The following is a 56,387-nucleotide window of genomic DNA, read 5'->3' as shown; positions in this document are numbered from 1 at the left end:
CCTGACCAGCGACCACACCGCTTTCAACCTGCCCTACGGGGCATCAAAGGGCGCCCTGGACCGGATCGTGATCGCCGCCGCCCGCGAACTCGGCCCGCTCGGGATCAGCGCCAACGTCCTGAACCCGGGACCGGTGGATACCGGCTGGATGGATGAGCCGCTCCGTGACGAACTGGCCCGCCGGCAACCCGGCGGCCGGCTGGGCACACCGGCGGACGTGGCCGGCACCGTCGCGTTCCTGCTCTCGCCCGAGGGCCGCTGGATGTCCGGGCAGCTGGTCAAGGCCGACGGCGGATTCTCCGCCTGAGCCGCTGAACCGCGGGAACGCTCTGATTCATGGAGCGTGTGTGGTGTTGGGGCAGCGTCCGGTGGTGGCCGGACCCGGTCAGCCGGCGGTCAGCAGGGCGAGGGCGGTTGCCAGTTCGGTGGCGGCGCCTTGGAGGAGGCAGGCCGTCTCCCGTGCCCGGGTCTTGCGTCCGGACTGGAGGTAGGCATCGATGAGGTCGGCGATGAGTTCGAGCCGGCACGCACCGGCCTTGGATGCGGACCAGGACAGGCTTTGGGCGGCCAGGCGCGCGCCCTCCCAGTCCCCGCCGGCCAGGGCCTGGTGAATCTTTTCGACCCGGTGGGGAAGCATGAGCTGGAATGTGCTGACGAAGTCGTGGAACTTCCACGACTGGACCGTCCCCGTGCTCTCCTGAAGCCGGTCGCGGTCCAGGACGAGTGCCGCGCTGATGCGGGCCCGGTGCCGGTGGGGTCCCTGGCCGGAAGCGGACCTGTCCTGGCCGTCCCCGCCCGCGCCGGCAGTGGCCTGACGTGCCGGAAAGAAACGAAGTGTCCACGCGGCTGGCTTTGCGTTGAGACTCATGATGTCCCCCTTTACTTGGCAGCCCGTTCCGCCCGTCGGGCACGCAGGGTGCTCAGCTCCTGTGTCTGGGACGGGCGGGACGACATCGGTTCGACCGGCCAGAGAAGAAGTGCCGTGGGCTATTTGGCTGCCTCTGCTCCGGTGGCGATGGCACCACTGTACGAATGCGCCCCCGGGAGGACACGAGTGTTGGCTACCTGAAAACCCAGCAGTCACCACTTGCATCACTGGCCTCATCCGTATCGCGTGAGGAGCGGACACGGAAGCACTGCCGCGAAATACCCCGCGGCCCTCAGCGGAACGCGGGGAGACCCGTGATGTGCTGGCCCAGGATCAGGGTGTGGACCTCGTCGGTGCCCTCGTAGGTCCGGACGGATTCCAGGTTGGCGGCATGCCGCAGCGGGGAATGGTCCAGCGTGATGCCGTTGCCGCCCAGAATCGTGCGCGCCTCCCGGGCAATGCTGAGTGCCTCCCGCACGTTGTTCAGCTTGCCGAGCGAGATCTGCTCCGGACGCAGCCTGCCGGCGTCCTTGAGCCGGCCCAGGTGCAGGGCCAGAAGCGTGCCCTTCTGGATCTCCAGGACCATGTTCACCAGCTTCTCCTGCGTCAGCTGGTACCCGGCCAGCGGCTTGCCGAACTGCAGCCGCTCCTGGGAGTACGCCAGCGCGGCCTCATAGGAATCCCGCGCGGCGCCCATAGCTCCCCACGCGATCCCGTACCGGGCCTCGTTGAGGCAGGAGAAGGGACCCCTCAGCCCGCGCGCCGCGGGCAGCAGCGACTCCGGGCCCAGCCGGACGGCGTCGAACGTGATGTCGCACTGGATGGAGGCGCGCATCGAGAGCTTCTGCCCGATCGGCGTCGCGGTGACGCCCGCGGTGCCGGCAGGGACGAGGAAGCCGCGCACGCCGTCGTCGGTCATGGCCCACACCACCAGCACGCCCGCCACCGAGGCGAGCCCGATCCAGCGTTTCGCGCCGTCCAGGATCCAGCCCGCGTCATCGCCGGAGCCGTCGCGGCGGGCGAAGGTCTTCATCGAGGCAGGGTCCGAGCCGGCCGTGGGCTCGGTCAGGGCAAACGCGCCGATCAGTTCGCCGGCGGCCATCCGGGGGAGCCACTCCTGCTTTTGGTCCTCGGAGCCCCACTTGTGGATGGCCGTCATGGCGAGGGAGCCCTGCACGGAGACGAACGTGCGGACGCCCGAATCGCCGGCCTCGAGTTCCATCGCCGCGAGGCCATATTCGACGGCGGAACGGCCCGGGCAGCCGTAGCCCTCCAGGTGCATGCCGAGCACGCCGAGCTCGCCAAGTTCCGGGGCGAGCTCGAGGGGGAACACGGCGTCCTCGTACCAGCCGGCGATGCCCGGCCGGATCCGCTGGTTCGTGAAATCGCGGACGCGCTCGCGCACGCTGCGCTCCTCCGCGCTCAGCAGGGAATCGGTGGCCAGGACATCGGAGACGTCGGAAAGGTTGGCCTCATTGTTCATGCCAGCTTCGTTGCTCATGCCAGCATCCTACGGCCGCACCTGCAGGGGCGCGCCGGCGGCGGGCTGGTGCTGCAGGAAGTAGCCCCGCGTGGACGGCGCGAAACGGCAGGCGGCGGCCAGCGCCACGCCCAGCCCCAGGAGCAGCACGCCGCTGATGAAGGCCCCGCCGACGCCGAAGATCTGCGTATCACCGTAGTCCGGATCCCACATCTGCACCGCCGAGACGAAGAATGCCGCAGTCAGCATAAGGGCGCCGAGCAGGGGCATGACGCCGCGGAACCAGAAATACCGGACCGAGCCGCGCAGGGTCGAGCGGAAGTACCAGACGCACGCGAAGCCGGTCAGGGCGTAGTAGAACGCGATGAACAAGCTGATCGAAGTGATGGAGTCGGCGAGCAGGTTCTCGCTCAGGAGACTCATCAGGACGTAATAGGCGACGGCAGCGGCACCCATGACCTGGGTGGAATACCCCGGCGTCTGGTTGCGCGGGTGGACCTCGCCGAACCTGCGCGGCACGGCTCCGTGCACGCCCATGGACAAGGTGCCGCGGGCCGTGGGAAGGATGGTGGTCTGGGTCGAGGACAGCACCGAGGCCAGGACGGCGACGACGATCAGCCAGCCCCAGGGGCCCAGCACCACGTCCTTCATGGCCAGGAAGACATCGTTCTGGTTGGCCTCGTTGCCCAGCCCAATCCCATCCGTGCCCACCGTGGCATACATCATCACCAGCAGGGCCACAGAGACGTAGATCGCCACGAGGACAAGCGCGGAAATGACGGCGCCTCGGCCGGGCGTGGTGGCAGGGTTTTCGGTCTCCTCGTTCACCGCGAGGCAGGTATCCCAGCCCCAGTAGATGAACAGGGCCAGCAGGGCTCCGTGCACCACCGCGCCCGGATCGGCGAACGCACCGGCGGGGTTGAACCACTCAAGGTCGAAGGCTTGGCCAGTGGCCGCGCCGGGCACCCCGCCCGCGATCCGGAAGATGATGGCCATCGCGAAGATGCCCAGTGAGAGGTACTGCACGTAGGTCAGGACCCGCTGGACATGTTCCCCGAGGCGGATGCCGCGGTAGTTCACGAGGGTCATGAACACGATGAACAGCACGCCGGTGGCGGTGACCACGAGGCTGTTCCCGGCCAGCGAACCGTCGCCGATCAGCAGCCACAGGTACTGCCCGGCGACCTGGGCGAGGTTGGCCAGGACCACGACGCCGGCCAGGGCCACGCCCCATCCGCCCAGCCAGCCGGCCCAGGGACCGAACGCCCGGCGGGCCCAGATGAAGGTGGTCCCGCAGTCCGGCATGGCGCTGTTGAGCTCACGGAAGGCGAAGGCGATGAAGAGCACGGGCACGAAGCCCAGCAGCAGGATCAACGGGGTGTAGTTGCCGTTCACCGCCACGATCAGTCCCAGGGTCGCCGCGAGCGAATAGACCGGCGCGGTGGAGGCCAGCCCCAACATGACGGAGTCTCCGAGATCCAGGATCCCGGCGCGCAGTCCCTTGGCCGGAACTGCCGCGGGACCCCCGGGGCCGCCGGCCGTCGTCGTCGTCGTGGTTCCGGTGCTCATAGGGCAATACCTGCCTTGCTGGAGTGGGCCTCGTTCGAGGCCGGGGCGGGCGCGTCAATCGTGTTGGGCACGAAGCGGCAGAAGTAGTCGGTGATGGGCCCGTCCGACTCGCGGATGCCGCAGCCGACCGATTCGCCGTCGACCACCCAGAGGCCGAGCACAGGGCGGTTGCCGTCGAAATCGGGAAGGGCATGGAACTGCTGGTAACACCAGCCTTCCCGGCCATAGTCGCCGGGCTGTTCGAGGTCGATGCCGGCGGCGTGGATCCTGATGTTGTCCCCTTCGCGGCCATGCAGCGGCTTGGCCACCCACTCCGTGAGTGGCCCGGGACCGTCAAGATAGGCCGGAAGCAGGTTGGGGTGGTCCGGGTAGAGGTGCCAGAGCGCCGCGAGCAGGGCCTTGTTGGACAGGAGCATCTTCCAGGCCGGCTCCACCCAGCGCGGATTGTGGGCGCGCTGCAGCAGCCGCTGCCCGAACGGCTCCTTCATCATCAGTTCCCAGGGGTAGAGCTTGAACATGGTGCTGATCATGAAGTTGTCCAGGTCCACGAAGCGGTTGAGGTTCGGATCCCAGCCGATGTCGGACATGTTGATGCCGATGGTGGTCCAGCCGGCCTGGCTCGCGACGTCCCGCATGTAGGCTGCCGTCATCCAGTCCTCCCCGGATTCTTCCGCCTCGGAGTGGGCGACGTGGAGCGTGCTCATGCCGGTGCGGTACTGCAGCCTCTTCCATTGCCGGATGAGGGCTTCATGGATGCCGTTCCACTGGTCCTTTTCGGGAAGGACGTCCTGCAGCCAGAACCACTGGGCGACGGCGGCCTCAATGAGTCCGGTAGGGGTGTCCGCGTTGTACTCCAGCATCTTGGCCGGGCCGCCCCGGCCGTCGTAGACGAAGTCGAAGCGGCCGTAGACGTCCACATCGCCGGCCTGCAGCGATGCAGCCGCCAGTTCCATGGCCTGCGGCCCGATCCCGATGTTGCCCATGGCCCCGGTGGCGAGGAACTTCGCGGCCTCGAGGCACATGCGGTGCATGTCCTCGGCGGCCTGTTCGAGGGTCTCCACTTCGTCCATGGTGAATTCGTAGTAGGCGCCTTCGTGCCAGTACTCGACGTTCGTGCCGTCCGGCAGGGCCGTGGTGGAGAAAACCAGGCCTTGTGCTTCAATCCGCTCTTTCCAGTCCGGCCGCGGCGCGGATCCCAGTCGTTTCATCCCTAGCCTCCCGTGCTTCCGCCCTTGGCGCTGCCGCCGAAGCCGCCCCTGCTGACCGTACCGCCCTTGGCGCTGTACCCCGTGGACGCCTTGGCCCCGGTGGGGACGGTCCTGCTGTAGCTGGGGTAGCCCGAACGGTTCTGGCCCAACCCGGGCACGCTGGCGCCGCGGGAGTAGAAGTACCAGGCGTAGATGCCGGAGCTGCGGCCGTCCGTGCTGCTGTTGTTGCACTGGGCATCATCGACCCGCTCGCCGGTGTCGTCGTTGAAGCACACCTGGGCGTAGTCGGCCTCGTCCTCGTTGCTGGCCACCATGGCGGTGATCGTGCCGGCCAGGAGCGCCGTGACGCCCAGCCCGACGACGGCGGTACGGCGCTGCGAACGCTTCTTCCGCGCCGCCGCGGCCGCCAGGCCGCGCTCGCGTTCCAGGGCGAAGGGGTCAACGACGGCGGGGGCAGGGGCGTCTGCCGGAAGTCCCGGCGGCGCGGGCTGGCCGGACTGGTTTTGCAGCTCGGGCCGCAGCTCCGGCTGGGGAATCTGCCACGGAGGCTGCTTCCGGTCCTGCCGTGGACTGTCCGGGTGCTCGTCGTTTCGGCCCAAATGTGTCCCCTCACGTCTGGCCGCAGGGTATCCCGCGGAAGGCTTGCGTGCTTTTCCCGACGCCAGCCTAACCGGCCTCCGGATCCGGGGCGATGGAAAGGGCGTGCCGTGTCTGCGGCGGGCGCGGGAAGCGTGCCGGCGCTGAGTCCGGGGCCGCGGGCACGCCGCAGGCCTACACTGGTGCCATGGAAACCGCATCCGTGCTTGCTGTCTGCAGGGTTCACCAGCTGCTCGATGATCCTGGCAGCGTCGGGGTCACCGCGATCGACAAGCGCCCGGTGGACGGACCGGTGAAAGTCCATAAACTTGGCCTGCGCGGTGATGTCCAGGCCAGCAGGATCCACCACGGCGGCGAGGACCAGGCACTCTACGCGTACTCGCAGGACGACGCCGACTACTGGGCCGGCGAACTCGGCCGGGACATGCCAGCGGGCATCTTCGGCGAAAACCTGCGGATCACGGGCCTCAACGCCTCCAACGCCGTGATCGGCGAACGGTGGAAGGTCGGACTGGACGTCGAGGTGGAAGTCACCTCCCCGCGCATCCCCTGCGCCACCTTCCAGCGGCGGATGGGCGAGCCGCACTGGGTCCAGCGGTTCACCGAGGCCGGCAGGGTGGGCACCTACCTCCGCGTGGTCCGGACCGGCAGCATCGAGGCCGGAGACCACATCCACCGGCTCTTTGTCCCTGCCCACGGCGTGACAATCGCCAAGTGGTTCACCGATCCCACCTTGGAGGACATGGAGGCCCTGCGCGACGCCGACGCCGACGGCCAGATCCGCCTGCAGCCCGAGTACCACCAGAGGTTCGAACAGCTGCAGCGCCGTCTCGGGGTCTAGGCGTGGGGAGCCGGTGTGCGCAAGCTCACCAGCCCCCGTCGGCCCCTCAATTACCACTGTTCCGCTCCATGCCCTACACTTGAAATATCCCCCACTCCGGAAATCCCTTATTCCTGCCCAATTCTTGAGGCAGGACTGGCAAGTGTTGGGGCCCGCAAATGTGATGCGGGCATTTTCATAGGGAGAGCCGGCAAAAGAAAACGCTGTACAGACTGCTGGGATAGCAGCCAAGAGATGCAGCGGGAAGTCCTGCCACGGGATTGCGAAAGCGCCGGACTTCTATGTGACCCGCCGGTCAACCGTACGCCCGGCAATTCGTGTCACGCGTACTGCGGCTCCGCTCACCTCGGGTTGTGCCGCTTGGCCCCTATGGATGAGGAAATTTCACCTATGCCCGAAAATCAGAACAACTCCGTCGACACCGAACTCGCCACCGAGAACACCCAGGCCGACGTCGAGACTTCTGAAACGGCTGCCCCCGCAGCCGGCTCCGCCCCGGAATTCACCGAGGCTCCTGCGAACGTTGTAGCACCGGCGGCCGAAGCTGCCCCGCAGGCTGACACCAAGACCGAGGCCACTTCCGCCCCGGCCAAGGACGAGGACGCCGAGGAAGAAGGCGTCAAGTTCGTAGACCTCGGCATCGATGGCCGTGTCCTGGCCGCCCTGCAGGACGTCGGCTACGAGAAGCCGTCCCCGATCCAGGCAGCAACCATCCCGCTGCTGCTCGAAGGCCGCGACGTCGTGGGCCTGGCCCAGACGGGTACCGGTAAGACTGCAGCATTCGCAGTACCGGCACTGTCCCGCCTGGCCGAGCTCCACGACCTCAACGGCCCGTCCCGCAAGACCCAGGCCCTGGTGCTGGCCCCCACCCGTGAGCTCGCGCTCCAGGTTGCCGAGGCCTTCACCTCCTACGCCAAGCACATCGACGACTTCACCGTCCTGCCGGTGTACGGCGGCTCCGCCTACGGCCCCCAGCTCGCCGGCCTGCGCCGCGGCGCGCAGGTTGTTGTCGGTACCCCCGGCCGCGTCATCGACCACATCGCCAAGGGTTCCCTGGACCTGTCCGAACTCCAGTACCTCGTGCTGGATGAGGCCGACGAGATGCTCCGCATGGGCTTCGCCGAAGACGTGGAGCAGATCTTCCAGCAGACCCCCGCGGGCCGCCAGGTTGCGCTGTTCTCCGCCACGATGCCGAGCCAGATCCGCCGGCTCTCCAAGCAGTACCTGAACAACCCGGCCGAGGTGCAGGTCAAGTCCAAGACCACCACGGGCGCCAACACCCGCCAGCGCTACCTGCAGGTCATGGGCCCGCACAAGCTCGATGCGCTGACCCGCATCCTCGAGGTCGAGGAGTTCGAGGGCGTCATCGCCTTCGTCCGCACCAAGATGGCCACCGAGGACCTCGCCGACAAGCTGCGCTCGCGCGGCTTCCAGGCTGCCGCCATCAACGGCGACATCCCGCAGCAGCAGCGTGAGCGCACGGTCGAGGCCCTGCGCGACGGCAAGATCGACATCCTGGTCGCCACCGACGTCGCCGCCCGCGGCCTGGACGTCGAGCGTGTCAGCCACGTGGTCAACTACGACATCCCGCACGACACCGAGTCCTACGTCCACCGCATCGGCCGCACCGGCCGCGCAGGCCGTTCCGGCGACGCGATCCTGTTCATGACCCCGCGCGAGAAGTACCTGCTGCGTTCCATCGAGAAGGCAACCCGCCAGCCGGTGGAGCAGATGCACCTGCCCACGGCCGAAACCGTCAACACGCTGCGCCTGGGCAAGTTCGCCGAGCGCATCACGGAGACCCTCGCGTCCGAGGACGTTGCAGCGTTCCGCGACCTGATCTCCTCCTACGAGGAAGAGCACAACGTGCCGGCCTCGGAAATCGCCGCCGCACTGGCCGTCATGGCCCAGGGCGGACAGCCGCTGCTGGTCAAGGAACTGCCGGCAGCGCCCGAGTTCCAGAAGCGCGAGCGCTCCAAGGACGGCTTCGGCTCACGCGGCCCGACCCGCTCCCTGACCGAGGGCAACGCCACCTACCGGATCGCCGTCGGACGCCGCCAGCGCGTCATGCCGGGTTCCATCGTTGGCGCCATCGCCAACGAAGGCGGTATCTCCTCGGCCCAGATCGGCGGCATCGACATCCGCTCGGACCACTCCCTCGTGGAGCTCCCGGCGGACCTGAGCGCCGATCAGCTCAAGGCACTGTCCCGCACCCGGATCGGCGGCGAGCTGATCCACCTGGAGCTCGACAACGGCCGTAAGCCGGCCGGCGACCGCGGCTCCTACCAGGGCAACCGTGGCGGAGACCGTGGCGGCTACTCCGGCGGCAGCGGCAACTTCAAGGGCAACGGCGGCTTCAAGCGCGAATTCCGCAAGGGCGACGGCGAGCGGTCCTCCGCTGACCGTGGCGGCCGCTCCTTCAGCGAGCGTTCCGAGCAGCGCACCTTCGGCGCGGACACCCGCAAGCCCCGCACCGAAGGCGGCTTCAAGCCCCGCAACAAGTGGTAACCACTAGCACCATCTGAGAACGGGCCGGCTCCCTGAGCCGGTCCGTTCTTGTTTAAGCATTCCGGCCCCGTGTTCGCTTCGTCACAGCCGCGGCCGCCGATTGGTCCCGGGAGCCGATCCGGGCCCCCAAAACCGCGCTGGGAGCCCGGATTTCCGCTGTTTCCGGCCAGTCCGGCGTCGTACGGCCGCCGATTTGTTGGTGGGCGAATCTTCCGGTAGAGTATTTACTCGTTGCCCCCCTAGCTCAGTGGTAGAGCGCGTTCTTGGTAAGAACGAGGTCACCGGATCGATTCCGGTGGGGGGCTCTGAATGAGGGCCTGTGTCAAGGCGGTTTTTGACCGGCTTAGCGCAGGTTTTCCTCATTTACGGCGGTGTAGCTCAGTTGGTTAGAGCGCACGACTCATAATCGTGAGGTCGGGAGATCGAGCCTCCCCACCGCTACCAGATAAGACCCCCGGAATCCGCGAGATTCCGGGGGTCTTTCTGTCTCCCCACTGTCAGTCATCGCTTCCCTTGTGCTTGTCGTCGCCGGGCTCGTTTTCGCCGTGTCCGCCGTGGTCGTCGCCCGGTTCGCTGGAGCCGGCAGGTGCCGGGGCGGGAACCGCGGTCCGGTCCTCGCCCGGTTCGCTGGAGCCGGCAGGTGCTGGGGCGGGAACCGCGTCCTCGGTGGCGGAGGGACTCGGCGAGGAGGCCGGGCTGCGGTCCTCGGTTCCGGACGTGCTGCCCGTGGATGTGGGGGAGCCGGAAGCGGCGGTGGTGGCGTTTTGCGGCAGGAGGACGGTATTGGCGGGGTTCGTTGTTCCGGCCGGTGAGCCGTTCAGGGTCTGGGCGTTGACTGCAAGGGCCGCGGATCCGGTGAGCAGGACACCGGCTGCCGTGAGGACGAGGACTGTTTTAGTTTTCATGTCTCCACCCTAGGAATCCGTGGGAAAGGACGGGTCTTGGGGAAATCCAAGAGTTGTCCAAGTTTGCGCCTCCGATCAGCCAATTCACGCGGATTGCGGCAGAATTCGCGGCAGGCAGGAACATAATCAGGTATGCAGATCCTGGTAGTGGAGGATGACGAATCAGTTGCCACCGGAGTCCTTGACGGACTGGGCCGGGCCGGCTTCGAGGCCAGCCACGTCGGAACGGGCGGCCAGGCCCTGGAGGTGGTCCGCGCGTCCAGTCCCGATTTTGTCCTTCTGGACCTGGGGCTGCCGGACATGGACGGCACCGATGTGTGCCGCGCCATTCGGGCGCTGACCTCGATTCCGATCATCGTGGTCAGTGCCCGGGATGAAGAGATTGACCGGGTTCTGGCGCTGGAACTGGGCGCCGATGACTATCTGGTCAAGCCGTTCGGGATGCGGGAACTCATCGCGAGGATCCGGGCGGTGGCGCGCCGCTCCGAAGAACGGCTCCCGGATGGCCGGCCCGGGACGGAGCTCAGCAGGAACATCGGCGGCCTGAGTATTGACCAGCGCTCGCGCCGCGTGCTCCTGGACGGAGCCGAGGTTTATCTGACCGCCAAGGAGTTCGAACTCCTGTATTTCCTGGCCGCCGACCCCGGTGCGGTGTTCGAGCGCAGGGAAATCCTGCGAGCGGTCTGGGACGGCGACTGGTACGGCACCACGAAGACCGTGGATGCCCACATCGCCGGGATCCGCAAAAAGCTCGGTGACCCCCGCTGGATCGAGGCTGTCCGCGGCGTCGGGTTCAGGCTCGGGGTGCCTAGATGAGATGGCGGCTGATCGGCGCCTTCATGCTCATCACGTTGCTGGTGGTCCTGGTCCAGGACATTCCGCTGGGAAACTATCTGGTCCGTGTGGAACGGGAGCGCCTCACCACGTCCCTTGAACGCGACGCTTTTCTCCTGGCCGGCCGGGCCGGCGACGCATTGAAAGCCGGCGGTCCACTGCCTCCGGAAGTCACGGCCGACGTGCGCCGGTACGGAGAGGCGGGCGGGGCCCGTGTGGTGATCGTCGACGCCGTCGGGACGGCCGTGGCGACCTCGGACGACGATCAGGCGGCCACCGGATCGCCCTACAGTTCGCGGCCCGAGATCGCCTCCGCGCTGACCGGTCAGATCAACGCGGGCCAACGGTATTCCCAGACACTGGGCCTGGACCTGCTCTACGTCGCCGTTCCCGTCCTCAGCGGTGAGAAAATTTCCGGCGTCGTCCGGCTGACGTATCCGGCGTCGGTCGTGGCCGAACAGGTGAACGGCCAGCTGCGTACCATCTGGACCGTCGCCGGAACCACGGTACTGCTCGCCGGCATCCTGGCCTACGTCATGGCCGGCGCCGTGACCCGGAGACTCCAGCGGCTGCGGGACGCCACGGAACTGCTCGCCGACGGAAACCTGGATACCCGAACCGACGAAGGGGGCGCCCCCGAGATCAAAGCCCTCGCGGGTTCCTTCAACCGCATGGCGGACCGGATGAAACACTTGCTCGAGCAACAACGCGGCTTCGCTTCCGACGCCTCCCACCAGCTCCGCACCCCGCTGACGGGGCTGCGGCTCAGGCTCGAGAACGCCCACGACACGATCCCCGCCGACCCGGAAGCGGGCCGGACCATGGTGGCCGCCTCGCTGGAGGAGACGTACCGGCTGCAGCGCATCATCGACGGGCTGCTGTTGCTCAGCAAGGCCGAAGGCAGCCCGGCCGTGCCGGTCACCAACGACCTCGTCGAGGCAGCGAAGACCCGCAAGGAACAATGGGAGGCCCTCGCCGAGGAGACCGGTGTGCGCCTGAGCCTGGCCGGCCCGCCGGCGGCAGACATCCTGGTCCTGCCCGGGGCCGCCGAACAAATCATCGACAACCTGATCGACAACGCCCTCGCCGTCGCCCCGCCGGGGTCACTGATCCAGCTCGTGGTCTCCCACGGTGAACAGCCGGGCACCATCGAACTGCACATCCTGGACGAGGGCCCCGGACTTTCCCCGGAAGACTGCGAACGGGCATTTGGCCGCTTCTGGCGCGGCGCCCAGGGCGGCGAGGGCAGCGGCCTCGGCTTGTCCATCGTGCACCAACTGGCCCGGGCCAGCGGGGCAGAAGCAACACTCAGGCCCAGGGCCCCCGGACCCGCGCCGAGCACCACCGGCCTGGACGCCTGCGTGCAATTCAGATCAGCCTAAAAATCAACGCCATCAGCGCAGCGCGGGCACGCCCGGACACCGGCTGAATCGTCTCCTGGTCAGCCGTGTGCCCTCCCGCAACGCGAGCCCGTGACAAGCGGCACTTTTCGCCGTAGCTTTGCAGCAACTGACGGTTGGGGATATCAGTGGACCTTCTTGGCACCATCATGGCGCCGTTCAAATGGCTGGTCTCAGCCATGATGGCGGGCTTCCATGACGGACTCAGCGCCATCGGCATGCCGGCGGCCAGCGGCTGGACGTGGACGCTGTCCATCATCGGGCTGGTGATGGTTATCCGCGCCGCACTGATCCCGGTGTTCCTCAAACAGGTCAACGTCCAGCAGCGCATGAGGCGGTTGCAGCCGGACCTGAAGAAGCTCCAGGACAAATACAAAGGCAAGACCGATCCGCTCTCCCGCCAGGCCATGGCGCAGGAACAGATGGCCCTCTACAAGGCGCACGGCACCAACCCGTTCTCCGCCTGCCTGCCCCTGCTGATCCAGATGCCCTTCTTCTTCGCGCTGTTCCAGATGCTGTCCGGCATCAGCGCCGCGGCCGGCCAGGGCGAAGCCGTCGGGGCCATGAGCCCCGAACAGGTCGCGCAGTTCGACGAGTCCACGATTTTCGGCGCCCCGCTCTCGGCCTCGCTGCTGCACGGCGTCGGCGGCAGCCAGCTCTCGGTGTGGATCCTCTCCATTGCGATGATCCTGGCCATGACGGCCTCGCAGCTCATCACGCAGCGGCAGATCATGGCCAGGAGCTTGTCCGGCGAGGCCGTGGCGACTCCGCTCATGGGCCCGCAAAAGGTGCTGCTGTACAGCCTGCCGGTCGTCTTCGGTGTGGGCGGGATCGTGTTCCCCATCGGCGTCCTGATCTACTGGACCACCACCAACCTGTGGACCATGGGGCAGCAGTTCGCTGTCCGGTGGGACAGAATGGGACCATGACGCGCATCGCAATTATCGGCGGCCACGGCAAGGTGGCTTTGGAACTGTCCAGGATCCTCGCGGCGGAAGGGCACGGGGTGACCTCCTTTATCCGCAACCCGGACCATGCGGCCGACGTCGCGGCCACCGGCGCCACACCGGCGCTGCTGGACGTGGAGAACGCGACGACGGCGCAGATCGCCGGAGCCCTCCGCGGACACGACGCCCTGGTGTGGTCGGCCGGAGCCGGCGGCGGCAGCCCCGAACTGACCTACGCCGTGGACCGCGACGCCGCGATCCGTTCCATGGACGCTGCGGCGGAAGCCGGCGTCAGCAGGTACGTCATGGTGTCCTATTTCGGGGCCAGGCCGGACCACGGAGTCCCCGCGGACAACGGCTTCTTCGCCTACGCCGAAGCCAAGGCCGCGGCGGATGAGTACCTGCGCGGTTCAGGCCTTGACTGGACCGTCCTGGGCCCCGGAACGCTGACCGCGGGACCCGGCAACGGGATGATCGACGTCGACCCCGCCGACACGTCCGACGGCACCGAAACCGCCCGGGCCAACGTCGCCCTGGTGGCGGCGGCGGTCCTCGGGCTGCCGGCCACGATCGGGCGCACCATCGAGTTCCGGGACGGCACGCTCCCGCTCGCGGCAGCGCTGGAAACGTTGGGCTAGCCCAGGACTCTTCCCGATAGGGTGGTGGGGGCGGTCCGCGCATCCACCCGGGATGCCCCGGCCCGCCTCCGGGGAAAGCGGGCACATGGATCAGTTGGCACTCATCGTTGGACTTCTGCTGGCTACGGTGGGCGCTGTCGGTCTCGGAGAGAAGCTGCGGCTGCCCTACCCGGTGCTGATGCTGATCCTGGCCGTTGCCCTGACATTCATCCCCGGCTTCCCGGAGATCCAGATCCCGCCCGAGCTGATCCTGCCCATTTTCCTGCCCCCGCTGCTCTTCGCGACCGCGCAGCGCAGTTCGTGGGCTGTTTTCCGGGTCCGCTGGCGCACGTTGCTGATGCTTGCCGTCGCGCTCGTGGTGGTCTCGACGGCGGTGGTCGCGGGCGCGGCCTGGCTCATGATCCCGGGCATCGGCATACCGGCCGCGATCGCCCTGGGCGCCATGGTGGCCCCGCCCGATCCCGTGGCCGTGGACTCCATCGCCAGCCGGGTCCACATGCCGCGGCGGCTCATCAACGTGCTCCAGAGCGAGGGCCTGTTCAACGACGCCGCCGCCATCGTCATCTTCCAGGCGGCCGTGGCCGCGGCCGTCGCCGGCACCAAGATCGCCTCGGACGTTGTCCTCCAGTTTGTCCTGGGAGCTGCGATCGCGGTGGTTGTGGGGATCGGCATGGGCTGGCTCACGAGCCTGATCACCCGCCTGGTGACCTCCATGGTGGCCCGGAGCGCCGTCACCCTGGTGGTGCCGTTTGCCGCCTACATCCTGGCCGAGGAGGTGCACGCCTCCGGGGTGATCGCCGTCGTCGTCACCGCGCTGGAAATGCAGCGCCACTCCCGGCCCGGGGACGCCGCGGAGAGGGGCACCCGCACCGCGTTCTGGGACGTCGTGGAACTGCTGGTCACCGGCCTGGCGTTCGGGCTAATGGGGCTGGAAGTACGGCAGGTCATCCACGACGAAGGCAGTGCCGTTTTCGGCATGGTCGGGACGGCCGCGGTGGTGTGCGTCCTGGTGTTCGCCGCACGCTTCGCCTGGCTGGCCATGATGTCCGGCCTCTCCCGGGCGAGGAAGGATGTTCTGCGCCCTACTTCGGCCAAGGACGTGCTGATACTCACGTGGTGCGGCATGCGCGGCCTGGCCACCCTGGCGCTGGCCCTGGCTCTTCCGCTGACCGTTGCGGACGGCACGCCGTTCCCGGCCCGCAGCGAGCTGCTGGTGATCGCCTGCGCCGTGCTGCTGGCCACCCTGGTGCTGCCCGGGCTGACGCTGCCGTGGCTCATGCGGGTCCTGAAGGCGTCCGAGGACGGTTCCGAAGAACGCGACGCCGCCCGCGTGTTGGCAAGCCGGGCGCAACAGGCAGCGATCGCGGCCCTGAAGGACAACGAGCTCATGAAGGAGCTGCCGGCGGATAAGGTGGCGCTCGTGAAGGAGAAAATGACCCGGCTGCACGCCGAGCTGCTGGACGGGAGCCTGCGGAATGAAAGCGCGGGGGAGCAGCGTAAGCGTGGCCGGGAACTGGCGATCGCGGTGCAGACGATCGCCCTCGATGCGGCCCGCCGGGAAGTCGTAGCGGCCCGGAACGAGCCGGGCATGGACCCGGAAGTCGCGGACCGTGTGCTGCGGCAGCTGGACCTGCGCACCATGATCATGCCGGACTAAGGCAACGGATCCGGGTCAGCCCCGCGCGGGGAGGGCCAGCTCCAAGGCATTCGCCTCGACGTAGTCCAGGGCGTGCCGGACCGCGCCCGCCGTGACGATCGCGTCGCCCAGGGGTGAGACTGTCACCCGCGGGGGAGTCGCGGTGAAGCGGGGAAGCAGCGCTGTGATGCCGGGCAGGAGCGCCCCGGCGGACTCGGCGACGGCACCGCCGATCACCACCTGCTCGGGGTTGATCAGGCTCGAGATCGAGGCGATGACCCGGGCCATGCGCTCCGAAATCCGGTCCAGGATGGCCAGGGCCGCCGGGTCTCCCGCGGCCGCGTCCGCGAAGACGCGCGGCGCACTGGCAGGGCCGCCCGCGGTGGGTCCGCCGCCTGCCGCCGACCACTGCCGCACCAGGGCGGCGATGCCGTCGCTGGAGCCAACACCCTCCACCATGTCCAGATAGCCCATCTCGCCGGCGGCCCCGCCGCGGCCGTGGAGCAGGCGGCCGGATTCCATCACGCCGGCGCCGAGGCGTTCGCCGGCCAGGAGCACCACCAGATCATCCACGCCCACGCCGGACCCGCGCCAGCGCTCACCGAGCGCAGCCAGGTTGGCGTCGTTCTCCAGGAGCACGGTCCAGCCGTGCAGCTCCTTCAGCGCGGAGCGGAGCCCGACGTCGAACAGGCTCCAAAACCGCTGCGTCACCAGAACGTTGCCGTCGCGGTCCACCGGCGCTGCGATCCCGGCGCCGACGGCCAGGACCCTGCCCGGGTCAGCTCCCGCCGCTTCCAGCGCCTCGCGGCAGGCGAGATCGACGACGCCGATCCGCTCCTGCGCGGGGATGTCCGCCGCGCGGAAGCTCCCGCTGGAACGGCCGATCACCGTGCCGCGGAGGTCGGCCACGGCGGCGGTGGTGGTCGCGGCACCAATGTCCAGGCCCAGCACGAAACCCGCTTCCCGGTTGAAGGCAAAGCGCCGGGCCGGCCGGCCCTTCCGCGGACTGGCAGGGTCTGCCGGCTGGTCCTGCTCCACTATCCAGCCCCGGCCGATCAGGTCCTCGCAGACAGCAATCACCGAGGCCCGGGTCAGCCCGGTCAGGGCCATCAGTTCGGTTCCGGTGGCCACATCGGCGCCACGGATGTGGCGCAGCACGGCCTGGGCGTTGACGCGGCGCAGCAGCTGCGGCGTGGCGGCGGCTGCGTGCGGCATCACTTCTTGACCTCTTCTGTCCCCGGACCCATAATTGTTCAGGCAATATATTTAGCTTGTATCTAAATTACCAGAAGCCCTCCCAGACCCGAAGGAATCTCCTTTGACCAACACCGCCACGCTGGCAACCCTGTCCGGTTCCGATCTCGCCGCCGACCCCAACTGGTGGCGCCAGGCATCGGTGTACCAGATCTACCCGCGGAGCTTTTCGGACTCCAACGGTGACGGCCTGGGCGACATCAAGGGCATCACCGCCAAGGTCCCGTACCTGAAGGAACTCGGGATCGACGCCGTCTGGCTCTCCCCGTTCTACCCCTCGGCGCTCGCCGACGGAGGCTACGACGTCGACGACTACCGCGACGTGGACCCCAAGCTCGGCACCCTGGCGGACTTCGACGAGATGTCCGCCGCGCTGCACGCCGCCGGCATCAAGCTCATCGCCGACATCGTCCCCAACCACTCCTCGAACCGGCACGAGTGGTTCCAGGAGGCCCTGGCCTCCCCGCGCGGCTCCGCCGCCCGCGAGCGCTACATCTTCCGCGACGGCCTCGGCGAAAACGGCGAACTCGCGCCGTCGGACTGGGAATCCGTCTTCGGCGGCCCCGCCTGGGAGCGCATCACCGAGCCCGACGGCACGCCCGGGCAGTGGTACATGCACATCTTCGCCAAGGAACAGCCGGACCTGAACTGGGCCAACCGGGAAATCCGCGACGACTTCCTCAAAACGCTCCGCTTCTGGTCCGACCGCGGCGTGGACGGCTTCCGCGTCGACGTCGCCCACGCGCTGACCAAGGACCTCACCGAGCCGCTGATCTCCAAGGTGGAGCTCAGCGCCGCCAACACCGGAACGGACGGCTTCCCGGACGGCTCGCACCCGTTCTGGGACCGCGATGAAGTCCACGAGATCTACGCCGAATGGCGCGAGGTGTTCAACGAGTACAACCCGCCGCGCACCGCCGTCGCCGAGGCCTGGGTGCACGCCACCCGCCGCGCCCGTTACGCCAGCCCGGAGGGCCTGGGCCAGGCGTTCAACTTCGATCTCCTGCAGGCCGACTTCGCCGCAGGCGAGTTCCGCGAAATCATCGCCCGGAACCTCGCCGAGGCCACCGAGTCCGGTGCCTCCTCCACCTGGGTTTTCTCCAACCACGACGTCGTCCGCCACGCCACCCGCTACGGCCTGCCCCAGGGCGGCGGCAAGCACGCCCAGGGCCAGGACGGCAAGGGCTGGCTGCTGGCCGGCGCCCCCGTCGAGGAGCTCGACGTCGAACTCGGCCTGCGCCGGGCCCGCGCCGCGACCTTGCTGATGCTGGCCCTGCCGGGATCGGCCTACCTGTACCAGGGCGAGGAACTGGGCCTGCAGGAAGTCACGGAGATCCCCGACGCCGAGCGCCAAGACCCCACCTTCTTCCGGAACAAGGGCGTGGAGATCGGCCGCGACGGCTGCCGCGTGCCCCTGCCCTGGGCCCCGGAGGGCACCTCGTTCGGCTTTGGCGCCGGCGGGGCACACCTGCCGCAGCCAGCCTGGTTCAGCCGCTACGCGGTGGCAGCCCAGGACGGCGTGGAAGGGTCCACCCTCGAGCTCTACCGCAAGGCCCTGAAGCTGCGCCGCGAACTGCAGACCTCGGAGGAACTGCAGTGGCAGGAATCCGGCAGCGCCGACGTCCTGCGCTTCAGCCGTCCCGGCGGCTGGCAGACGGTGACCAACTTCGGCGACGCGCCGGTTGACCTGCCGGCCGGCGAGGTGCTGGTCAGCAGCGGCCCGCTGGATGGCGGGCAGCTGCCGGCCAACACCACCGTCTGGCTGCGGTGAGCCCCGCACCGCAGGCTTCGCCCGGCACGCCCGCAGGCGCCGGGAACCTTCCCCAGGAACTCGTCTACGGCTGCATGGGCCTGGGCGGCGACTGGTCGGCCGAGCCGTACTCGTCCGCGCACGTGGACGAGGCGGCCGCGGCCGTCGAAGCCGCCCTGAACGCGGGCATCACGCTGTTCGACCACGCGGACATCTACACCAACGGCAAGGCCGAAGCCGTCTTCGGCGAGGTCCTGGCCCGCACCGCCGGGCTGCGGGAGAAAATCCGGCTGCAGACCAAGTGCGGCATCCGGCTCAACGAGCAGGGCCTGGAGGCCTACTACGACCTCAGCCGGGACGGCATCCTGGAGCGGGTCAACGAAAGCCTGGCCCGGCTCCGGACGGACTACATCGACGTGCTCATGCTGCACCGCCCGGATCCCCTGATGGATCCGGCGGAGGTGGCCTCCGCCGTCGGGCAGCTCATGGCCGAAGGCAAGGTGCGGGCCGTGGGCGTGTCCAACATGTCGGGCCCGCAGATCGAGATGCTGCAGGACCGGCTCGAGGTTCCCGTGGTGGGCAACCAGCTCGAAATGAGCCTGCTGAAACGGGCGTGGCTGGAAAGCACAGTGCTCGTCAACCATGCCGAGGGCACGGACTACAGCTTCCCGCACGGGACCGTCGAGCACTGCGTCCGGAACGGCATCCGTCTGCAGGCATACGGGTCGCTGGCCCGCGGCCTCTACACCGGGGCGCCGGCGGCCGCGCGGACGCCGGCCGAGGAGGCCGCCACCTCCCTCGTGGCCGCCCTGGCCGCCGAGAAGGGGACCACGGGGGAAGCGATCGTGCTCGGCTGGCTCATGAGGCACCCTGCCGGGATTGCGCCCGTGATCGGCACCGCGAACCCGGACCGGATCCTCGCCTGCGCCGGCGCCGCCGAGGCCGCCGCGGCGATGACCCGCGCCGAGTGGTACGGGCTCTGGGTCGCGGCCCGGGGAAGCAACATCCCCTAGCCTGTCCGTCCCACCCAACTGGCCGGCAGCCGAGGCCGTTTTGAGCGCTGAAAACGGCGTCTGCTGCCGGCCAGCTGGGTGTGGACGTGATTTTGGTCGTAATGGTCACCCCTGAGGGCCGGATCGCTTAGCGGCAAGTGCCCCCGGGCGACTAGCGTAGATGCATGACCTCTACCACCACCGCCGAATCACTTCGGCCCCAACGCAACATCCCGGCCGACATCGCCCGCTCCTGGCTGCTGGTTAACGCGATGAAGACCGATCTCTTCGACCAGTCCGCCGTCTCCCGGGCCGATGCGATCATCCTCGACATCGAAGACGCGGTGGACCCCTCGCAGAAGGACGCCGCCCGCGCCAACGTCGTGAACTGGCTGACAGCCGGCGGCAGCGCGTGGGTCCGGATCAACGACGCCACCAGCCCGTTCTGGGCTGACGACCTCGCCGGCCTGCGCGGCACCCCCGGCCTGCTGGGCATCATGCTGGCCAAAACCGAATCGGCCGACCAGGTCACGGAGAGCTTCCACCGGATGGACGGCAAGACCCCGGTGATCCCCCTGGTCGAGTCCGCCGTCGGCATCGAGGAAGCCAACAACATCGCCAAGGCCCAGGGCGCCTTCCGCCTGGCCTTCGGCTCGGGCGACTTCCGCCGCGACACCGGCATGGCGGCCACCGCGGAAGCCATGGCCTACCCCCGTGCCAAGCTCGTTGTGGCCAGCCGCGTGGGCAACCTCCCCGGCCCCATCGACGGCCCCACCGTCGGCACCAACCACCCGATCCTGCGCGAACAGACCGGCATCACGGTGATGATGGGGATGACCGGGAAGCTCTGCCTCGCAATCGACCAGACGCCGGTCATCAACGAGGTCATCAGCCCCACCCCGTCCGACGTCGCCTGGGCCACCGACTTCATGGCCGACTTCGAAGCCAACGGCCGCGTCATCCGGGACGGCTCCGACCTGCCGCGCCTGGGCCGGGCCGAGAAGATCATGAAGCTCGCGGTAGCCTTTGGCGTGCAGCCGGCCCTGTAGCCGCCACACCACTCGAGGAGACCCCGTGACCGATGCCCGCTATCTGGTGCACGGGGTCTTTTGGGACGCTCCGGGGCCCGGGCCCGCCGCAGCGTCCGGCGGCAGGCCGCCGGCGATGCGCCTGCAGGACCCTGGCGGCGCCCTCACCGCAGTGACGATCGACGCCGGCACCCGCCTCGGTTTCCGGCTCGCCGCCCCGGGGAAACAGTGCCTTGGGCATCACTTGGTGCACGGACCCGCGGACCGGGACCACGTCCTGTGCCCGGACCGGGCTCCCGCCGCCAGGGGCAGCCAGTGCGGGCGGTGCTTCGTCCTGGATGAATTCCGGCTGATCCATGACTTCCACCGCGGCGGCCGGGTCCCGCCGGGCCTGCGCGCGTACCTGATGCAGCCGCACTGGCTCTACGTCGCCACCTTCGCCAACGGGGCCAGCAAGGTCGGCACCGCGTCCCACCGGCGCAAATGGAACCGGCTCGCCGAGCAGGGCGCCGTCGTCGCCCGGTACGTCGCCCGTGCCGAGGACGGCCGCGTGGTCCGCCTCCTTGAAGACATGATCACGCGCGAGGCCGGGCTGCCGCAGCAGGTCCGCGCTGCCGCCAAGGCCGCTGCGCTGCTCGCCCCGGCAGCCGCCGTCGACCTCGACGCCCTGAACGGACGGCTGGCAGGGGAGGCCCGGACCCTGATTGCCGGTGCCGGCGGGGAGGGCTTCGCGGTGGTGGATGAGCGGTGGGCCCGGCCGGAACTCTCCGCGAAGGCCTGCGCCCCGGCCGCCCGGCATGCTTATCCGCACGACCTGGCGGCCGGAGCGCACGGGTTCCGGATCGACGCGCTGAGCGGCAGCATTGCCCTCGCGGCGCTGGATGGCAGCGGACTGGAATTCGTGGTGAACCTGGGCCAGCTCAAGGCCCGGGTGATCGAACTCGGTGACCACGGCTCGGATGTCCCGGCCGTGCAGGAAGCCTTGTTCTGACGCTGGAATTGCCTCGCGACGCGCAAATTACCGGGCGCGCCCGTTTCCCGCGTCGGCAGGCAATTTGAGTGTCGCCAGGAATTTTGCGGCTCGCGGTGTCGTCCGGCCGTCCCGGTAGACTGGCACGGTGCTGAATGAATTCTGGGCCACCGCGTCAACCACCTACAAGGTGATCGTCTTCAGCGCCATGGGCCTGATCGCCCTCGGCATCATCCTCAGCGTGGTAGGCAACAGCACCGGCAACCAGCCCCTTGCCCTCGCCCCACTGGCAGTGATCGGACTCGGCCTGGTCCTGCACATTGCCGGGCTTGTGGTCCGCGGCCAGGCGATCCGGAAAAACCTCAAGCGCTAGCGGCCGCGTTCCGCACCACATGGCTCCGGGCATGCTCCACCGCGTCCGGGAGGGATGTGAACAGGTGCTTGTGATGCCGCAGTGAGCGGATGACCCCCACATTGGTCACGAGCTCCAGATGCTGCGGCTGGACCCCCTTCAGCAGGACCGTGACCCCGCGCAGCTCCAGCGCGGAGACCACCTCAACGAGCATGTGGGCGCCCGTGGCGTCCAGCATCCGCAGCTGGGAGAGCCGGATGACGGCCACCTGGATGTCCCTGACCTGGCTGATCTCCTGCAGGACCCGCTCCGCTGCACCGAAGAACATGGCCCCGTCCAGCCGGAAGATGGCGATGTGCTCGTCGCCCGGAACAGGCGGCCCCGGGATGTCCTCGCGCCGGACCCCGCTCAGGGAAGCGAATGTCCGCAGCGTGAACACGGCGGCCGCGGCGAGTCCGATCTGGATGGCCACAATGAGGTCGAAGGCGACGGTAATGAGGGCGGTGACCACGAAGACCGCGGCGTCGGCCCGGGTGGAGCGCAGGATCGCCGTCACGGTGTGCCGCGAGACCATGCGGACGGCCGTGACCATGAGGATGCCGGCCAGCGCCGCCAGCGGGATCCTGCCGACAAGCCCCGCCGCCAGGTAGATGATGGCCAGCAGCACCAGGGCGTGCACCACCGCGGAGAGCCGGGTCTTGGCCCCGGAACGGACGTTCACGGCGGTCCGGGCGATCGCGCCCGTGGCTGGCATGCCGCCGAAGAACCCGGCAGCGATCGAGGCCAGCCCCTGGCCGGTGAGCTCCCGGTCCGGGCTGTACGCGCCGGACGGACGGCCGTCGGGGCCGACCATGCCGGCGGCCACCCGGGCCGAGAGCAGGGATTCGATGGCGGCGAGCGTCGCGATGGACACGGCCGGCATCAGCAGGCCTCCCAGCGCGGCCGGATCGACAGAGGGCATCGAGGGCGCCGGCAGGGAGTGCGGAAGCGCGCCGATCCGCGGTATGTCCAGCGCCAGCATCTCCGCCGCCGCGGTGGTGAGCAGCACCGCGATCAGGCTCGCGGGCAGGGCCTTGTTCAGCCTGGGCAGCAGGTACATCACGGCCGCGACGCAGGCCACCACCGCGAGCGTCTCCAGCACGGTCGGCATGGTGGCCTGCGACGCGCTCTCGACGGCGGCCAGGAGGGTGTTGTGGCCCGGCGTTCCCTCGGTGCCCGTGGCCAAGGGAACCTGCTGGAGGAAAATGATGGCGGCGATGCCGAGCGTGAAACCCTCCACGACCGGCCACGGGATGAACGCGACGGCCCGGCCCAGCCCGCTGGCGCCCAGGACCACGACCAGCAGCCCGGCCAGTACAGAGACCAGGGCAATGCTGCCGACGCCGTGGACGGCGACCACCGGGGCCAGGACCACCACCATGGCGCCGGTCGGGCCGGAGACCTGGACGTTGGATCCGCCCATGACGGCGGCGACAAGTCCTGCCACCACCGCGGTGATGAGTCCGGCCTCCGCCCCGACCCCGGAACTGACCCCGAAGGCCAGGGCCAGGGGGAGCGCCACAATGCCCACCGTGATGCCGGCGAACAGATCCGTCTTCCAGGCGGACCTCAAGAGCTCGTAGTCGCGGCGGGACGGCACAAACCGGGCGAAGCGTCCCCGGGCCGTGGCAGATGTCGTCGCCGGGTCTGCTGCCTGGGCCGCGCTCACGTTGCCGCGGCGTCGAGGTGGCCGGTACTGTCGGCGTCGCCCGCGCGGTCGAGGTGGCCTGCCGGCAGCTCCTGCGCTATCCGGAGCTGTTCGCTGGAACCGGCCAGGGTGTCCAGCAGGAAGACCCGGGCGATCGCGAGCAGCTCCTTGATCTTGGGATGAGCCAGCCGGTAGGTCACGACATTCGCCGTCCGGACCGACGTCACCACACCGTGCCGGCGCAGCGTGCCCAGATGCTGGGACAGGTGCGAGGGCTCCAGCCCCGTCTCGGCGAGCAGGTAACTGACCGGCGCCGTATTGTCGGGCGCGGCCGCCAGAAGCTCGAGGATCCGGATTCGGGCCGGGTGCGCCAGGGCTTTGAACAGGTTGGCCTTGATTTCATACAGGGGGGTCTGCGCGGCGGAGATCATGGCGGGGAAACACTTTCTCGCATCCGTTCGCGGCCGGGGTCCGGCGGCGCCCTCGGCGATTCGGATTGATGGATTGATGTTTTCATCATATCGCGCCGGTCAAGACCCGCCGGAGCGCCCGTCAGTGCCCGTCCGGTCCCCGGCGCGCACCCTGTCACGAAGCCGGGCGGCTCCGGGCGTGGCGATAGGCTGGAACCATGACTATCAATCCGGACCTGCAGGGGCGCAGCTACCCTGCCGCAGAGGTGTATGACGTCGGCCGCGAGAAGATCCGCGAGTTCGCGCGCGCGGTCAAGGCCACCCACCCTGCCCACTTCGATGTTGCCGCCGCCGAGGCGCTGGGTCACAGCGACCTCGTGGCGCCGCCGACCTTCGCCATTATCGTCGCGCAGCGCGCCGACGCGCAGCTGATCGAGGATCCGGAATCCGGGATCGACTTCTCCCGCGTGGTCCACGCCGACCAGCGGTTCACGCACCACCGCCCGATCGTCGCGGGCGACCGGTTGGTCGCCGAACTGCACGTCGACGGCGTCCGCGCCATGGGCGGCGGAGCCATGATCACCACCCGCTCGGAAATCTTCGCCCTTGCCCCCGGCGATGCCACCGGCGCCGCCGGCGTCCGCAAGCCGGTCGCCACCACCACCTCGTCCATCCTGGTCCGCGGAGAGGGACAGTAGCCATGAGCATCGACATCGCAGCACTCACGGTCGGCCAGGACATTGGCAGCCGCAGCATTACCGTCACCCGCACCGACCTCGTCAAGTACGCCGGCGCATCCGGTGACTTCAACCCGATCCACTGGAACGAGGCCTTCGCCACCGGCGTCGGCCTGCCGGGCGTGATCGCCCACGGAATGTTCACCATGGGCGCGGCCGTCCAGCTCGTGACCGACTGGGCCGGCGATCCCGCCGCCGTCGTCGACTTCCAGACCCGCTTCACCAAGCCGGTTCCCGTCGCCGACACGACGGGGACACCGGAGGCCGGTGCCGTGATCGAGGTCAGCGGGGCCATCGGGGCCCTCGACGCCGACGCCGGCACCGCCCGCGTCGACCTCACGGTCGTCTCGGCCGCCCAGAAGGTCCTCGTCAAGGCCCAGGCCGTCGTCAGGGTGGCCTAGCCCGTGGCGTTGCTGTGAATCTGGCTGCTGTGAGCAAGGAAGTCTTCGTCCCGCCCGCCGAGATCACGCACTGGCGAAACGCCGTGGTGGTGGCCTACGCCGCGAGCGGAGTCGCTTTTTCCACCTGGGTGTCCCGGCTGCCGGCCATCCGCGACGGTCTGGACCTGACCCCGGGCACGATCGGGCTGCTCCTGCTCTGCATGACGGCGGGATCCTTCGTGTCCGTGTCCGCCTCGGGCCTGATTGTTCTTCGCCTTGGCTCCAAGCGCACCATCCGGATCGGCAGCATCATGGTCGGATTCGGGCTGGCGCTGGCAGGCTTCGGCACCTCAATGCTCGCCAGCCCGGTGGCGGTTGCCGCGGGTCTGGCAATCATCGGGCTGGGCACCGCCAGCTGGAACACCGCGTCCAATGTCGAAGGGGCGGCGGTGGAACGCGCCGTCCGGCGGCACATCATGCCCCGGCTGCACGGCTCCTTCAGCCTGGGCACTGTTGCGGGCGCCGGGCTGGGCGCCTGGGCTGCCGCCGCCGGGATCCCGGTCTTCCTGCACCTGGCCGTGGTGGGCCTGCTGGTGGCCGGCTCGGTGACCACCGCGGCGGCCTGGTTCCGGGCGGACATCACGCCCCTCGAGGCGGAGCGGCCGTTCAAGGCGTCCGGGACAGACACCTTCGAGGATCCTTCCACCGGTCCCATCCCGATCGTCCGGCAGACGGACGCGGTCCCGGAGCCGCCGCTGGACAACAAACGCCTCATTGCCCAGGCCTGGCGTGACAGGCGCACCCTGCTGCTGGGCGTGCTGGTCCTCGGGCTGGCCCTGGCCGAAGGAGCGGCGGGGGACTGGGTGGCGCTGGCGCTGGCCGACGGCCACGGCCAGACCGACGCCGCCGGAGCCGCCGGGTACGGGCTGTTTGTCACCTTCATGACCATCGGCCGCTTCGCCGGCACCCTGGTCCTGGACCGCTTCGGCCGGGTCCCGGTGATGCGCTGGTGCGCCGCGCTGGCGGTTCTGGGCCTCGGCCTGTTCGTCTTCGCACCGGTACCGTGGCTGGCCTACGTGGCCCTGGCCATCTGGGGACTCGGCGCGTCCCTGGGCTTCCCGGTCGGCATGTCCGCCGCGGCCGACGATCCCGTCAAGGCCGCCGCGCGGGTGTCCGTGGTGTCCACGATCGGCTACGGAGCGTTCCTGTGCGGGCCGCCGCTGCTGGGTCTGCTGGCCGAGCACGTCGGCATTCTCCACTCGCTGCTGGGCGTCATGGTGATGCTGATCGTCAGTTTCCTGCTCTCCCCGGTGGCCCGCAAACTCCCCGCGCCCGTGCCCGTGCCGGGACAGTCCAGCTAGCCAGGGGCGGCCAGTACCGGCTTAGCCGGGCGGATGATCCCGGCTAGGCTGGTCAGGTGACCCAGATCCAGCTCTCCGCCCTGACCACCTCCGCCGTCGGCGGCCCCGCCGGCCGCTATGTCGAGGCCCGCACCGAGGCCGAGATCATCGACGCCGTGCGCACCGCGGACGCCGCCGGCCAGTCCCTGCTGATCATCGGCGGCGGCTCCAACCTGTTGGTGTCCGACGCCGGGTTCCCCGGCACTGTGCTGAAGATCGCCTCGGAGGGGTTCACCGTCGACGCCGAGGACTCCTGCGGCGGCGTGGCGGTGGTGGTCCAGGCCGGCCACAACTGGGACGCTTTCGTTGAACACGCCGTGAAGCATGCCTGGTCCGGCGTCGAAGCACTCTCCGGGATCCCCGGTGCCACGGGCGCCACCCCCGTGCAGAACGTCGGCGCCTACGGGGCCGACGTCTCCCAGACGATCGCCGTCGTGCGCACCTGGGACCGGGAACGCAAGGCGGTGAAGACCTTCACGAATTCCGAACTCAAGTTCGGCTACCGGGACTCCATCCTTAAGCAGACCACCGTCAACGGCTCACCGCGCTATGTGGTGCTCACCGTGGAGTTCCAGCTCCCGCTCGGCCGGAAGAGCGCCCCGGTCCGCTACGCCGAACTCGCCCGGGTGCTCGGCGTCGAGCAGGGCCAGCGCGCCTACTCCACCGACGTCCGGCGCGAGGTGCTGCGGCTCCGGGCGTCCAGGGGCATGGTCTGGGACGCGGACGACCGTGACACCTACTCCACGGGATCCTTTTTCACGAACCCGATCGTGGCCGAGGACGTCGCGGCACGGCTGCCGCAGGAGGCCCCGCGGTACCCCGCCGGTGCGGACGGGCTGACCAAGCTCTCGGCGGCGTGGCTGATCGACCAGGCCGGGTTCGCCAAGGGCTTCGGTCTGGACCCGGACAGCGTCTCGGGCGGCCGGGCCTCGCTGTCCACCAAGCACACCCTTGCCATCACCAACCGGGGAGGGGCGAGCGCGGCGGACATGCTGGCCGTCGCGCGCGAGGTCCGCCACGGCGTCTACGAACGTTTCGGCATTGAACTGCACCCGGAGCCGCTGCTGATCGGCGTCGATCTTTAGGGAAAGTCCGGCCCAGGGGAAGGGCCGCCGCCCGGGCACGGCCGGGGGCAGCGCCGGCCCGGGCGCCCCCGCTACGGTTCCGTGTGGCGGGGTGCCACCTTGCTGAAAAGCATGAAGGTGAAACCGGAGGCCGCGGCCCCGAGCAGGAAGACCTGGCAGAACGCCACGGACTGGACGCTGGGCCCGCTTTGCAGCACCAGTCCGGCGCACGCAAACGCCACGGCGCCGGCGAGGAACGCCAGGGAGCCGAGCAGGAAGGCTTGCACGGTGGCCGGAAATTCGCCGCCATAGTCGAGCTGGAGCTCCCGGCCCTGCGGGGCGATGCTTCCGTGCTTCACAGCCGCCTGCACCCGTGCCTGAGACTGTGACTGAGACCGTGACCGTGCCCGCGGCTGCAACGCCGCGGCCGTGACGAAGCTGGCCACGGACACCGCCATGGACGAGGCGGCCACCAGCTGCAGGGTGCTCATCATGGGCGAGAGCCGGGTACCGCTGGCGATGGCGACGGCGAGCCCGGCAGCCATGCCGGCGGCGCTGGACGCCCAGCCCAGCAGGGCCAGCTTCCGGCACAGGGGCCGCAGCAGCGGCCACACCTCACTCATAGTCATGATTCAAGGGTAGGGAAGCCTGCTGGATGGCGGCTGGGAACAGCCCGGCAACCTCCCGGGCAGCCACGTAGGCGGAGCACCAACCGGAGCCACGTCCACCCCCAGCGCCCGGCTGGGCGACCTCCGCGGGCCCACACTGTTGGCGAAGCTAGCTTCGGCTTGGCTGTTAACCGCCGGCTGCCCCTTCAAACACGTGCGGCGCAAACCGTTCCGTCAGAACGGCAAGCGGGGTTTTTGTGGCCGTTAGCCGCATGACGTAGGTGCGGCCTGGGACCCGGGACGCGGGAGTTAGTTGGGGCCCCAGCCGGGCGGCGCGGGAGCCGGCCGGGATCAGGCCCCAGGTGCAGAGTTCCCTGGTGACCTGCACACCGTGGTCGCGGAGCAACCGTCCGATCGGCTGGTCGGTCGACGCCAGCGCCTCGGCGACCGGCTGCGGTATCCCGCCAAGCCTGGCGAGTACTTCAGCGGATCCATGGACCCTTCCATCCGTTCCCACGAGCAGCACTTCGCGCACGAGGAGCGTCTCACCGACCATCATTGCCAAATGGCGGTGGGCGGTCGCGATGTAATCCCCGGTGCTGCTTCGGTCTACGTCGTAATGCAAGGAGCTTGCGCGGAAGAGGTCGTCGGAACCGGGTACGGCCAGGCTCCAGTGCCCGGCAACCTCGACCGTGATCGTGTCGCCCGTCAGGATTTCGAGGGACGTGGTTGTCAAACCGTCACCTCGGAGGACGAGTTGTTCGACCCGCCCCAGCCCTGGGAAATCATCCGTGGCGCCGTCCTCCCTAATGGGTGGCCGGCTTCGCGGCGAGCGGCGGTGGGCGCGGGAGAGCTGGATGGGCCGGGTCATTGCGCCACCCGGTCGAGCTCCGACTGCACGAGCCGGGCCAGAGCTGTTGCGTGGGGTTCACGCAACAGCGAGCTGTGTTCACTCGGGATCTTAAAGAACTCATGGGGGCCCGTGAGTAAACGGTTCCAATCCTCCGGCCCGTCCGGGTTTTCGTCAGCGCGCACAAGGAATACCCGGCCGTCGTACGGCATGACTTGATGGCGCCTCAATGTGAGTCGCTCATGGTCGAAGAACGCATCGAATTGACGCTGCCCGGCGAATGGAATCACACCCGCAAGGCGCGCCCGTGCCTGTCGGCTCCACGCCTGCACGGCAGGCAGCCCGTCCGGCAGGATCCGGCGACCCTGCTCGTGGAGTGCCTGGCGAACCCTCCGGATCGGAGTGGAAGCGGCGGGCCGTTCAGCCATCGGCTCGAAGGTGAATTGGGCTTGCGCTGCCGGACTGCGCGGCAGATACGTGTCGAGCAGGCCCACGACTTCGACTGGTTGGCCGGCTTCGGCCAGGAGCCGTGCGATCTCGAGCGCGACGAGACCGCCGAAGGAGTGCCCCAAAAGGAGATACGGGCCGTGTGGTTGCACAATGCGGATAATCTCAAGAAACCGCCGCGCAGCCCCTTCCACCGTACGGTCAGGCAATGCGCGCCTTTCCAGACCATGGGCCTGGAAAGCATACACAGGGCGGTCGGGAAAATGGCGGGAGAGGGGGAGGAAAGTCAGTGCCAATGCACCGGAACCGGCGAAGCAGAACAAGGGCGTCCGGGCGCCGCCGGACTGCAGGGTTACCACGTCCGGATGGCTTGGCAGGGCCGCGGAACCAAGCTTCACGCGCCGGGTGAACTCGCGAAGGGTAGGGGACGCGATCAGGTCTGACGAGACCATGCTGACGCCAAAGCGTTCCTCCACGATAGTGAACAGCTCCTCGGCAGAGAGCGAGTCGCCGCCGAGGGACATGAAGTCTTGGTCCAGGCCGATAACCTCCAGCCCGAGAACCTCCGACCAAATGTCCGCGACCACCAGCTCCCACTGGTTCATGGGTTCAGACACTGCCGGAAGGGCGGGGGCGGCAACGTCGGGCAACTGGGCGCGGTCGACCTTGCCGCGCTCGTTGCGGGGAAGTGCGGACAGCTGCACGATGTCAGCAGGGACCATGTATTCGGGGAGCCGTGCTCGCAGGCTGCGACGCAGCGCCGCAGGCGAAGGCGGGCGGAGGCCAGGCTGCGAAACCACGTAGGCGATCAAGCGCGTGGGTGCGGGAGGGTTGACCACAGGCAGGACCACCACCTCGGCGATCCCGTTTGTTGCGAGGAAGGCTGCCTCGACCTCGCCGGGCTCAACCAGATAACCGCGCACCTTGACCGCGGCATCCGCGCGACCCAGCAGGATCAGGTTGCCACGTTCGTCAAACCGTCCCAAGTCACCCTGGCGGCATACTCGGCGACCATCCTCAGCTACGCTGAATCGTGCTTCGTTCGCGGCCTCGTCGCGCCAGTAGCCGCCGGAGAGGTAATTCGAAATCGTAAGGATCTCGCCGGACTCGCCTTGGGGCGCCGGACTGCCGTCTTCCCGGTGTATGGGCACGTCCCGGTTGGCGACAGGTCGTCCCGCAGGGATCGTTCCTTCGGGCACAGGAGCGCCCCCAGGGATCTCGTGCAGGGCCAGGACGCCGACCTCCGAGGAACCGGACCAGTTGAAGAATGAGGCGCTCGCGGGTAGGTGCGGGCGGATCGCCTCGACATCGCGTCCATGCACGGCCTCGCCAACCGTTGCCACCAGGCGCAACGAAGTCAGCACTTTGTCTGGCGCTAGAGCGCTCGCGAGCGAGCGGAGCAGATGAGGGGTGCAGTGCAGCGTTGACAGGCGCTGTTCATCGATCCAAGAAACGAGGCCCCGCACCCCGCCGTCCCTCGGGTCGAAGCTCCACACCCCGGCCCCGTTCAGGAGGGCGCCGAAGAGGAGCGAGAGCCCAGCTGCAAAACCGTAGGGCAGAACCAGCGCAACGCGGTCCTCCGGGCCGATCCGAAAACGCTGGCCGTGGGCGAAGGCATCATTCAGCAGCTGGTCGTGGGTCTGCAACACACCTTTCGGTCTGCCGCTCGACCCCGATGTGAACACGATTGAGACCGCGTCACCACCGCGGCGGGCCAGACCCTCCGCCAGCGGCGGACCGTCCACCTCGGCGGCGCCTCCCGGGAGCACAGATTGGGCAATCAACTCGTCAAGCCGGATGGAGTTCGTAAGGCTTACTCCCAGCTTGGCGGCGGCGGCCTCGCCGGTCTCGTCGACAAGGTATGTTGTGATTCCCGCGAGGGTGCTGATGTCATGGAGCCGCTCGGCGGGAAGATGGGAATCGAGCGCGACGGCGATGCATCCGGCTTTCATGATGCCGAGAAAGCCGAGCAACGCGGGCGCGGTGTGACCCAGAAACGCCCCGATCGGTGCTTCGCCGACTGGGAGCTCCTCCAACAGCCTGGCGGCGATGATGTCGCTGAGCACGTCGGCTTCCCGGTACGTGTAGCTGACGCCGGGAGACTGGAGTGCCGGCCGGTCGGGCAGGGCACGGGCCACGTCGGTCCAACGGTCGAGGAGCGAGTTAGTGCTTCCGGGCATAATGAGTTGCTCAAGAATCCCTGTTGCCCCACTGATTGACGGCATGCGCTCTATTCCTTCGCGTAGACAGGTGTAACTTCTGTAACACTAGGTCAACAGCACTTTTTCCGTCTAGGGTTCCCGCCGACTTGGTCCGTCCCCGGTCCTAGGATGAACTCCATGGGAGCAACTGGGCGGATCCGGGTCACGAGTGCCATGATGGGCAGGCTGCGGCTGGCCGCCCAGGGACTGCTGGGACCGGGGTTTCAGTCCATCCCGGAAGCCGTCCGCTGCATGACGGCGATGCAGGCCCAGGACCTGCAGGCCGTGCTCTGGGCCGTCGGCCAGCGCGTGCCGGGTTCCCGCGCCGAAGACGTACGCGGGGCGCTGGACCGGGCGGAGATCGTCCGTTCCTGGCCAATGCGCGGCACCTTGCACGTGCTGGCGCCCGAGGACTTGAAATGGATGCTGGCCATCACCTCCGACCGGCTGATCCAGGGCCTGGCCCGGCGCCACCGGGAGCTCGAGATCACGGCCGCGGACGTCGACGCCGCCGCGGCAACTGCCCTGCAGCTGGTCTCCGGAGGAGCTGCCAGCCGGGCGGAGCTGTTCCAGGCCTTCGAACGGGCGGGCCAGTCCACGGCGGGCCAGCGCGGCATCCATCTGCTCGGGATCCTGTGCCAGCGGGGGTTGCTGGTGCAGGGTCCGCTGGCCGGCAACCAGCAGCTGGTCGTGGCCTTCGGCGACTGGATCACCGAGTCGCGGACCCTGGACCGTTCCGACGGCATCGCCGAGTGGCTGCTGCGCTACCTTCGCAGTCACGGCCCCGCCACGGAACGTGATTTTGCCTGGTGGGCCGGCATTCCGCTGACGGAAACCCGGGCCGCCCTGGCCCGGGTGTCGGACCAGCTGGCGGAACTGGAGTTTGAGGGGACCAGCTACTGGCTCTCTGCAGAGACAGCCGCGCTGCTCGACGACGGCGTCCCCGGTCAGCGCACGGTGCTGGCGCTGCCGGGGTTCGACGAATTCCTGCTCGGCTACGCGGACCGGTCCCTCGTGCTGCCGCCGGAGCACGCCGACAAGATCGTCCCCGGCGGCAACGGCGTGTTCAAGAAGACCATTGTGGCCGGCGGCGGCGTGATCGGCACCTGGGCCGGGCCGCCGGGCCGCAGGGGAGCCGGCGTCGTGCCTGAACCCTTCGACGCCGTTAACGGGCTGCGGCCTGCAGCCCAAAAGTCTTTTGGGCTGCAGGCCGCGAAATACCGCAGATTCCTTGGCGCCTGAACAGGTGCCGGAACAGGTGCCTGAAGGGGTGTCTGAACGTATGCCTGTAGGGTGTCCCGGACGGGCTCCTACAGGTTTCCGGTGGCGATGCGGAGCATGCGCCGCAGCGGCTCCGCGGCGCCCCACAGCAGCTGGTCGCCCACCGTGAACGCGCTGATGTACTGCGGACCCATCTCGAGCTTGCGGATCCGGCCCACCGGAATGTCCAGGGTGCCGGACGCCGCCACGGGCGTGAGCTCGGCCATCGAGGCTTCCTTGGTGTTTGGCACCACGCGGGCCCACTGGTTGTCCGCGTCCACGAGCTTCTCGATCTCGGCGACCGGGAGGTCCTCGCGCAGCTTCAGGGTCAGGGCCTGGGAGTGGGAGCGCATCGCACCGATCCGGATGCACAGGCCGTCCATGACGACGCGGTTCGCGGCGGAGGTGCCAAGAATCTTGTTCGTCTCCACCCCGGCCTTCCATTCCTCCTTGGACTGGCCGTTGCCGAGGTCCGCGTCGATCCAGGGGATCAGCGAACCGGCCAGCGGAACGCCGAACTGTGTGGCGTCGATGCCGGCGCGCTGGTGTGCCAGGACCTTGCGGTCGATCTCGAGGATCGCCGACGCCGGGTCGTCCAGTTCGGTGCTGACCTCGGCGTTGAGGCTGCCGAACTGGTTCAGCAGTTCACGCATGTGGCGCGCCCCGCCGCCGGAGGCCGCCTGGTACGTCATGGACGTGCCCCATTCGACCAGGTCGTTCTTGAACAGCCCGCCCAGGCCCATCAGCATGCAGGACACGGTGCAGTTGCCGCCGACGTAGTCCTTCACCCCGCCGGAGAGGCCGGCGTCGATGACGTCCCGGTTGATGGGGTCCAGCACGATGATGGAATCCTCATTCATGCGCAGCGTGGAGGCGGCATCGATCCAGAGGCCGTCCCAGCCGCGGCTGCGGAGCTCGCCGTGGACCTGCTTGGTGTAGTCCCCGCCCTGGGCGGTGACAATAATGGGCAGCTTCGCCAGGGTCTCGAGGTCGAACGCGTCCTCAAGCTTGCCGGCGGCGCCCGCAGCGGCGCCGGCCAGGGCCGGGGCGGCACCGCCCGCGTTCGAGGTGGAGAAGAAGACCGGGTTGATGTTGGCGAAGTCGCCCTCATCCTGCATGCGCTGCATGAGGACGGAACCGACCATGCCACGCCAACCAACCAGGCCGACGGACGGGGTAGCTGCTGTAGTCATGGGCCCAGTTTAGACTTCACGGCCCGCCCGGCGCAGTCGGTTACGTCACGCGTTATAGTCGCCGCGGGGCTCTTCCAGCAGTGCCGCCTTGCGCCGGCGCAGCGCGAAAACCGCCCCGAACGTGAAGACCTGGGTCACCACCACCAGCACGATCGCCCCGAGGATCTTGTTGCCGCCCAGGATCATGGTCAATCCCACGACCGCGGAGAGCAGTGCGAGCAGGGGCAGGAGCATGTACCCCAGGACAAAGAGGGTCTCGGGCTTCCTCAGCATTACTTGGCCTCCGTCCGGCGCCACAGCGTGATCCGGTAGCGGGTGCCGTTGGCGGAGGTCAGCCAGCCGTTGGCCGGGAGGCTGGCCGAGACGGTCCAGTCGTAGCCGAGTTCCGGAGCGAAGGTGTCCCCTTCGGCGTTGGTGTCGATGGTGGTGACGACGGCGACGTCGGCAAGGTCCAGGGACTGGGCAAAGATTTCGCCGCCGCCGATGATCCACACGGTCTCATGGCCGGCCACGAACTGGGATTCAAGCAAGGCGTCATCGAGCGACGCGACGGCGACGGCGCCTTCCGCGCCCGGGGTGTCCTGCCAGGTGGCCTGGCGGGTGATGACGATGTTCGTCCGGCCGGGCAGGGGGCGGTACTTGTCCGGGAATGATTCCCAGGTCTTGCGTCCCATGATGACCGGGTGGCCGGTGGTGAGGCGGCTGAAGTGCGACATGTCCTCGGGCAGGTGCCACGGCATGTCACCGGCCTTGCCGATCACCCCGGTGCTGGTCTGGGCCCAGACGAGCCCGAGGCCAGTGGTGGACGCTCGAAGTTGTTCCGTGAAATCGCCGGGCTGCACGCCCGCGGTATTGTCGTTGCTCATACGGCTATCGGGGCCTTAATCGTCGGGTGGTGCTGGTAGCCGACCACCTCGAAGTCCTCGAGGGTGTAGTCGAAGATGGAGTCCGGCTTTCGGGTGATGTTCAGCTGGGGGTAGTCGTAGGGCTCGCGGGCGAGCTGCTTGAGGACCTGGTCCATGTGGTTGTCGTAGATGTGGACATCCCCGCCGGTCCAGACGAATTCGCCCGGTTCCAGGCCGGTCTGCTGCGCGATCATGCGTGTCAGCAGGGCGTAGGACGCGATGTTGAAGGGCACGCCCAGGAAGGTGTCCGCCGACCGCTGGTACAGCTGGCACGAAAGCTTGCCGTCCGCCACGTAGAACTGGAAGAACGCGTGGCACGGGGGCAGGGCCATGTCCTTGAGTTCGGAGACGTTCCAGGCCGAGACGATGTGCCGGCGCGAATCCGGGTTGGACTTCAGGTTCTCGATGAGCTCGGCGATCTGGTCGATGTGCCCGCCGTCGGGCGTGGGCCAGGAACGCCACTGGACCCCGTAAACGGGACCGAGTTCGCCGTCGGCGTCGGCCCATTCGTCCCAGATGGTGACGCCCTGGTCCTGCATCCATTTGACGTTCGTGTCGCCGCGGAGGAACCAAAGCAGCTCCACCGCCACGGACTTGAAATGCACCCGCTTGGTGGTGATCAGCGGGAAGCTCTTGCTCAAGTCAAAGCGGAGCTGGCGGCCAAAAACGCTCAGGGTGCCGGTACCGGTGCGGTCCGATTTGTGCGTGCCGTGCTCGAGGACGTCGCGCAGGAGGTCTTCATAGGGCGTAGGGATGCTCACCGTTCCAGTCTACTGAGAACTCGCTGGCTCTCCTTATTTGTGTGACCCTCCCTGCCTCGCCCGCAGGATCGCCAGCAGTGCCGCGTCGTCGAGCCCGGCAGTGCGGCCTTCCGCAATGCAGCGGTCGACGGCGGCGATCACCTCCACCGGGACCGTGCCCGGCGGAGGTGCGGGCGGGGTCAGGATCGGCTGGCTGCCGGCGACCACCGTGCCGTTGCGCCGCCGGGTTTCGACCAGTCCGGCCAGTTCGAGTTCCTTGTAGGCCCGCGCGACTGTCCCGGCCGCGAGGCCCAAGTCCGACGCGAGGCTGCGGACGGTCGGCAGCCGGGTTCCCGCTGCCAGCGTCCCGGCGCTGATGAGGGAGGCGATCTGCGTCCGGATCTGCTCGAAGGGGGGAACTGGCGAACGCAGGTTGACGGCGATGCCCGCCGTCACGCGGCGACTTCCTTCCGCGGCAGGGGAGCGGGGGTCTTCCGGGCCAGGCCGCCCACGGGGATGACGGCGATGACCACGGCACTGGCGGCCAGGACAGCGCCTGCCAGGGTCGCCGGCCACCACGATCCGGCGGCCGGATCGACGGCGTCGCCGAACGCGTCCGGCCCGAACACCGCCGCCCAGGCATTGGTCTGGGTCAGCAGGAGGACACCGGCCTGGGCCGTGAGGGTTGCGGCGAGGGTCCGCACGACGCGGTGGACAGTGATGGCTCGCAGCGCGGGGTCCAGACCGCGCGGGGCGTCGCGGACGCCCTGGCGGGACCGGGCCCGGAGGAACGCCGGCAGGGCGGCAACGCAGGTCCCGGCGGTGAGCAGTGCAACCGGAACCCAGCCGCGATCTTCGGCCAGCAGGGCCTGTCCCGCGGCGGTGACGGCGAGGGCTGCCAGGAAGACCAGCAGCGCCAGGACCGCCGTGGTCAGCAGGGCCGGGCTAACCGGCTGCCGGGGCCAGGTGCGCGGCGCCTCCGTCGTTCCGTAGTTGCGCTGCAGGACCAGCTCGCCTCCGGCGATGACCAGCAGGACGCAGGTGCCCATCACGGCCACGAGTCCCGCAAGTCCGTAGCCGGCGGCCGCCATGATCACGGGGGCGAGGAAGGCTCCGGCGACCAGCGGCACGGCGGCCGCGAGGCCCAGGAGCGCTCCAAGTGAGGAGACCAGCCTGGCGGCCGGGTGCTGGCGGCCGGCGGCGATCCCTGATTCCGGCCGGTTCCGGACGCCCAGCCCGGCGGAAGCAAGCCGAGGCGGCCGCCACCACCACATCACGAGCAGGACCACGGTCGCCGCGAGGCCGGCGAAGTTCGTCCACGATCCCGTTTGCTGGGCCGGATCGGGACGGGCCGCGAAGTTCCCCGCGATGACCGCCAAGCCGGCAGCCACTGTGGACACTGTGCGCAGCAGCCGGTTCATCGCGATGGTCCGCAGTACAGCGTTGTCCGCCGCGTCAAGGGCCTCCAGTTGCCGGCGGCGGGCGATCAGCCACAAAACCAGCCACGTGCCGACGGCCAGCACCAGCAGGGCGCCGCCGAGCCATGCGGCCACCTCCGGTCCGGGGATACGGCCGTCGCCGCCGCTGTTGTAGTAGCCGTACGCGCCGTCGCTGACCGTAGTGGGAGCCACGGCCGCGAACCCGGGCAGCGTGGCAGTCCGGGCGATGGCCGCGGCAGCCGAGACGAAGATCGCAGCCGTGGTCAATGCCAGCCTGCGGGGCAGGAAGTCTTTGATGCGCCGCACGGACAGCACGGCCTGCCGCCGCATTCGCCGCGGACCCGGGTAGGTGACCTGTCCCAGGGCATGCACGCCCAGGCAGCCCAGGACCGGCCATGCCAGCGCCGGGATGATCGAGTCGGCGCCCACCACGGCGGACGCTGACGGATTGGCCGGGATGATGCCCAGGGTCATGGCGCCCTGGAGTGAGCTTGCGAGCCAGCCGATCACACCTACCCACAGCCCGTGCTCCGATACTGTCTGCGGCGACGTTCCGGTCCCGGGAGCCCAGATCACCCACCGCAGGACGGCATACACCAGCAGGGCGGCGATCGCCGGGCCGAGCAACAGCATCGGCGGCACGTTCAACAGGACCGGCACGGAATCCCCCAAGATTCAGCAGTAATGTATCAAGCTATTGATACAAACTAGGCTTAGGGCCCCCCCCGGGGTCAAGGACCTCAGTCGTCGAACGGCTTGAACCGCTCCACCGCAACTATTTTGTGCTTGCTGTGGTGTGCCACGTGGCACACGATGATCTCGCCCGGCGCCAGATACGGATCCGAGGACGGCAGCAGATCCCGGAGGCGGGAGTTCATGTGCTTTCCGAGCTGCTTCAGGACGGTCGGCAGTGCCGGGCGGTGCGTACACACGGCCACGGCCCGCTGCTTGTCGAACAGCGATTCGACGACGGCGGCCGTCTTGTGCGGGCTGCGGCCGTGCCGGTGCTCGGTGAGGGCCTCGTTGAGCTTGACCTTGGCGTCGGCCGCCTTGGCGTACGGTGCGATGGTGGCCACGCACCGGCGCCACGGGCTTGAAACGATCCGGCCGGGCTTCCACGCCTGCAGGAGCCGCCCCACCGACTGCGCCTGCCGCATGCCGGTGGCGGCCAGCGGGCGGTCGCCCTCGGCCTTGGACCAGGACGAGCGGGGCTTGGCCTTCGCATGGCGCACGATCAGCAGCGGCCAGGTCGCCAGCTCCCCACGGTCGTGGGCGTTCACCAGGTGCTGAAGCGGCTCGATGTCGCTCGGGTTGCTCAGGAGGCGGGCGGCCTTCTCGGGCGGGCACCACATGACGCTGTCGACTTCCGTGCCGTCCGGGATCAAGACGGCGCCGTCGACGTCGACCGCCCAGTAGTGGACCACCTTCAGCCCAGCCGCCACGTGGTAGCGGATGGGCGGGAGCGGGATCCCCAGCGGAGCGGTGAGCCCGATCTCCTCCTCCACCTCGCGCACGGCGCACTCCGGGATGGTCTCGCCGGCGTCGATTTTGCCCTTCGGCCAGGACCAGTCGTCATACCGCGGACGGTGGATCAGCAGGACCTCGAGCTGGTCCTTGTTTACCGAATTGAGGCGCCAGGGGATGGCGCCCGCCGCCGTGACGGAAACCTCTTCGCCGGGTTGGTCAGCCTGGTCCGCAACCAGTGCATCGCTGCTCACACTCACGATCCCTACCGCAGGCTGGTCGAGCGCTGGCGCGAGCGGGAGGCGAGCAGCCAGGACTGCACGTCCTTGAGGTCCTGGCCATCTTCCGCCAGGTGGTGGCGGGTCCATTCACCCTGCTTGTCCAAATGCCAACTCGCGGTTTCCGGCACCATGTAGCGGTTGAGTAAGTCCAGGACGTAGCTCGTGTCGTCGCCGCTCGTCAGCTGCACGAGGGCTTCAACGCGGCGGTCGAGGTTGCGGTGCATCATGTCGGCCGAGCCGATGTAAACCACCGGGTCGCCGGCATTGGCGAAAGCGAAGACGCGGGAGTGTTCCAGGAAGCGGCCCAGCACGGAGCGGACCGTGATGTTCTCGCTCAGGCCCGGAACGCCGGGCCGCAGGGAGCAGATGCCGCGGACAATGACATCCACCTGCACCCCGGCCTGGGACGCGCGGTACAGGGAATCGATGATGGCTTCGTCCACCATCGAATTGACCTTGATCTGGACGCGGGCGGGGATGCCGGCCCGGGCGTTCCTGATCTCGGTCTCGATCCTGTCGATCAGCCCGGAACGGACCGAGCGCGGCGCCACGAGCAGCCTCTTGAACGTGGACTTCGGCGCGTAGCCGGAGAGCTGGTTGAACAGCTTCGACAGGTCTTCGCCGACCTGTTCGTTCGCCGTCAGCAGGCCCAGATCCTCGTAGTAGCGGGCCGTGCGGGGGTGGTAGTTGCCGGTGCCGATGTGGCAGTAGCGGCGCAGGCCGTCCACTTCCTGGCGGACCACGAGGGAGAGCTTGCAGTGGGTCTTGAGCCCCACGATGCCGTACACCACATGGACGCCGGCCTGTTCCAGTTTCCGGGCCCAGGAGATGTTCGCCTGCTCGTCAAAGCGCGCCTTGATCTCCACGAGCGCCAGGACCTGCTTGCCGGCCTCGGCGGCGTCGATCAGGGCATCGACAATCGGGGAGTCACCGGAAGTGCGGTACAGGGTCTGCTTGATGGCCTGGACTTTGGGGTCCGCGGCTGCCTGTTCCAGGAACGCCTGGACCGACGTGGAGAAGGAGTCGTACGGGTGGTGCAGGAGGATGTCCCGTCGCCGCATGGCGGCAAAGACGTTGGCCGCCTTGGACGTTTCCGATTCGTTGAGGTAGCGCGAGGTGTGCGGGACGTGCTTGGGGTAGTGCAGGTCCGCCCGGTCGATCCCGGCAATCACCGAGAGTCCGCGCAGGTCCAGCGGCGCCGGCACGGAGTAGACCTCGGATTCCTCGACGCCGAGCTCGCGGATCAGCAGGGCACGGATGTTCGGGTTGATGTCATTGGTGACCTCAAGGCGGACGGGCGGGCCGAACCGGCGGCGCAGGAGTTCCTTCTCCAAGGCCTGCAGCAGGTTTTCGGCGTCGTCCTCTTCGACCTCGACGTCCTCGTTGCGGGTCACGCGGAAGATGTGGTGTTCCAGGACCTCCATGCCGGCGAACAGCTGGTCCAGGTGCACGGCGATCACTTCTTCGAGCGCGATGAATCGTGCCACCCGTCCCGGGACGGAGCCGGCGCGGGCGCCGTCGATGGAGATCAGGCGCGGGAGCTGGTCAGGGACCTTGACACGGGCGAAGAGCTCCTTGTCGCTGACCGGGTTGCGGACCACCACGGCGAGGTTCAGGGACAGCCCGGAGATGTAGGGGAACGGGTGCGCCGGGTCCACGGCCAGCGGCGTCAGGATCGGGAAAACCTTTTCCGCGAACATGGCGCTGAGCTGGTCCTTGGCCTGCGAGTCGAGCTCCTCCCAGTGCATCAGGTGGATGTGCTCATAGGCCAGCGCCGGACGGATCTGTTCGGCGTAGACCCGGGCGTGGCGCTGCTGCAGCCGGTGGGCCTCCTCGCCGATCTGCTCCAGGACCTGCATGGGGCTCAGCCCGGCAGGGGAGGGGACGGCGAGCCCCGTGGCGATCCGCCGCTTCAGCCCGGCCACCCGGACCATGAAGAACTCGTCCAGGTTGGAGGCGAAGATGGACAGGAAGCTGACCCGCTCCAGCAGGTACAGGTTGGGGTCCTCGGCCAATTCCAGGACCCGCGCGTTGAACGAAAGCCAGCTCAGTTCCCGGTCCAGGAACCGGTCGGGGCGGATGTCGCCTTCCGGTTCCAGGTTCGGCGCGAACTCCGGAATGTCGATCCGGTCCTGCGTGGCGCGCGAGGCCGGCACTTCGGAGGAGCCAAAGCGGGCACGTACCGGACGCGTCCCCTTTTCCGGCGTTGCTGGTTCAGACGTGGATGTCCGGGCGGTATCCCGTGGCATGGTGTCTCCTCAATGCTGGCGCGATGTAGCTTCAACCTTACAAGCAATCATGGCCGGATGACCCCAGGTTTCGGCCCGGGCCGGGACGGTTATCCGCCGACTTGACTAACGCCGTCCGGCGCGGGAGCGGCGGCCGGTGATGGCTGCTGCGGCAGCGGCGCGTACATCACGTCGACATCCCAGCGGGTGAATCCGAGCCGGCGGTAGAGGGCGACGGCGGGGGTGTTGTCGGCATCGACGTAGAGCATGACGGCGCGGAGCCCCAGGTCCTGAAGATGCCTGATGCCGGCGACCGTGAGGGCCTTGCCCAGCCCGGACCCCTGGGCATCGGGGGTCACGCCCACCACGTAGACCTCGCCCATTGCGGGGTGGTCGCCGTGCCGGGGGTGCACCTTGGTCCAGTGGAATCCCAGGAGCCGGTCCGCCGGGTCGACGGCCAGCAGGAAGCCCGCGGGATCAAACCACGGTTCGGCCATCCGGGCGTCCAGATCGGCCCGCGTCATGTTGCCTTGCTCCGGGTGGTGGGCGAAGGCGGCCTTGTTTGCGGCCAGCCAGGCGTCCTCGTCCCGGCCGGGCACGAAGGCGCGGAGCTGTACGCCGTCCGGGAGTTGGGCCTCCGGCAGGGCCGCTGCCGCCGTCATCAACCGCATCTTCCACAGCTCACGCACGGCGCCGTAGCCGTAGCGGGCCGCGAGGTCGGCCGCGGCCTCGTGGTTTCCGTGGGACCAGGCTTTCAGGCCGGCGAAGCCGCGGACGGTCTTCAGTTCGCCCAGCAGGCGGTCGCCCACGCCCTGGTTGCGGTAGCTGGGATGGACGGCGACCTCGAGGATGCCGGTGCCGTCGGGTTCCTCGATGACGACGGCGACGCCGGCCAGGTCCTGCGCCGTCGCGGGATCCAACTTGTCGTCAGGGGCATAGAGGGCCAGGGCAAGCACCGAGTGCTCGCCCGCATCACCGGCGCGCAGCGTGACAAGGGTCTGTTCGGACAACGGCGGATTGCCGTCTGACTCTTCCGCCGCGGCGACAAGGGCGGCGACGTCCCGCAGCAGCGCGGCGTCCACGGTTCCTTTTTCAGTGTGTACGGGCCAGTTTTCCGGGTGCGCAGGGCTCATGGTGCAAGGCTATCGGGTGCATGGGGGTCAGCGGCCGATTTTGTCGAACTGCGGACGGCCGCGTATAGTCGTTATCTCGTCCGGCGTTGAGCCAGATGCGAGGGGGATCCACCACTGGGGTGGCCTCGATACGTTCGACCCGTATGTCCTCCACTGAGAAATACTGCTAGATACTGAAAAGTTTGTGCCGATGGTTTGGTGCACCAAGAAGGCCCCGGACTCTGGATTTCAGAGTCCGGGGCCTTCTGCGTTCAGTGCCTGCGTTCAGTACTTGTGTACAGTGCCTGCGTACCGGCGCCGCCGCGCTGTGGCGGCCGTGGCGCGCTCAGGCCTCGGTCAGTTCGTCCTCGGGCTGGCGGACCAGGGTCAGGCGGTAGCCGACGTTGCGGACGGTGCTGATCAGGTTCTCGTGGTCGGCGCCCAGTTTGGCCCGCAGCCGCCGGACGTGGACATCCACGGTGCGCGTGCCGCCGTAGTAGTCGTAGCCCCAGACTTCGGTCAGCAGCTGCTGGCGGGTGAACACCCGGCCGGGGTGCTGGGCCAGGTATTTCAGCAGTTCAAATTCCTTGAAGGTCAGGTTGAGCGCGGCGCCGTTGACCCGTGCGGTGTAGCTGGCCTCGTCAATCACGACGCCGGCGGCCCGGATTTCGGTCGGCACGTCTTCCTTGTCCGGAACGGCGCGCGCGACGCCGAGCCGGATCCTGGCCTCGACTTCTGCCGGGCCCGCGGATTCCAGGAGGATGTCGTCCACGGCCCACGCCGAGGACACCGCGGCCATGCCGCCCTCGGTGAGGATCAGCATCAACGGGGCGCTGAGGCCGGTGGCCTTGAGCAGCTGGGTGAGGGAACGTGCGCCGACCAGGTCCTTGCGGGCATCGAGCAGGACGATGTCGCAGGGGTCGGTCTCGAGCAGGGCAGTGGGCTCGGCCGGAAGGATATGCACCCGGTGGTTCAGCAGTTCCAGAGCAGGCAGGACGTCCACGGATGTTCCCGTGCTGTTCGTCAATAGCAGGATGTGCGACATTGTTCCTCCAAGGGGTGTCCGCGCATCGTTGGGCGTCTTGTTGCTGATGTTGAGTATACCTAAAGGCCCCATTCCGGCCATGGTCCCGTCACCTCCGGCGCCTCCTTTTGCGACACATACCGTTCACATAGGGCAGGATTGAACCGTCAGGGCCCGCGGCCCGTCGAAATTGAGCCGAGTCGAATTGGGGTCCGCAGTGAGCGAAGGTCTGGCCATGCTGGGTCTGCCGATGGCGAGCAGACAGTGAAGCCGTGGAGCGTCGGGATCATCGGCCTGGCCGGTCTCGCGGCGATTGTCGCCGGAGCCTATGCCTCGCCTGAGGTCCTCCTGGCCGTCGCGGCGCTCGCCGCCGCCGGCATCGGTATCGGCTGGCCCTACTTTCTCGGCATCCCCGCCAAGAAGACCCTCGCGGTCTTGATTGGCCTGCCCGGCGTCGGGTCGGCAGTGGCTGCGACCTATCTCCCGGCTCCGGGCTTCCTGGACTGGACGCCGTCATTCCTGGCCGTCGGGGTCATGGCAATCTTCGTCATGCAGCTGATCCGGGGCACCGGTCAGGCCCAGCGCCTCGAATCCACCCTGGGCTCGTGCGCGGGTGTCCTGCTCTCCTGCCTCGGCGCCGGCTGGATTGCGAGTTCGCGCTTCAACGGGGTCCGCGAAATGATCCTCGTGGCGGCCATCAGCTCGGCGATCGCGCTGCTGGCGGGGCTGATCCGCTGGCCGGACCGGATCGTGGCGCCGCTGGGCATCGTGAGCGCCGGCCTTGCCGGGCCGCTCGCCGGCCTGGTGTTCTCCGACATCGCCGTGCTGCCGGCGGCCCTCGTCGGCGTCGTCGTGGGGGCGGTGCTGGTGAGTTTCCGCCGCCTCGTCATCCTCAACGGTGAAGGCCTTAATGTTTTGGCGGCCGTGGGCATGGGGCTCGGGCCGGTTTCTGCTGTCGGTTCCCTGGCCTACTTCATAGACAAACTACTCATCTACTAAGCGTTAGGATGGCATCATGTCCGTACTTGCATATGAGATCTTTTTCCTTGTCCTGCTTGGCGTGGCCAGCCTGTCCATGGCGTGGTTTGCCGGCTTTGTCGTGTACCGCCTCTTCAAAGGCCAGAAGTAACACGTTCCAGACCCCGTAGCTTCCAGAGGTAGATGCTGTGCCGATTGAAATCCCTACTGATCTGACCCCCGAAATCGTTCCGCTGTCCTGGCTCATTGGTGAGTGGGAGGGCAGCGGCCGGCTGGGGGCTGGAGACGAGGACTCCGAGCACTTCCTGCAACACGTCTCGTTTACGCACAACGGCCTGCCGTACCTGCAGTACCGCGCCGAGAGCTGGCTGACCGACGACGAGGGCACGAAGCTGCGTCCCCTCACTGTCGAGACCGGCTTCTGGGCGCTGGAGCGTAAGCAGCGCGAGGAGGACGGCGGCCCCGGCCTGATCCCGGCGGACATCGTCCCGGTGCTCAAGAGCGCCGACGAGGTGGAGGCCCTGCGCAACAGCGACGGCGGCTTCGACATCTCGGTCTCCATCGCCCATCCCGGCGGGATCTCGGAGCTGTACTACGGCCAGATCAAGGGCCCCCAGATCCAGCTCAGCACCGACATGGTGATGCGCGGCAGCCACTCCAAGGAGTACACGGCGGCCACCCGGATCTTCGGGCTGGTGGAAGGAAACCTGCTGTGGCGCTGGGACGTGGCCACCGGCAAGAATTCTACGGCGGGCGGCGGCCTGGAGGCCCACGCATCGGCCATCCTCGCCAAAGCAGGCTAATTACGCGGTCTCACTGATTTTTCCGTTGTCACCATCGACCCAGGAGAAATACCGTGAATGACACAGTCACCAGCTCAGCCGGCAGCACAGCACCCGGCAGCGCCAGCTACGCCGACCTCAAGGCCGTGTTCTTCAACGGCACGCTCAAGAAGTCCCCGGACGTGTCCAACACGCAGGGCCTGATCGAGGTCAGCCGCCGGATCATGGAGAAGCAGGGCGTCAGCACCCGCGTGATCCGCACGGTGGACCACGACATCGCCAGCGGGGTCTACCCGGACATGCGCGAACACGGCTGGGCCACCGATGAGTGGCCGGAACTCTACCCGGCCGTCCAGGAAGCGGACATCGTCGTCGTCGCGGGGCCCATCTGGCTGGGGGACAACTCCTCGCAGACGAAGAAGCTCATCGAGCGCCTCTACGCCCACTCCGGGCAGCTGAACGCGAAGGGCCAGTGGGCCTACTACCCGAAGGTGGGCGGCTGCCTCATCACCGGCAATGAGGACGGCATCAAGCATTGCGCCATGAACGTCCTGTACAGCCTCCAGCACGTCGGCTTCACCATCCCGCCGCAGGCCGACGCCGGCTGGATCGGTCCCGTCGGGCCGGGACCGAGCTACCTTGACCAGGGGTCCGGGGGGCCGGAGAGCGATTTCACCAACCGCAACACCACCTTCATGACCTGGAACATGCTGCACCTGGCGCGCATGCTCAAGGACGCGGGCGGCATTCCCGCCTACGGAAACCTGCCCGACGCCTGGAAAGCGGGCACCCGCTTCGACTTTGAAAATCCGGAATACCGCTAGGACCGGCCTGCCCCACAGTCCGGCGGAGCCAGATTGTCCCTGCCGGGGCCGGAACCTGCCGGGGCCGGAATACGCACAGAGCTAAGGACGTTCCTTTCAATATGACTATCAAAAGCCCCCTGTTGTCGCGCCCGGCCGCGGTTGAGGCCGGCGGCGCCGATGCCGGCGTCGCCGCCCACTACGGCGAGCCGCTCCGGGAGCAGCGGGCGCTGGCCGCCGGCACCGCCGTCGTCGATCTCTCACACCGCGGCGTGGTGACGGTCAGCGGGCCGGACCGCCTGAGCTGGCTCAACACGCTGTCCTCCCAGCAGCTCACTTCCCTGGCCCCTGGCCAGTCCACCGAACTGCTGTTGCTGAGCGTGCAGGGCCGGATCGAATTTGACGCCAGGGCGGTGGACGACGGCGCCACGACCTGGCTGATCGTCGAGGCAGCCGAGGCGGCCCCGCTCGCCGAATGGCTCAACAAGATGAAATTCATGCTCCGGGTCGAAATCGCGGACGTCTCCGCCGACTGGGCCGTACTCGGCTCCACGCACCGCATCCCGGAATGGGACGCGCTGCAGGCCTGGGAAGACCCGTGGCCGCACGTCGGCGCCGGCGGCTACTCCTACGCTGTGGTGGGCGAGGACGCCCATCCAGGACTGGAACGGCCGTGGTTTGAGTACCTGGTCCCCGCGGACCAACTGGTCGCGACCGTGGGCGACCGTGCCCTCGCCGGCACCATGGCCTCCGAAGCGCTGCGGATTGCGGCGTGGCGGCCCCGGTGGGGCGCGGAAACGGACGACAAGACCATCCCGCATGAGCTCGACCTCCTCCGCACTGCCGTGCACCTGGCCAAGGGCTGCTACAAGGGCCAGGAGACGATCGCGCGCGTCCACAACCTGGGCCACCCGCCGCGCCGTCTCGTGTTCCTCCAGCTCGACGGTTCCCAGCACACCCTGCCCGCGGCCGGCAGCGAGGTGCGTGCGGGCGAGCGCAAGGTGGGCACCGTGACCTCCGTGGCGCAGCACTACGAGATGGGCCCCGTCGCCCTGGCCGTGATCAAACGCTCCGTCGCCCCGGACGAGGTCCTGACCGTCGTGGACGGGGACGAGCCGTACTCCGCGGCCCAGGAAGTCATTGTGGCCCCCGACGCCGGCCAGGTGGTGGGCCGCCAGACCGGCTTCCTGCGGGGCACCCGATGAACGGCGGGTCCAAAGTGAACGAGCCGGGCGCCGCGCCCGACGACGAGACACTCGCGCTGGCGCACGCGCTCTTCGACGCCGCCCGCGAGGGCAACTCCGCGCTGCTGGGCAGCTACCTGGCCGCCGGTGCCCCGGCCACGCTGACCACCTCCTCCGGCGACTCGCTGGTGATGCTGGCGGCCTACCACGGCCACGCCGGCACTGTCCGGCTGATCCTGGACCACGGCGGCGACGCCAACACGCCGAACGACCGCGGCCAGACCCCGCTGGCCGGTGCTGTCTTCAAGGGCTACACGGACGTGGCCCGGGAACTGCTGGACGCCGGGGCCGACCCGGACGCCGGCACCCCCACCGCGCGGGCCGCCGCGCAGATGTTCGCCCGGACGGACATCCTGGCCCTCCTCGGCTGACCAATCGCGCCTGGGGCCGGGGCGCGGCCGGCCCGGGTTGGGGAGGATTGCCCTCAAATACTCCACGTGGAATAATCTTTAGTGGAGTAACTGCCGTTTAGGCCGAAGAGAACACTGCTAAACCGAGAAGGAGTGCACCATGGCCCGGGCAACCGCATTGACACCCCTGGGTGTCGCCGCACTTTCCCTGCTCGTGGAAGAACCGATGCATCCCTACGAGATGTACCAGCTCCTGATCGCGCGGCACGAGGACCGGCTGGTCAAGGTGCGGCCAGGAACGCTTTATCACGCCGTCGGGCGGCTCGAGGATCAGGGGCTGGTCACAGCCACGGGAACGGACCGGGGAGGCAACCGTCCGGAGCGCACCACCTACACGATCTCGGCTGCCGGCCGCGAAGCGTTCACGACGTGGCTGCAGGACATGCTCGCCGCCCCGGTCAACGAATACCCGGCCTTCCCGCTGGCCGTCTCCGAGGCCTACAACCTGCCCGCCGGCGTCGTCGTCGAACTCCTCGACCGGCGCCTTCAGGCGTTGGAGGAACAGCTCGGCTTCCTGGTCTCCGGCGAGGAACTGCTCGCGAAGAAGGGCGTGGAGCGCAAGTACTGGATCGATGTCCAGTTCCAGCAGAGCACGCTGCGCGCCGAAATCGCCTGGATCCGCAGCCTCCAGGACCAGCTCCGCTCCGGCGAACTGCCGTGGTGAACCCCGCGCAGGACCGCGGCCGGGACCCGGCCGCCCCCACACACAGCCCATCCACCGTTTCACACCAGCCCCTAAGGAACCGCATGGAAAACGTAGCCCGGCCATGGCCGGCACTCTGGTCCCTGGTGATCGGCTTCTTCATGATCCTGATCGACACCACCATCGTCTCGGTGGCCAACCCCAGCATCATGGAGGGCCTCAACACTGACATTAACTCGGTGATCTGGGTCACCAGCGCCTACCTGCTCGCCTATGCCGTGCCGCTGCTGATCACGGGCCGGCTCGGGGACCGTTTCGGTCCGAAAAAGCTCTACCTCTCCGGACTCGTCGTCTTCACCGTGGCATCGCTGTGGTGCGGCCTCTCCGGCAGCGTCGAGATCCTCATCGCGGCCCGTGTGGTCCAGGGCCTCGGCGCGGCGATGATGACGCCGCAGACCATGGCCGTCATTACCCGGATCTTCCCCCCAGACCGCCGCGGAGCGGCCATGGGCATCTGGGGTGCCACGGCCGGCGTCGCCACGCTGGTTGGCCCGATCCTCGGCGGCGTGCTGGTGGACGGCCTCGGCTGGGAATGGATCTTCTTCATCAACGTTCCCGTCGGGATTGTCGGCTTCATCCTCGCCCAGCGTTTCGTGCCCTCGCTGACCACCCACCCGCACAAGTTCGATATTCCCGGCGTACTGCTCAGCGCCCTCGGCCTGTTCCTCCTGGTCTTCGGCATCCAGGAGGGCGCGACGTACGACTGGGGCACCATCGCCGGCCCCATCACCGTCTGGGGCCTGATCATCAGCGGCATCGCCGTGCTGGTGGTCTTCGTCCTGTGGCAGAAGTTCAACACGGGTGAACCGCTGCTGCCCCTGTCCCTTTTCAAGGACCGGAACTTCTCGCTCGCCAACATTGCGATCACCACGGTGGGCTTCACCGTCACCGCGTTCAGCCTGCCGCTGATCTTCTACTACCAGATCGTCCGCGGACTGACCCCGACCCAGTCGGCGCTCATGATGGTGCCGATGGCGCTGATCTCGGGCGGGCTCGCCCCCGTCGTCGGCCGGATCATCGACAAGGTCAACCCGAAATTCATCACCGCGACCGGCCTGGTCCTGATGTCCGTGGCGCTGTTCTGGAATGCCCTGCTCATGCACCCGGACACCCCCATCTGGCTGTTCCTGCTGCCGAGCGCAGTGCTGGGCTTCGCCAATGCAGGCATCTGGGCGCCGTTGAGTTCCACCGTCACACGCAACCTGCCGCCGCGGCAGGCCGGAGCCGGCTCAGGCGTCTACAACACGACCCGCCAGATCGGCGCCGTACTCGGCAGCGCCGCCATCGCCGTCCTGATCCAGTCGCGGCTGGCGGCCGAGCTCCCCGCCCGGCCCGGAGCAGGCGCAGACGCCAGCCCGATGGGCTTCGGCGGGGCCCTGCCGGCGGAGCTTCATGAGGGGTTCTCGACGGCGATGGGCCAGTCCATCCTGCTGCCGGCGGCGGTCATCCTGCTCGGCGCTGCCGTGGCGCTGTTCTTCGCCAAGCCCAAGCCGGTCCAGGGCTGGGGCGAACCAGATGCTGCCGCAGCCACAGCCGCAGCAGCGGACACGGGTAAGGCAGACACCGACAGGGCAGACACGGACAGGGCCGCCGCGGAGCGCGGCTAGCCTGGCGGCATCCGGATCAGCCCAGCAGCACGCTGGTCTGGATGCCGCCCGCGGAAAATCCCAGGCTCCGGACCAGCGCCAGCGACCCCTTGTTGCTGACTTCTGAACGCCACTGCAGCGTCAGTCCGGCTGCGAGGGCCTCGTGGGCGGCTACTGAGGCGGCCAGCTTGCCCAGGCCGTGGCGCCGCCATTCGGGCGCGACCAGAACGCCCATATGGGCCAGGAGCCCTTCCCATTCGGCATACGCCCCGCAGGCCACGGGCGTCCGCCGCCCGTCTTCCAGATGCAGGACGGTGAAGCGGTGTTCCAGGTCGGCGAGGCCCACCTCGTTGACGTCGTCGGGCGGGCAGAAGGTCTCCAGTTCGATCGCTTCCGGGTTCCCGTGCGAGACCGTCAGCTCCCCGGCAGGCTGCTGCAGGGGGAGGTCGTCGGCGAAGAAGAGTGCCGCGGCGCCGAGCCCGTGGCCGCCGTGCCCGCGGGTGATGGTCAGCAGCGTCACGTGCTGGGCCAGTTCCTCGTCCGAGAGACCCTCGGCGGCGTCCAGCGCCCACTGCGGGCCCACCAGGGCGGAGTTGCCGAACAGGCGGACGAACTGCAGGGACCGGGCTGTCTCATCCGCCCGGGTGAGCCTCACGCCGGCGGCAGCCGCGAAGGCGCCGTCGTCGAACCCCAGGCGGCGCGCCCATGCGAGCTGGACAATTTCTGCTGAACCGGGCTCAAGAGTCATGAATCCACCCTACCCATCGCGGCCGCGCGTCCGGCTGCCCCCTGCCTGGCTGCGGCGCTGCCCGCCCGCTTCTTCCCTGCGGGCCGCGCCCGAGCCGGACCCCGCCGGTGTCCGCTTAGCCGAAGAGGACTGCGGCCTCGTCGTAGCGGCTCTGCGGTACGGACTTGAGGTTGCCGAGTGCGGCGTCGAAACCGACGTGCACAATATCCGTCCCGTGCAGCGACACCATGGTGCCCCAGCGCTTTTCCACAACCGAATCGATGGCGGCCATGCCCAGGCGGGTGGCCAGGACCCGGTCGAACGCCGTCGGGACGCCACCGCGCTGGATGTGGCCAAGGACTGTCGCGCGGGTCTCGATGCCGGTGCGTGCCTCCAGTTCGGGGGCAAGCATTTCGGCGATGCCGCCGAGGCGGGGCCGGCCAAAGGTGTCGAGGCCGCGCTCCGAATGCGGGGACTCCTGGCCTTCGGGCACAAACCCCTCGGCGACGACAAGCAGCGGGGCGCGGCCACGGTCGTGGGCGGAGACGACCCATTCGGCGATCTGTTCCATGGAGGCCTTCTGCTCCGGGATCAGGATGGCGTGGGCGCCCGAGGCCATGCCGGCGTGCAAGGCGATCCAGCCCACATGCCGTCCCATGACTTCGGCAATCATGCAGCGGTGGTGGGACTCTCCGGTGGTGCGCAGCCGGTCGATTGCCTCGGTGGCGATTTCCACGGCCGTGTCGAAGCCGAAGGTGTAGTCCGTGGCGTCGAGGTCGTTGTCGACCGTCTTGGGCACGCCCACGATTTTGAGGCCGGCGTCGGTGAGCCGCTTTGCGGCGGCCAGGGTGCCCTCGCCGCCGATGGCGATGATGGCGTCGATCCCGAGCCGGTCCATGTTGGCTTTGATGACCTCGGGACCGCCGCCGTTCTCAAACGGGTTGGTGCGGGACGTGCCCAGGATGGTGCCGCCCTGCTTGGCGATGCCGCGGACCATGGTGCGGGGAATTTCCACGATGTCGCCCTCGACAACGCCGCGCCAGCCATCCTTGAATCCTACGAACTGCTGGCCGTGGACCGCGATTCCTTTGAGGACGGCGCCACGGATGACGGCGTTCAGGCCGGGGCAGTCTCCGCCGCTGGTGAGGATTCCAATTTTCATGTCTTGGCTCAAATCCTGGTTTGAAGGGGTACAGGCAGAGCGCCACGCTGAGCTCACCCTAGAGTCTAGTGGCGGGTGTGGGGCAGGACACAAACGGTTACAAAAGGTGCCCCCGCCATGATGGCGGGGGCACCTTTTCGTGGTGCGGCGCAGCTACCGGGGAAGGTTGCCGCCGGGCCGGGCCGCGCGGCCGGGCCGGCCTGTGATTGGCCGGCCTGTGACGGATGGCCTGTGATGGATGTCAGGGCCGGGAGGAACGCTTCGAGAGGAAGCTTTCGAGGACGATTGCGTTGCGCTGGTCCGGGAGGAGGAGCCAGGCCGCGAGGTAGACCACGAACGCCGGGCCAGGGAGCAGGCTCAGGAGCAGGTAGGCGATCCGGACATAGGCCACATCAACGTTCAGTTTGGCGGCAACCCCGCCGCAAACGCCGCCAACCCAGCGCTGCGGACCACGTTTCAGGCCGAGGCCCCGGATGGTGTCAAAGAATTTATCCATGGGTCAAGACTTCCCTGTAGTTGACTTATTGTCACGCCTGCGTGCCGAGACCAGGCCACCCACGACCAGGGCACCCCCGGCCCCGATCATCAGGCCGATCAGCACATAGGTGCCGTTGAGGGCCACGAGGCCGAGCCGGGAAATGATGATCAGTGCAGCCAATGCCACCACTGTCAGTCCCCAGACCACTGTGCCCACCCGGGCGGGCGAACCCGCCTCGGGGTCGTGCCCGGCATCGGCCAGCGGCGAGTCGTCATAGCTGCTCATGTCAGTTGCCTTCCTTGATGGTCACGTTGCTGACGGTGCCGGAGATCTCCAGGACCAGCCGGGCGCCCGGCTTCGCGGTGTTGTAGTCGCTTTGCTGCGTCGTCATGCCGCCGCGGTCCTGGTTGCCGTCGTGGAGGTTGCCCATGGTCATGTCCGCCTGGACGTGCACCGGAACGGTGGCGGGGATGACGACGGTGAGGTTGCTGGCCGTCGCGTCGATCGGAACTACGACGTCGGAGCCCAGGGGCGGATTCAGCGCCAGCTTGGTCAGGTCCACGGTTCCGGCGCCGCCGGTGATCTCGAAGCCGCCTTGGGCCTGCTGAATGCTCGCCGGCGTCCAGTCGGCGTTCTGGAAGCGGAACCGGTCCCCGTGCGGGACCACACTGAAGATGGCGCCGATCAGCAGGGCCACGACCGCGAAGAAGCCCAGGATCCCGGAGGTCCGGCCCCGCAGCCCTGCAAACAGGATCCCGAGGCCCAGGATGGCCGCGCCGAAGGCCCAGACCAGCGCGTTGCCGGCATCGCCGAGATCGATCACGTTGGCGGCGTCGAGGGCCTTGATGCCCCCGCCCACCAGGAGGGCGGAGCCGACGGTGATGGCGACCGCCGGAGCGCCCGGACCAAGGTTGCGCGCGGCCGGTGCAGGCGGTGTGGCGCCGTACCCCGGTCCGTAGCCGCCTGGGGGAACAGGACCGGGCGGGACCGGGCCGGACGCAATGGGTCCCGACGGCGGAGGCGGACCCCAGCCCGGGCCGGTGCCGGTGACTCGAGAGCTGTCAGCCGGGTCGCCATACGTCCGGCCGCCGCCCTGCGGGAAGCTGCCTGCTGATTGCGGCCCGGCGGCGGTGCGGGGGCCAGCCGCAAAAGCCGCGGCGCCGGCCGGGCTGCCTGAGTCGTAACGCGATGGCATGCCAGTGGCTCCGTCCCGGATCTTGTTGCGTTGGGTCAGGTAGTAGACGAGGTAGATGGCACCGCCCACCCAGAAGACGGTCCAGACGAAGGCGCCGAAGCCGAAGCGGTCCCAGCCCCAGACCCCGGTGCCCAGGCTGGGGAAACCGATGACCGAGGTGATGAGCGCGCCGGTCATGCCGGCCGTCCACCGCCCTGCGGCGGCCTCCTGGACGTGAATGCGGCCGTCGGGTTCGGGCAGCAACGCCCAGGCCAGGCCGTAGGCGAGAACGCCAATTCCGGCGAAGACGGTCAGGACGATCAGGACGCCGCGGATAATCAGCGGATCGACGCCGAGCCGGTGGGCTATGCCGCTGGCCACGCCGCCGATCCAGCGGTCGCGTCCGCGGTAAATGCCCTGGCTGCGGATCCAGTCGAAGAAATTCTGGGTTTGCCGGCCGGGCAACGGCCCATTCGGATCGCCGGGCGGGTAAAGCCGCGGCGGCTCCGGCGGCGCGCCGCCCGGCCCGGAGAAGGCCGGAGCGGGCTGGCCCGTGCCTGGAAGTTCGGGGTCGGGACGTTCCGTATGCGGAAGGTCCGTGACGGAACGCTCAGTGTGCGGAAGATCCGTGGCGGGAGGTTCCGGTTCTGGAAGTCCCGGTTCTGGAAGTTCGGGGTGGGATCGATCCGTGGCCGGCCGGTCTGCGGGGGCCGGGCCTTCATCGGGGTGCGGAGTGTGCGGGTTCATACTTCGATCCTTCCCGTTCCCGGCGCCGGCCTCTACTGGGGAACACCCTGAACGGTCCCTGAGTGGCCCCCGGTTGGGCCCTCAAACGCGTCCGGGAAACCCCGATCCGTGCTTGGATTGAGGCATGACAACCGCGCCCGCCCGCCCGCCGCTGGTCCGCAGCAGCGACCGCGTGATTGCCGGCGTGTGCGCGGGCCTCGCCAACCACCTGGGCTGGCCGGTGCGCATGGTCAGGATCGGCATGGCAGTGGCTGCGCTCGCCGGCGGGGCCGGGGTGGCCTTCTACGCCTGGCTTTGGATCATGGTCCCCACGGCGGATGAAAACGCCCGGCGCAACGCCCGCCGCCCGGCGTCGCCCATCGCTCCGGCAGTGAGCTTCCCGGACACCCCAGGCGTCGCAAACCTGCCCGACGCCCCCGGCATGCCGGGAGCCCCCGGAACCAGTGGAACGCCAACGACGGCGGCGCCGGGGTCCTGGCGGTCCAAAGTCTCCGGCATGCCCTTCGGCAAGGAGATCCTGCTGGGCGCGGGCCTGTTGCTGGCCGCCGGGATCCTGATCGCCCGGCTCCTGGGGGTTGACGTGCCGCTGGGTACCCTGATCCCGGTCGCGGCGATCCTGGGCGGTGCCGCGATCGCCTGGATGCAACTGGACGAGACCCGCCGGGCGGGGCTCGTGGACAAGACCAAAGCGAACCAGGCCGGTGGCTGGGCCCGCCTCGCGGCCGGGCTCGCCCTCGTCGTGGCCGGCGTGCTGGTCATGGTGTCCGGCTCGGGGTCCTGGGAACAGACCTGGCTCGCCCTCCTGGCCTCGGTGGCCGTGCTCGGCGGCGTGGCCCTGGTGCTTCTGCCATGGGGGCTGAAGTTCTGGCGCGACCTGGAAACAGAGCGCGCGGGGCGGGTCCGCGCCACCGAGCGTGCCGAGATCGCCGCCCACCTCCATGACTCCGTGCTGCAGACCCTCGCCCTGATCCAACGCCGGGCCGGCAACGAGCACGACGTCATCAGGCTGGCCCGCGCGCAGGAGCGCGAGCTGCGTGGCTGGCTGTACCGGGACGCCGACAAGGAATCCGGCCAGCTGTCCGACGGCATCAAGGCCGCCGCAGCCGAGGTCGAGGACGCCCTGGGGAACGCCGTCGAGGTGGTCAGCGTGGGGGACTGCGCCATGACCCAACGCCACGAGGCCCTCGTCCAGGCATCCCGAGAGGCCATGCTGAACGCCGCCCGGCACGGCGGCGGCGCCGTGTCCGTCTACCTGGAAGTCACCGACGCCGCCGCGGAAGTTTTCGTCAAGGACAGGGGCCCGGGCTTCGATCCGGATTCCGTTCCCCCGGACCGGCTCGGCGTCAGAGAATCGATCATCGGCCGGATGAACCGCCACGGCGGCACCGCCGCGATCACCAGCAGCCCGGACGGCACCGAAGTGCGGCTCCGGCTGCCCGTCGCCGCCGCCTCTGCCGGAACTGCCTCGGCCGCCGCCAACAACGCCAACGGAGAGGCCAAACCGTGACCAGCCCAACATCAGGAAACCCTGTGCAAGGAAACCCCGCACCGATTCGCGTGGTGATCGTGGACGACCACGCCATCTTCCGCTCCGGGTTGAAGGCGGACCTGGACCCGGACATCGTCGTCGCGGGGGAGGCCGGAACGGTGGAGGAGGCAATCGCCGTCATCGCAGTCCAGCGCCCCGACGTCGTGCTCCTTGACGTTCATCTTCCCGGCGGCCGGGGTGGCGGCGGACGCGAGGTCATGGCCGGCTCGGCGCCCCTGCTGGGCACCACGCGGTTCCTGGCGCTGAGCGTCTCCGACGCGGCAGAAGATGTGGTGTCCGTGATCCGGGCCGGCGCGCGCGGCTATGTCACCAAGACCATTTCCGGCGCGGAGATCAGCGGCGCTGTCCGCCGCGTGGCAGGCGGCGACGCCGTCTTCTCACCCCGGCTGGCGGGCTTCGTCCTGGACGCGTTCGGCACGGCCCCCGCGGACATCGCCGACGACGAGCTCGACAAGCTCTCGGCGCGGGAGCTCGAAGTGATGCGCCTTATCGCCCGCGGCTACAGCTATAAGGAGGTGGCCAAAGAACTGTTCATCTCGATCAAGACCGTTGAAACCCACGTCTCGGCCGTGCTGCGCAAGCTTCAGCTCTCCAGCCGCCACGAGCTGACCCGCTGGGCCGCCGAGCGCCGCCTGCTTTAACCCAAGGATGCGCTATCACTTAGGGTCCTTATCGCACTGGAATAAGGACTGTGGAGTCTCATGACTTAATGGACGTTTCTGTCTCAAGACATCGTGGACAGTGTGTCTCAGGACATCGTGGACACTCGGACCGGTTTTGCTCGGGTCATGAGCAAAATGCACCCCGATATCAAGATCCGGCATTTGGTGGCGACAT

Annotated in this window: 54 protein-coding genes and 2 tRNA genes (1 of these 56 running past the window's edge); 29 read left to right on the top strand and 27 right to left on the bottom strand. The window is 68.4% G+C overall.

Translation table 11 applies throughout. The features are described 5' to 3' along the window. Nucleotides 1–307: the 3' portion of an SDR family oxidoreductase gene (locus AC1DN2_RS17560; RefSeq protein WP_476851350.1), read on the top strand. It extends 455 nt beyond the left edge of the window; the window shows 307 of its 762 coding nt (coding positions 456–762); its start codon lies beyond the left edge, outside the window; its stop codon occupies nt 305–307. 78 nt (nt 308–385) lie between these two features. Here the strand turns inward: AC1DN2_RS17560 and AC1DN2_RS17555 are convergent, their stop codons facing one another. The 5 genes from AC1DN2_RS17555 to AC1DN2_RS17535 all read right to left on the bottom strand — a co-directional run bounded on the left by AC1DN2_RS17555 (nt 386) and on the right by AC1DN2_RS17535 (nt 5,724). Next, nucleotides 386–868 (bottom strand): hypothetical protein, encoded by a 483-nt coding sequence (locus AC1DN2_RS17555; protein ID WP_476851349.1) that lies wholly within the window; start codon nt 866–868, stop codon nt 386–388. Nucleotides 869–1,160: 292 nt separating this feature from the next. Continuing rightward, nucleotides 1,161–2,369: an acyl-CoA dehydrogenase family protein gene (locus AC1DN2_RS17550; RefSeq protein WP_476851348.1), complete on the bottom strand. Its 1,209-nt coding sequence runs from the start codon at nt 2,367–2,369 to the stop codon at nt 1,161–1,163. 9 nt (nt 2,370–2,378) lie between these two features. Beyond that, nucleotides 2,379–3,917 (bottom strand): APC family permease, encoded by a 1,539-nt coding sequence (locus AC1DN2_RS17545; RefSeq protein WP_476851347.1) that lies wholly within the window; start codon nt 3,915–3,917, stop codon nt 2,379–2,381. Then, a complete protein-coding gene (locus AC1DN2_RS17540) occupies nt 3,914–5,125 on the bottom strand; it encodes a glutathionylspermidine synthase family protein (protein WP_476851346.1) in 1,212 nt (403 codons plus the stop codon). The genes AC1DN2_RS17545 and AC1DN2_RS17540 overlap by 4 nt, the downstream gene beginning before the upstream one ends. 2 nt (nt 5,126–5,127) lie before the next feature. Next, complete coding sequence (locus tag AC1DN2_RS17535) at nt 5,128–5,724, bottom strand: Tat pathway signal protein (protein ID WP_476851345.1); 597 nt, start codon at nt 5,722–5,724, stop codon at nt 5,128–5,130. Between the two features lie 185 nt (nt 5,725–5,909). Here AC1DN2_RS17535 and AC1DN2_RS17530 point away from each other — a divergent pair, with 185 nt between their 5' ends. From AC1DN2_RS17530 to AC1DN2_RS17515, 4 genes are all read left to right on the top strand, one after another. After that, nucleotides 5,910–6,563 (top strand): MOSC domain-containing protein, encoded by a 654-nt coding sequence (locus AC1DN2_RS17530; protein ID WP_476851344.1) that lies wholly within the window; start codon nt 5,910–5,912, stop codon nt 6,561–6,563. Between the two features lie 390 nt (nt 6,564–6,953). Continuing rightward, nucleotides 6,954–9,071 (top strand): DEAD/DEAH box helicase, encoded by a 2,118-nt coding sequence (locus AC1DN2_RS17525; protein WP_476851343.1) that lies wholly within the window; start codon nt 6,954–6,956, stop codon nt 9,069–9,071. A gap of 233 nt (nt 9,072–9,304) precedes the next feature. Beyond that, nucleotides 9,305–9,376: transfer RNA gene (locus tag AC1DN2_RS17520), tRNA-Thr, on the top strand. A 62-nt stretch (nt 9,377–9,438) separates the two neighbouring features. After that, a tRNA-Met gene (locus AC1DN2_RS17515) sits at nt 9,439–9,515 on the top strand. A 53-nt stretch (nt 9,516–9,568) separates the two neighbouring features. Here the strand turns inward: AC1DN2_RS17515 and AC1DN2_RS17510 are convergent. Further along, nucleotides 9,569–9,976 carry a hypothetical protein gene (locus AC1DN2_RS17510; RefSeq protein ID WP_476851342.1) on the bottom strand — a complete coding sequence of 136 codons (408 nt, stop codon included), beginning with the start codon at nt 9,974–9,976 and terminating at the stop codon, nt 9,569–9,571. Nucleotides 9,977–10,108: 132 nt separating this feature from the next. Here AC1DN2_RS17510 and AC1DN2_RS17505 point away from each other — a divergent pair, with 132 nt between their 5' ends. From AC1DN2_RS17505 to AC1DN2_RS17485, 5 genes are all read left to right on the top strand, one after another. Then, complete coding sequence (locus AC1DN2_RS17505; protein WP_476851341.1) at nt 10,109–10,792, top strand: response regulator transcription factor; 684 nt, start codon at nt 10,109–10,111, stop codon at nt 10,790–10,792. Next, the gene (locus AC1DN2_RS17500; protein WP_476851340.1) at nt 10,789–12,192 is read left to right on the top strand and encodes a sensor histidine kinase; all 1,404 of its coding nucleotides are present in this window, start codon (nt 10,789–10,791) and stop codon (nt 12,190–12,192) included. Before AC1DN2_RS17505 ends, AC1DN2_RS17500 begins: the two co-directional genes overlap by 4 nt. 146 nt (nt 12,193–12,338) lie before the next feature. Further along, nucleotides 12,339–13,139, top strand: a complete 801-nt coding sequence (yidC, locus tag AC1DN2_RS17495; RefSeq protein ID WP_476851339.1) for a membrane protein insertase YidC — start codon at nt 12,339–12,341, stop codon at nt 13,137–13,139. Continuing rightward, nucleotides 13,136–13,795, top strand: coding sequence for an NAD(P)H-binding protein (locus AC1DN2_RS17490; RefSeq protein ID WP_476851338.1), 660 nt, complete (start codon nt 13,136–13,138; stop codon nt 13,793–13,795). Before yidC ends, AC1DN2_RS17490 begins: the two co-directional genes overlap by 4 nt. Nucleotides 13,796–13,880: 85 nt before the next feature. Next, a complete protein-coding gene (locus AC1DN2_RS17485; RefSeq protein ID WP_476851337.1) occupies nt 13,881–15,452 on the top strand; it encodes a Na+/H+ antiporter in 1,572 nt (523 codons plus the stop codon). A 15-nt stretch (nt 15,453–15,467) separates the two neighbouring features. On the opposite strand, the gene AC1DN2_RS17480 is transcribed toward AC1DN2_RS17485, so the two are convergent. Next, nucleotides 15,468–16,646: an ROK family transcriptional regulator gene (locus AC1DN2_RS17480; protein ID WP_476851336.1), complete on the bottom strand. Its 1,179-nt coding sequence runs from the start codon at nt 16,644–16,646 to the stop codon at nt 15,468–15,470. Between the two features lie 103 nt (nt 16,647–16,749). Here AC1DN2_RS17480 and AC1DN2_RS17475 point away from each other — a divergent pair, with 103 nt between their 5' ends. The 5 genes from AC1DN2_RS17475 to AC1DN2_RS17455 all read left to right on the top strand — a co-directional run bounded on the left by AC1DN2_RS17475 (nt 16,750) and on the right by AC1DN2_RS17455 (nt 21,798). Next, nucleotides 16,750–18,456, top strand: coding sequence for a glycoside hydrolase family 13 protein (locus AC1DN2_RS17475; RefSeq protein WP_476851335.1), 1,707 nt, complete (start codon nt 16,750–16,752; stop codon nt 18,454–18,456). Beyond that, nucleotides 18,453–19,448: an aldo/keto reductase gene (locus AC1DN2_RS17470; RefSeq protein ID WP_476851334.1), complete on the top strand. Its 996-nt coding sequence runs from the start codon at nt 18,453–18,455 to the stop codon at nt 19,446–19,448. The genes AC1DN2_RS17475 and AC1DN2_RS17470 overlap by 4 nt, the downstream gene beginning before the upstream one ends. Nucleotides 19,449–19,612: 164 nt before the next feature. Next, nucleotides 19,613–20,476 carry an HpcH/HpaI aldolase/citrate lyase family protein gene (locus AC1DN2_RS17465; RefSeq protein WP_223913776.1) on the top strand — a complete coding sequence of 288 codons (864 nt, stop codon included), beginning with the start codon at nt 19,613–19,615 and terminating at the stop codon, nt 20,474–20,476. A gap of 25 nt (nt 20,477–20,501) precedes the next feature. After that, on the top strand, nt 20,502–21,446 hold the full coding sequence (locus tag AC1DN2_RS17460) for a DUF2797 domain-containing protein (protein WP_476851333.1): 945 nt from the start codon (nt 20,502–20,504) through the stop codon (nt 21,444–21,446). 127 nt (nt 21,447–21,573) lie between these two features. Beyond that, nucleotides 21,574–21,798 carry a DUF3188 domain-containing protein gene (locus AC1DN2_RS17455; RefSeq protein ID WP_476851332.1) on the top strand — a complete coding sequence of 75 codons (225 nt, stop codon included), beginning with the start codon at nt 21,574–21,576 and terminating at the stop codon, nt 21,796–21,798. Here AC1DN2_RS17455 and AC1DN2_RS17450 read toward each other — a convergent pair. Together AC1DN2_RS17450 and AC1DN2_RS17445 are read right to left on the bottom strand one after the other, a co-directional pair. Next, nucleotides 21,788–23,485, bottom strand: coding sequence for a SulP family inorganic anion transporter (locus AC1DN2_RS17450; RefSeq protein WP_230008290.1), 1,698 nt, complete (start codon nt 23,483–23,485; stop codon nt 21,788–21,790). The genes AC1DN2_RS17455 and AC1DN2_RS17450 overlap by 11 nt on opposite strands. Continuing rightward, nucleotides 23,482–23,895, bottom strand: a complete 414-nt coding sequence (locus AC1DN2_RS17445; RefSeq protein WP_476851331.1) for an ArsR/SmtB family transcription factor — start codon at nt 23,893–23,895, stop codon at nt 23,482–23,484. The genes AC1DN2_RS17450 and AC1DN2_RS17445 overlap by 4 nt, the downstream gene beginning before the upstream one ends. Nucleotides 23,896–24,092: 197 nt before the next feature. Between AC1DN2_RS17445 and AC1DN2_RS17440 the strand changes: the two genes are divergently transcribed. Genes AC1DN2_RS17440 through AC1DN2_RS17425 form a run of 4 tightly spaced genes read left to right on the top strand, consistent with a single transcriptional unit; the run spans nt 24,093 to nt 27,476 of the window. Continuing rightward, nucleotides 24,093–24,572: an FAS1-like dehydratase domain-containing protein gene (locus tag AC1DN2_RS17440; protein WP_476851330.1), complete on the top strand. Its 480-nt coding sequence runs from the start codon at nt 24,093–24,095 to the stop codon at nt 24,570–24,572. Nucleotides 24,573–24,574: 2 nt separating this feature from the next. Then, nucleotides 24,575–25,012: a MaoC family dehydratase gene (locus tag AC1DN2_RS17435; protein WP_223913782.1), complete on the top strand. Its 438-nt coding sequence runs from the start codon at nt 24,575–24,577 to the stop codon at nt 25,010–25,012. 29 nt (nt 25,013–25,041) lie between these two features. After that, nucleotides 25,042–26,352, top strand: coding sequence for an MFS transporter (locus AC1DN2_RS17430; protein WP_476851329.1), 1,311 nt, complete (start codon nt 25,042–25,044; stop codon nt 26,350–26,352). Nucleotides 26,353–26,408: 56 nt separating this feature from the next. After that, on the top strand, nt 26,409–27,476 hold the full coding sequence (locus AC1DN2_RS17425) for a UDP-N-acetylmuramate dehydrogenase (protein WP_476851328.1): 1,068 nt from the start codon (nt 26,409–26,411) through the stop codon (nt 27,474–27,476). Between the two features lie 71 nt (nt 27,477–27,547). Here the strand turns inward: AC1DN2_RS17425 and AC1DN2_RS17420 are convergent, their stop codons facing one another. The 3 genes from AC1DN2_RS17420 to AC1DN2_RS17410 form a co-directional block, all read right to left on the bottom strand. Then, complete coding sequence (locus AC1DN2_RS17420; RefSeq protein WP_476851327.1) at nt 27,548–28,084, bottom strand: hypothetical protein; 537 nt, start codon at nt 28,082–28,084, stop codon at nt 27,548–27,550. A 166-nt stretch (nt 28,085–28,250) separates the two neighbouring features. Further along, a complete protein-coding gene (locus tag AC1DN2_RS17415) occupies nt 28,251–28,799 on the bottom strand; it encodes a hypothetical protein (protein ID WP_476851326.1) in 549 nt (182 codons plus the stop codon). A 131-nt stretch (nt 28,800–28,930) separates the two neighbouring features. Beyond that, a complete protein-coding gene (locus AC1DN2_RS17410; RefSeq protein ID WP_476851325.1) occupies nt 28,931–31,585 on the bottom strand; it encodes an alpha/beta fold hydrolase in 2,655 nt (884 codons plus the stop codon). Between the two features lie 114 nt (nt 31,586–31,699). Here AC1DN2_RS17410 and AC1DN2_RS17405 point away from each other — a divergent pair, with 114 nt between their 5' ends. Then, a complete protein-coding gene (locus AC1DN2_RS17405) occupies nt 31,700–32,803 on the top strand; it encodes a winged helix DNA-binding domain-containing protein (RefSeq protein WP_476851324.1) in 1,104 nt (367 codons plus the stop codon). Nucleotides 32,804–32,871: 68 nt separating this feature from the next. On the opposite strand, the gene asd is transcribed toward AC1DN2_RS17405, so the two are convergent. From asd to AC1DN2_RS17355, 10 genes are all read right to left on the bottom strand, one after another. Beyond that, nucleotides 32,872–34,014 (bottom strand): aspartate-semialdehyde dehydrogenase, encoded by a 1,143-nt coding sequence (gene asd, locus AC1DN2_RS17400; protein ID WP_043435910.1) that lies wholly within the window; start codon nt 34,012–34,014, stop codon nt 32,872–32,874. A gap of 45 nt (nt 34,015–34,059) precedes the next feature. Further along, nucleotides 34,060–34,287 carry an NF038396 family protein gene (locus tag AC1DN2_RS17395; protein ID WP_028276519.1) on the bottom strand — a complete coding sequence of 76 codons (228 nt, stop codon included), beginning with the start codon at nt 34,285–34,287 and terminating at the stop codon, nt 34,060–34,062. Then, nucleotides 34,287–34,880 carry a dihydrofolate reductase gene (locus AC1DN2_RS17390; RefSeq protein ID WP_476851323.1) on the bottom strand — a complete coding sequence of 198 codons (594 nt, stop codon included), beginning with the start codon at nt 34,878–34,880 and terminating at the stop codon, nt 34,287–34,289. Before AC1DN2_RS17390 ends, AC1DN2_RS17395 begins: the two co-directional genes overlap by 1 nt. Continuing rightward, complete coding sequence (locus tag AC1DN2_RS17385) at nt 34,877–35,680, bottom strand: thymidylate synthase (protein WP_079550143.1); 804 nt, start codon at nt 35,678–35,680, stop codon at nt 34,877–34,879. Before AC1DN2_RS17385 ends, AC1DN2_RS17390 begins: the two co-directional genes overlap by 4 nt. A gap of 33 nt (nt 35,681–35,713) precedes the next feature. Next, nucleotides 35,714–36,115, bottom strand: a complete 402-nt coding sequence (locus AC1DN2_RS17380) for a GntR family transcriptional regulator (protein WP_476851322.1) — start codon at nt 36,113–36,115, stop codon at nt 35,714–35,716. Next, nucleotides 36,112–37,758 (bottom strand): hypothetical protein, encoded by a 1,647-nt coding sequence (locus AC1DN2_RS17375; RefSeq protein ID WP_476851321.1) that lies wholly within the window; start codon nt 37,756–37,758, stop codon nt 36,112–36,114. Before AC1DN2_RS17375 ends, AC1DN2_RS17380 begins: the two co-directional genes overlap by 4 nt. Before the next feature lie 80 nt (nt 37,759–37,838). After that, a complete protein-coding gene (locus AC1DN2_RS17370; protein WP_476851320.1) occupies nt 37,839–38,816 on the bottom strand; it encodes an NUDIX hydrolase in 978 nt (325 codons plus the stop codon). A gap of 11 nt (nt 38,817–38,827) precedes the next feature. After that, the gene (locus AC1DN2_RS17365; RefSeq protein WP_476851319.1) at nt 38,828–41,092 is read right to left on the bottom strand and encodes an RNA degradosome polyphosphate kinase; all 2,265 of its coding nucleotides are present in this window, start codon (nt 41,090–41,092) and stop codon (nt 38,828–38,830) included. An 89-nt stretch (nt 41,093–41,181) separates the two neighbouring features. Beyond that, the gene (gene mshD, locus AC1DN2_RS17360; protein ID WP_476851318.1) at nt 41,182–42,204 is read right to left on the bottom strand and encodes a mycothiol synthase; all 1,023 of its coding nucleotides are present in this window, start codon (nt 42,202–42,204) and stop codon (nt 41,182–41,184) included. Between the two features lie 325 nt (nt 42,205–42,529). Beyond that, nucleotides 42,530–43,228: a winged helix-turn-helix transcriptional regulator gene (locus AC1DN2_RS17355; protein ID WP_277526303.1), complete on the bottom strand. Its 699-nt coding sequence runs from the start codon at nt 43,226–43,228 to the stop codon at nt 42,530–42,532. Between the two features lie 243 nt (nt 43,229–43,471). On the opposite strand from AC1DN2_RS17355, the gene AC1DN2_RS17350 reads away from it, so the two are divergent. From AC1DN2_RS17350 to AC1DN2_RS17320, 7 genes are all read left to right on the top strand, one after another. Beyond that, nucleotides 43,472–44,206: a permease gene (locus tag AC1DN2_RS17350; protein WP_223913795.1), complete on the top strand. Its 735-nt coding sequence runs from the start codon at nt 43,472–43,474 to the stop codon at nt 44,204–44,206. Between the two features lie 167 nt (nt 44,207–44,373). After that, entirely contained in the window at nt 44,374–44,988 is a 615-nt protein-coding gene (locus AC1DN2_RS17345; protein ID WP_476851317.1) for a nitrobindin family protein, read from the top strand. Nucleotides 44,989–45,041: 53 nt separating this feature from the next. Beyond that, entirely contained in the window at nt 45,042–45,791 is a 750-nt protein-coding gene (locus AC1DN2_RS17340; protein ID WP_476851316.1) for a flavodoxin family protein, read from the top strand. 101 nt (nt 45,792–45,892) lie between these two features. Continuing rightward, nucleotides 45,893–46,975 carry a CAF17-like 4Fe-4S cluster assembly/insertion protein YgfZ gene (ygfZ, locus tag AC1DN2_RS17335; protein ID WP_476851315.1) on the top strand — a complete coding sequence of 361 codons (1,083 nt, stop codon included), beginning with the start codon at nt 45,893–45,895 and terminating at the stop codon, nt 46,973–46,975. Nucleotides 46,976–46,989: 14 nt separating this feature from the next. Beyond that, nucleotides 46,990–47,385, top strand: a complete 396-nt coding sequence (locus tag AC1DN2_RS17330; RefSeq protein WP_028276529.1) for an ankyrin repeat domain-containing protein — start codon at nt 46,990–46,992, stop codon at nt 47,383–47,385. A 139-nt stretch (nt 47,386–47,524) separates the two neighbouring features. Beyond that, entirely contained in the window at nt 47,525–48,088 is a 564-nt protein-coding gene (locus tag AC1DN2_RS17325; RefSeq protein ID WP_476851314.1) for a PadR family transcriptional regulator, read from the top strand. An 83-nt stretch (nt 48,089–48,171) separates the two neighbouring features. Continuing rightward, entirely contained in the window at nt 48,172–49,734 is a 1,563-nt protein-coding gene (locus AC1DN2_RS17320; protein ID WP_476851313.1) for an MFS transporter, read from the top strand. Between the two features lie 16 nt (nt 49,735–49,750). On the opposite strand, the gene AC1DN2_RS17315 is transcribed toward AC1DN2_RS17320, so the two are convergent. The 5 genes from AC1DN2_RS17315 to AC1DN2_RS17295 form a co-directional block, all read right to left on the bottom strand. Beyond that, nucleotides 49,751–50,461 carry a GNAT family N-acetyltransferase gene (locus AC1DN2_RS17315; RefSeq protein WP_476851312.1) on the bottom strand — a complete coding sequence of 237 codons (711 nt, stop codon included), beginning with the start codon at nt 50,459–50,461 and terminating at the stop codon, nt 49,751–49,753. Between the two features lie 115 nt (nt 50,462–50,576). Further along, entirely contained in the window at nt 50,577–51,602 is a 1,026-nt protein-coding gene (locus tag AC1DN2_RS17310; RefSeq protein ID WP_018773638.1) for a 6-phosphofructokinase, read from the bottom strand. Nucleotides 51,603–51,843: 241 nt separating this feature from the next. After that, nucleotides 51,844–52,098, bottom strand: a complete 255-nt coding sequence (locus AC1DN2_RS17305; protein WP_476851311.1) for a PspC domain-containing protein — start codon at nt 52,096–52,098, stop codon at nt 51,844–51,846. A gap of 3 nt (nt 52,099–52,101) precedes the next feature. Further along, nucleotides 52,102–52,365 carry a hypothetical protein gene (locus AC1DN2_RS17300; protein WP_028276533.1) on the bottom strand — a complete coding sequence of 88 codons (264 nt, stop codon included), beginning with the start codon at nt 52,363–52,365 and terminating at the stop codon, nt 52,102–52,104. A gap of 1 nt (nt 52,366) precedes the next feature. Further along, nucleotides 52,367–54,001, bottom strand: a complete 1,635-nt coding sequence (locus AC1DN2_RS17295) for a PspC domain-containing protein (RefSeq protein ID WP_476851310.1) — start codon at nt 53,999–54,001, stop codon at nt 52,367–52,369. A gap of 124 nt (nt 54,002–54,125) precedes the next feature. Here AC1DN2_RS17295 and AC1DN2_RS17290 point away from each other — a divergent pair, with 124 nt between their 5' ends. Both AC1DN2_RS17290 and AC1DN2_RS17285 read left to right on the top strand, forming a co-directional pair. Next, nucleotides 54,126–55,508, top strand: a complete 1,383-nt coding sequence (locus AC1DN2_RS17290; protein ID WP_476851309.1) for an ATP-binding protein — start codon at nt 54,126–54,128, stop codon at nt 55,506–55,508. A gap of 23 nt (nt 55,509–55,531) precedes the next feature. Next, entirely contained in the window at nt 55,532–56,191 is a 660-nt protein-coding gene (locus AC1DN2_RS17285) for a LuxR C-terminal-related transcriptional regulator (RefSeq protein WP_476851308.1), read from the top strand. Nucleotides 56,192–56,387 lie beyond the last annotated feature (196 nt).

This window comes from Arthrobacter sp. 01L42 (assembly GCF_056400005.1).
This window is presented reverse-complemented; position numbering and strand designations above follow the sequence as displayed.

Bases quoted from the DNA above. Each gene is read 5' to 3' on its own strand.
- AC1DN2_RS17550 (WP_476851348.1), bottom strand. From the start codon at position 2,369: ATGAGCAACGAAGCTGGCATGAACAATGAGGCCAACCTTTCCGACGTC.
- AC1DN2_RS17320 (WP_476851313.1), top strand. From the start codon at position 48,172: ATGGAAAACGTAGCCCGGCCATGGCCGGCACTCTGGTCCCTGGTGATC.
- AC1DN2_RS17390 (WP_476851323.1), bottom strand. From the start codon at position 34,880: ATGAGCAACGACAATACCGCGGGCGTGCAGCCCGGCGATTTCACGGAA.
- AC1DN2_RS17465 (WP_223913776.1), top strand. From the start codon at position 19,613: ATGACCTCTACCACCACCGCCGAATCACTTCGGCCCCAACGCAACATC.
- AC1DN2_RS17525 (WP_476851343.1), top strand. From the start codon at position 6,954: ATGCCCGAAAATCAGAACAACTCCGTCGACACCGAACTCGCCACCGAG.
- AC1DN2_RS17435 (WP_223913782.1), top strand. From the start codon at position 24,575: ATGAGCATCGACATCGCAGCACTCACGGTCGGCCAGGACATTGGCAGC.
- AC1DN2_RS17405 (WP_476851324.1), top strand. From the start codon at position 31,700: ATGGGAGCAACTGGGCGGATCCGGGTCACGAGTGCCATGATGGGCAGG.
- AC1DN2_RS17445 (WP_476851331.1), bottom strand. From the start codon at position 23,895: ATGATCTCCGCCGCGCAGACCCCCCTGTATGAAATCAAGGCCAACCTG.
- ygfZ (WP_476851315.1), top strand. From the start codon at position 45,893: ATGACTATCAAAAGCCCCCTGTTGTCGCGCCCGGCCGCGGTTGAGGCC.
- AC1DN2_RS17545 (WP_476851347.1), bottom strand. From the start codon at position 3,917: ATGAGCACCGGAACCACGACGACGACGACGGCCGGCGGCCCCGGGGGT.
- AC1DN2_RS17295 (WP_476851310.1), bottom strand. From the start codon at position 54,001: ATGAACCCGCACACTCCGCACCCCGATGAAGGCCCGGCCCCCGCAGAC.
- AC1DN2_RS17420 (WP_476851327.1), bottom strand. From the start codon at position 28,084: ATGACTATGAGTGAGGTGTGGCCGCTGCTGCGGCCCCTGTGCCGGAAG.
- AC1DN2_RS17480 (WP_476851336.1), bottom strand. From the start codon at position 16,646: ATGCCGCACGCAGCCGCCGCCACGCCGCAGCTGCTGCGCCGCGTCAAC.
- AC1DN2_RS17315 (WP_476851312.1), bottom strand. From the start codon at position 50,461: ATGACTCTTGAGCCCGGTTCAGCAGAAATTGTCCAGCTCGCATGGGCG.
- AC1DN2_RS17365 (WP_476851319.1), bottom strand. From the start codon at position 41,092: ATGCCACGGGATACCGCCCGGACATCCACGTCTGAACCAGCAACGCCG.
- AC1DN2_RS17540 (WP_476851346.1), bottom strand. From the start codon at position 5,125: ATGAAACGACTGGGATCCGCGCCGCGGCCGGACTGGAAAGAGCGGATT.
- AC1DN2_RS17500 (WP_476851340.1), top strand. From the start codon at position 10,789: ATGAGATGGCGGCTGATCGGCGCCTTCATGCTCATCACGTTGCTGGTG.
- AC1DN2_RS17490 (WP_476851338.1), top strand. From the start codon at position 13,136: ATGACGCGCATCGCAATTATCGGCGGCCACGGCAAGGTGGCTTTGGAA.
- AC1DN2_RS17355 (WP_277526303.1), bottom strand. From the start codon at position 43,228: ATGTCGCACATCCTGCTATTGACGAACAGCACGGGAACATCCGTGGAC.
- AC1DN2_RS17555 (WP_476851349.1), bottom strand. From the start codon at position 868: ATGAGTCTCAACGCAAAGCCAGCCGCGTGGACACTTCGTTTCTTTCCG.
- AC1DN2_RS17290 (WP_476851309.1), top strand. From the start codon at position 54,126: ATGACAACCGCGCCCGCCCGCCCGCCGCTGGTCCGCAGCAGCGACCGC.
- AC1DN2_RS17410 (WP_476851325.1), bottom strand. From the start codon at position 31,585: ATGCCGTCAATCAGTGGGGCAACAGGGATTCTTGAGCAACTCATTATG.
- AC1DN2_RS17325 (WP_476851314.1), top strand. From the start codon at position 47,525: ATGGCCCGGGCAACCGCATTGACACCCCTGGGTGTCGCCGCACTTTCC.
- AC1DN2_RS17505 (WP_476851341.1), top strand. From the start codon at position 10,109: ATGCAGATCCTGGTAGTGGAGGATGACGAATCAGTTGCCACCGGAGTC.
- AC1DN2_RS17395 (WP_028276519.1), bottom strand. From the start codon at position 34,287: ATGCTGAGGAAGCCCGAGACCCTCTTTGTCCTGGGGTACATGCTCCTG.
- AC1DN2_RS17300 (WP_028276533.1), bottom strand. From the start codon at position 52,365: ATGAGCAGCTATGACGACTCGCCGCTGGCCGATGCCGGGCACGACCCC.
- AC1DN2_RS17440 (WP_476851330.1), top strand. From the start codon at position 24,093: ATGACTATCAATCCGGACCTGCAGGGGCGCAGCTACCCTGCCGCAGAG.
- AC1DN2_RS17310 (WP_018773638.1), bottom strand. From the start codon at position 51,602: ATGAAAATTGGAATCCTCACCAGCGGCGGAGACTGCCCCGGCCTGAAC.
- AC1DN2_RS17305 (WP_476851311.1), bottom strand. From the start codon at position 52,098: ATGGATAAATTCTTTGACACCATCCGGGGCCTCGGCCTGAAACGTGGT.
- AC1DN2_RS17485 (WP_476851337.1), top strand. From the start codon at position 13,881: ATGGATCAGTTGGCACTCATCGTTGGACTTCTGCTGGCTACGGTGGGC.
- AC1DN2_RS17510 (WP_476851342.1), bottom strand. From the start codon at position 9,976: ATGAAAACTAAAACAGTCCTCGTCCTCACGGCAGCCGGTGTCCTGCTC.
- asd (WP_043435910.1), bottom strand. From the start codon at position 34,014: ATGACTACAGCAGCTACCCCGTCCGTCGGCCTGGTTGGTTGGCGTGGC.
- mshD (WP_476851318.1), bottom strand. From the start codon at position 42,204: ATGAGCCCTGCGCACCCGGAAAACTGGCCCGTACACACTGAAAAAGGA.
- AC1DN2_RS17530 (WP_476851344.1), top strand. From the start codon at position 5,910: ATGGAAACCGCATCCGTGCTTGCTGTCTGCAGGGTTCACCAGCTGCTC.